This is a genomic window from Roseateles sp. P4_D2 (assembly GCF_056401875.1).
On the sequence record NZ_JBFUIM010000007.1, the window covers coordinates 115,344 to 173,014 of the forward strand.

The following is a 57,671-nucleotide window of genomic DNA, read 5'->3' on the forward strand; positions in this document are numbered from 1 at the left end:
ATGACTTCCACACCGACATAGCCGAACAAGGCCATCGCACCGAGCACCACCTGCGGATGCTGGAAGACGCCCCAGCGCTTCACGGCACCGGCGGGCGCATCAGCCGCTTCCAGCTCGGGCTCGCGCAGCGACGAGAAGTGGATGAGCGCCATGAAGATGACCAGCCCCACGGCCATCACCGCATAGGGAAAGACCAGGCGCTGCGACAGCTCGTTGCGCAGCGCTTCGCGCCCCGCCGCATCGACTGCCGCAAGCGCCGATTCGGAGAAGCGCTCCATGCCGGACAGGATCAGCGCCGAGAACACCAGCGGCACGACGATGCCGGCGCCCTTGTTGAACAGGCCCATGATCGAGATGCGCATGGCCGCGCTCTCACGAGAGCCGATGCAGACGATGTAGGGGTTGATGGCCGTCTGCATCAGCGTCATGCCGCTGGCGAGCGTGAACAGGGCCAGCAGAAAGATGGCGTATTGCCCCGACTTGGCCGCCGGGATGAAGGCCAGCGCACCGATGGCCATGACGCCGAGAGCAGCCGTCATGCCGCGCTTGTAGCCGATGCGCGCCAGGATGGCGGCGCTCGGCAGTGCCATGACCGTGTAGGCGATGTAGAAGGCAAACGCCACCCACAGCGCCTGGAAGTTGTTCAGCTCGCAGACGATCTTGAGGAAGGGAATCAGCGAGCCGTTCAACCAGGTGACGAAGCCGAGGATGAAGAACATCAGCCCGATGAAGATCATCGGCAGCAGCACGCCCTGGCCTGCCGTGGGTGTGAGGGTTTTGGTGTGCATTTGAGAAGGCGTCAGGCAAGGGCTGGCAGCGGTGTGTGTACACCGCCGCCACGAACCACAACAGAGGTCGAACCTTAGAACTTGGCTCGGATACCGAGGCTGTAGCGGGCACCGTTCTCGTAGACACCGACAGGGATACCGTCGACGGTGTTGGACTTGATGACCTCGTTGTTGAGATTCACCGCACTCGCATACAACGCGATCTTGGGCGTCACGTCCCAGCTGGCCGACGCATCCCACTGGCCGTAGCCGCTGTTGACGACCTGGCCGCCCATCTCCACGTTGCCATAGCTCTTGGAGCGGTAGTTGTACGAGACGCGCAGCGTGATGGGCCCCTGCTCGTAGTAGCCGCTGAAGTTGAACTGGTCACGCGAATTTCCCAGCACCTTCAGGCGCGGCTGGCCGGCCACGGCGCCGGCCTTGGCGTCGGTGAAGGTGTAGTTCACGACGGTGCCGAAACCTGTGTTGCCGAAGGGCTGCTGCCACTGCAGTTCGAAGCCCTTGATGTCGGCGCCGTTGTCGGCGTTGTAGGGGCGCTCGATGGTCAAGGTCTCGCTGCCCACCTGCTCGGACTTGGAAGCCTTGTAGGTGAAGGTGTCGAGCTTCTTGATGAAGAAGGTGCCCGAGATCAGCGCCGCATCGGCGTAGTACCACTCGGCGCCGATCTCGGCCTGGTTGGCGTGCACCGGCTTGAGCAGCGGGTTGCCGGCATAGCCCTTGGACAGCACGGTGCCGTCGCGACGCATGCCTGGGCTGAGCAGGTCGAAGGTCTGGCGGGCCATGGCGCGCGAGACCGAGCCGCGCAGGATCAGCTGCTTGCTGAGGTCGTAGACGACGTTCAGGCTGGGCAGCGCATCGGTGTAGTTGTTGCCGACGCTGGTGGGCGAGAAGCCGCCGCTGGCGTTGCCGAGGTAGCCGTCCGAGGTCTGCTGCGTGCGCACGAAGCGCAGGCCGAAATCACCGCGCAACTGCCCCATCGCATAGTCGGCCTTGGCGTAGACGGCGCTGATGCGCTCCTTGATCTGGTAGTTCTCGTTGAGCACGTCCTTGTACGTCATGGCCTTGTCGAACATCGGGATGCCCTTGCTCGCAACCAGCGCGTCGTCATACCAGGCGTACTGCGTCAGCGCGTCGGACGTGGCCGCCTGCTGGCTCAGCAGCGGCGAGGGACCGGTGGACAGGTCAGACAGGCTGAAGGACTGCCAGCCGGTGGAGCCCGGCCCGGCCGTGCCCTGGATACGGGTGTTCTTCAACGTGTTGTCGCGCAGCTTGAGTCCCAGCTTCACGGCCTTGATGACGCCACTGTCGAGATCGAAGGTCACGTCGCCCTGGGCGTAGTTCTCCTTGGCCTCCATGCGGCGAATGCGGTCATCGCCCGCCTTCAGTGTCAGCGCCTTGGGGTCCAGCGGGTTGATGTCGAGGTACTTCACGCCGTAGTGATCCGGCCCGAGCGAGATCGTCGTGCGCGTGTCGCCCTCCATCCAGAAGTGGCGGTCATGCGAGCTGCCGCCCGAACTGTTGGTGGTGCCGACCTGGCCGTGCAGCTGCCAGTTGCTGCCTTGGTAAGTACCGTCCAGGTCCGCCACGCGGGACTTGATGTAGCTCTCGCGGTAGATGGGCTCGAAGGACACGCCGGTCTTGGGGCCGACCGTGCCGCCAACCAGCGCCTTGCTGCCATCGGCCACGGTGATGAACTTCGGGTCGACAGCGCTGATGACGCCGCCCACCGCCAGGCCACCGGCTTGCCAGAGGTAGTTCTGGTTGTTGTTGTTCATCTTCATGTCCGAATCCATCAGATTCAGCACGAGATCGGTCGCCGGGTTGGGCTGGAACTGCAGCGAGAGGTTGGTCGTCGTGCGTTCGCGCTCCTGGCGGAAGATGGCCGAGCCGCCGCCCCAGGAGGCATAGGCGTTGGTGACCGCGCCGTTCTGGTCTTTCACGTCGTACTTGCCGTCGGAGAACTGCTCCAGGCCGTCGCGGCGCATGTGGCGCTTCTGGCTGCTGATGGCCAGCAACACGCCGAAGGTCTTGTCGTCGCTCTTCCAGTTCAACAGGCCCGACACCTGCGGGTCGGTCTTGCCGGGCAGCTTGCTGTACATGGCCTCGGCGGAGGCCTGCAGCGTGAGCTGGTCCTTGAAGGCCAGCGGCTTGCGGGTCTTGACGATGACGAGGCCGCCGATGCTGCCTTCATCCAGGTCGGCCGACGGGCTCTTGAACACATCCAGGCTACCGACGATCTCCGACGGCAGCACGTCGTAGTTGAAGCTGCGCGTCTGCGGCTCGTTCAGCCACCACTCCGACGACGCGACAGCCTGGCCGTTGAGCTGCGTCATGTTGAGGTTCTTGTCCGTGCCGCGCACGAAGATGGCCTTGCCCTCGCCCCAGATGCGGTCCACCGAGATGCCGGGCACGCGCTGCAGCGAGTCGGCCACGTTCTTGTCGGGGAACTTGCCGACGTCCTCGGCGCTGATGGAGTCGACGATGTTCTGCGACTCGCGCTTCTCGGCGAGGTTCTTCTTCAGCGTGGCCCGCACGCCGCGGATCTCGACGGTGTCGAGCTGCTGGGCGGCGTCCTGGGCCATGGCGCCAAGCGCTGTCGCGCCGAGTGCCAGGCCGATGAGTCGGGGCAAGAGAAGGGGCTTGAAGTGAGGCTTGGCCACGTAGGTGCTCCTGGGCAACGAGTTTTGTTGGACAACAAGGGGCCTCGCCCATGGCGGATGTGCCATCGGGTGGGGCTCAACTCAGAAGGCCAGGGCTGCGTTGTCTCTTGTCGTCAGACCCTGGCCAGTGCCCGCAATCTAGCGGCGGCGCTCACACCTGGAGCAAGGCGTTGCGCTTTGTTGGACTTCATTGCGCCGACGTTACGTTGGCGCAAGACAGGGTCAGGTCGCGGCCGTGATTTGCCCGTCGCAGGCGCCGAAACCGATGCGCCGGTATCCGGGTTTTTCCGCAAAGGCGCGCAGGCCGAGAGTGTCTCCGTCGAGCACAAAGGTGCGCGTCTCGCCATTGGGCAGCGTGATCGGCTGCTTGCCACCTGCAGTCAACTCCAGCAACGAGCCAGCCTCTTCCGGCGCAGGCCCGCTGATGGTGCCAGTGCCCAGCAGGTCACCCGGCTGCAGGTTGCAGCCATTGCTCGCATGGTGGGTCAACATCTGCGCCAGCGACCAGTAGGCGTGGCGCAGGTTGGAGTGCGACAGGCGCGTCGCCTCGCTCATGGCCGGTGTCTTGAACCAGACCTCCAGCTCGATGTCGAAGCTCGCGTTCGCGCGATGCGCCGGCGAGTCGAGATAGGGCAGCGGCTGCGGGTCGCCGTCGGGCCGCGTGAACGGGATGCGGAAGGGTGCCAACGCCTCCATCGTCACGATCCACGGCGAGATCGTCGTGCCGAAGTTCTTGGCCAGGAAGGGCCCGAGCGGCTGGTACTCCCAGGGCTGGATGTCGCGGGCCGACCAGTCGTTCAGCAGGGTCAGGCCGAAGGCATGCTCGTCGGCCTCGTCGATGTTGAAGGGCTCGCCCAAGGCATTGCCGGGCCCGACGAAAAGGCCCAGCTCCAGTTCGCAGTCGACACGCGCGCTCGGCTTGAAGACGGGCACCTCGGCGTCCGGCGGCTTGACCTGGCCCTTGGGCCGGCGCAGCGGCGTGCCGCTGACGACGATGGAGGAGCTGCGGCCGTGATAGCCGATGGGCACCCACTGGTAGTTGGGCAGCAGCGGGTTGTCGGGGCGGAACAGCTTGCCGATGGCACGGGCGTGGTGGATGCCAGTGTAGAAATCGGTGTAGTCGCCGATGCGGCAGGGCAGCGTGTACTCGGCCTCGGGCTGCGGCACGAGTTCGAGTTCAGGCGAGCCGGCCTTCAAGGTATCAAACAGGCGATGGCGAAGCGCGCGGCGCTCGCCGCTGGGTCGAGCCATCAGGGCGTTGAGATCGGTGATGCCCCAGCCGGTCAGGTCGAGGATCTGATCGCCGATGCCAACGCCCACACGCCAGGGCTCCAACGTGCCGATGCGGCGGAAAGAGCAGAACGGCAGGTTCTGCAGCGGAAAGTCGGTGACCGGGTCATTGGCCGAGGCAACCCAGGAGAGAGCGGCTTGGTCGTGCGTGTGATCAATCATGCTTTGAACTCGTCTTTCAGACCTTGCCAGCAGTTGGCGTAGGTCGCCTCCAGCGGCGCGTCACGTAGCGCCCAGCTCGTGGGCTTCAATGGCCAGCGCGTCTCGAACATGAAGGCCAATGTGGCGTCCAGCTTGTGCGGCTTCAAGTCGGCGCCGCTGGCCTTGTCGAAGGCCTCGGTGTCGGGGCCGTGCGGCACATAGCTGTTGTGCAGGCTGGCGCCACCGGGCTTGAAGCCCTCGGGCTTGGCGTCGTACTGGCCCAGCACCAGGCCCATGAACTCGCTCATCACGTTGCGGTGGTACCAGGGGGGCCTGAACGTGTCCTCGGCCACCATCCAGCGCGGCGGGAAGATGACGAAATCGACATTGGCCCAGCCGGGCGTGTCGCTGGGGCTGGTCAGCACCGTGAAGATGCTGGGGTCCGGGTGGTCGAAGCTGACGGTGTTGATCGTCATGAAGCGCGAGGTGTCCCAGCGGTAGGGCGTGAGGTTGCCGTGCCAGGCGACGACGTTGAAGGGGCTGTGCGCCTGGCTTGCGCGCCAGAGCTTGCCGCCGTAGCGCTTGACGATCTCGTAGTCGCCGTCCTCCGCGCCGCCCGCCGGGCCGCTCCCAAGGGCGGCGGCGCCCCCTCGGGGGGCAGGAGGCGTACCCGCCGACGTGGGGGCCTCATCTTCATACCAGGCGACCGGCGCCTCGAAGTCGCGCGGATTGGCAAGGCCGTTGGAGCCGATGGGCCCCAGCTCAGGCAGGCGCATGGCGGCGCCGTGGTTCTCGCAGACATAGCCGCGTGCCGGCACGTCCAGCGGGTCGATCTTGAAGGCCATGCCGCGCGGCAGCAGCGCGATGAAACCAGGTGCGACTTCGAGGCGGCCCAGCTCGGTCGTGACGAGCAGACGGCCTTGCTGCGGCACAAGCAGCATCTCGGCGTCGGCGTTGACGAGGGCACGGCGGCCCATCGAGCGCGTCGCGACGTAGGCGAGCGCGCCCATGCCGTGCATGCCCACCTCGCCGTTGACGGCGTAGCTGCGCAGGCCGTCGATGAAGTCGCCGTCGTCATGCAGCGGCGTCGGGCCCCAGCGCAGCGGGTCGGGCGACGCGCACTCACCCTCGGCGGCACCGCTCTTCCACAGCGCGTGCGCCAGCGGCTCGTAGCCACCGCAGACGACCGAGGGCCGGCGGCGGTAGAGCCAGGTGCGCTGGTTGTCGGCGCGCGGCGCGGTGAAGGCGCTGCCGGAGAGCAGCTCGGCATACAGCCCATGCGGCGCGCGCTGCGGGCTGTTGCGGCCGATGGGCAGCGCGCCGGGATGGGCCTCGCTGCTGTGCTGGTTGCCGAAGCCGGTCAAGTATCTGATGGAGGTCAGTTCAGTCATGGTGTTCGTGGGCCAACGGGTCACGGCAATTCACGCGCCAGCGTGAACGCCTGGCGCAGCACTTCGCGGTCGCCGATGTGGTTGCACAGGATCAGGGTCAGCCGCGCGAGCCAGTCGGCCGCCTCGACGTCGCTCAAGCCCGCCTGGGCAGCGATCAGCTCGGCGTAGAAGGCGTCGGCTTCGCCACCGAAATTCGGGGTCAGAGTCAATTTGCTCTTGGTCATTGCGGCTCCCCATGGGCACGCGCGAGCGCTGCCCGCAGCGCGTCGGCGTCGAAGCGGTGCCAGCGCGCCGCGACGATGGCGTCGGGCCGGATCAGGTGGACGCTGCCCGGCCGGCCGCCATAGCGCGCGGCAGCCACGCCCTCGGCCGGCAGCACGACGACGCGCACGCCAGCCGCCGGCGCCGGCCAGCCAAAGCAAAGCAGCAGGAACTCGCCGAACTGCTCGCTCAGCCAGCCGGTCTCCAGCGGTGCGTCTGGCGCGGGGCAACCCGGCGCCGAGCCGCCAGGCCAGGGTTCGGCGTCGGGCGTGCTCAGCGGCGAGTCGACATGCGCGGTCGGCACCGACAGCCGCCCGCTGTTGACCAGCGGCTTGGCGAACTCGGTGTGCGCCGCCAGGTCCAGCGCGGCCTTGCGCAGGCGCAGGCTCAGCGCGCTCTTGGGGCTGATGAAGTCGGTGGCCCGCGTCGAGTGGCCGATGTTGTCGTCGGCGGCCTCGATGCGCTCGAACTCGTAAGCGTCGAGCAGCGCCGAACCACCCTCAGCGCCCTCGCCCTTCAGCACGGCAGCCAGCTTCCAGCCGAGGTTGTCGGCGTCCTGCACGCCACTGTTGGCGCCACGTGCGCCGAAGGGCGAGACCTGATGCGCCGCATCGCCGGCCAGCAGCACACGGCCCACGCGGAACACCGAAGCGCGGCGGCAGCAGAACTGGTAGATGGACGACCAGGCCAGCTCGAATTGATCGGTGCCCAGCATCGCCGCGACACGGGCCTTGATGCGGTCGGGGTCGCGCTCAGTTTGCGCATCGGCGTCGCGCCCCAGTTGGAAGTCGATGCGCCAGAGTCCCGCGGCCTGCGCGTGCAGCAGCACGGACTGGCCGCGGTGAAACGGCGGGTCAAACCAGAACCAGCGCTCGGGCCTGGCCGGGTCCAGGCCGCGCGGCCGCACGCCGGGCGCCAGGCGCACGTCGGCGATCAGGAAGCGGTCTTCAAACACCTGGCCCGCAAAGCCCAGCCCCAGCAAACTGCGCGTGGGGCTGCGCGCGCCATCGCAGCCGACGACCCAGTCGGCGCGCATGTCGAACAAGCCGTCGGGCGTGCGCACGTTCAGCGTGACGCCACCTTCGTCCTGCTCCAGCCCGATCAGCTCATGCTTGCCGCGCAGTTCGATGCGTTGATCCAGTTGCGCCGCGCGCACGAGCCTGGCCTCGACCTGGTCCTGCTGCAGGTTGACCATCGCCGGCATCTTGTGATGGCTCTCGGGCAGCAGGTCGAAGGTATAGGCCTCGCGCTCGCCGTGGAAGACGCGGCCGCGCTGCCAACGCACGCCTTCACGCGCGACGGCCTCGCCAACGCCGAGACGGTCGAACACCTCCAGCGTCTTCTTGGCCCAGCAGACGGCGCGCGAGCCGTCGCCGATGCGATCACTGTCGTCGATGACGACGACGGGCACCTCGCGTTTTGCCAGGTCCAGCGCCAACGTCAGGCCCACGGGCCCGGCGCCGACGATGACGACCGGGCGGCGCTGCGGCTGGCCGCTGCGCTGCTCCAGGCTCTGGTGATAGGGGTACTGCGGAAGGTCCATGCCGACCTCAAGCGCCTTCGAGCGCCTTCCACATGTCGACGTCGCGCTCGGCTGTCCAGATGCGCGGGTGGGCGGTGCCGCCGGCCTCGTCGAACGCGCGCGTCACGTCGAAAGGCATGCAGTGGTCGAAGATGACCCAGTGGCCGTACTTGGGGCGCAGCGCGGCCATCGTGCGTTGATACACGGCCTTCAACTCCTCACCAGCGGTCACGCCCGATTGCACGGCCGCATACAGCTCGCTGACGAAGGCGCGCGTGCCGGCCAGGCCTGCGGCGACCTGCTCCACGCCCTTCAACGCCGGGCCGCGGCCCGGCACGAGGGCGGTGGCATTCAGCGCGGCGATGGCGTCGAGCGTCCCAGGCCAGTCAGCGAAGTGGGCGTCACCACAGTAAGGCGTCGCATCAAACTCGACGAGGTCGCCGCTGAACAGCACCCGCTCCTCGGGCAGCCAGGCCACGGTGTCACCGGCCGTGTGGCCGCGGCCGGGCGAGAACATCTCGACCTTGACGCCGCCCAGGTCCAGCGTGAGCCGGCCGCTGAACGTCAGCGTCGGCCAGGTCAGCCCTGCCGGCACGGACTCGACGTTGCGGAACAGCCGCGGGAAGCGGCCGATCTCGCTGGCCTTGTCCTGCTCGCCGCGCTCCTTGATGAGCGCCAGCGTCGCGTCGCTGGCAATGACCTGCTCCAGGCCCTCGGCCTTGAAGGCCGACGCGCCCAGCACGCGCACCGCGTGGTAGTGGCTGAGCAGCACGTACTTGATCGGTGCGGTCGTCACTTCGCGGATGCGACGGATCACATCGGCCGCCATGACGGGCGTGGCCTGGGTGTCCACCACCATGACCGCATCGCGGCCGATGACGATGCCGGTGTTGGGGTCACCCTCGGCGGTGTAGGCCCAGGCGTGCTCGGACAGACGTTCGAAGGTGACCCTTTTCTCTTCCAGGTCGGCTTGCGAGGCAAAGGCTTTGGTCGTCATGCGGGTCTCCAACATCGAAGCCGAAATTTATCCTATTACAAATCAATTCACCAATATAGAATTTTCAGCATGGTTGAGCCCAAGGCCCCGCGAGGCATCCAGAGCATCGAAGTGGGTGGTCAATTGCTGCTGGCACTGGCCCACCGCGGCAGGCCCATGGCATTGAAGGACCTGGCCCGAGAGGCTGGCATGACGCCGGCCAAGGCCCATCCCTACCTCGTCAGCTTCATCAAGCTCGGCCTCGTGGAGCAGGAGGGCGGCAGCGGGCCCTATGGCCTCGGGCCGCTGGCACTGCAGCTCGGCCTCATCAGCCTGCAGCAGTACGACCCCGTGAGGCTGGCCACGCCTGTCATCGAGGAACTGGCCCAAAAGATCGGCCACACGGTCGCCATTGCCGTCTGGGGCACACACGGCCCCACCATCGTGCGCGTGGCCGAGGGGCCGACGCCCGTGCACATCAGCATGCGCCATGGCACGGTGATGAGCCTGGCGGGCACGGCGTCGGGGCGCCTGTTCGCGGCCTATCGCACCGAGGAAGCGGCGGCGCTGGCGCAGACCCTGCCGGAAGAGGCTGTCATCGCCGCCGTGCGCGCGGCGGGCCTGGCCACGTCGCGGGACAGCGTCGTCGCCGGGGTCAGCGCTGCGGCCGCACCCGTCTTCGACGCCTCCGGGCGCCTGGTGTTGGCCTTGACAGCCATCGGGCCCACTGCCGGCTTGGACATCAGTCTTCAAGCACCGCTGGCCGCCGCGTTGCGGGATGCTGCAGCGCTGTTGTCACGGCGCCTGGGCCGATGAAACATCTCAGCCGCCACGACAGGCAGGCGACAGCAAGTTTTGCTGAAAACCAAGCAAACTATTTTTGCGACCTGGAACACGAGTTCAAGAATCTTTCGACTCAGTTGGCAACTTGTGATTCAAAACATATCTCTTAACGTCATATCTGATCAAATATAGAGATAGATGGTCACATTTGATCTTCACATGCTGCCGAACCATGGCGGAACGTGAAGATGGATTGCTGGTTGGCAAACTGCAGCATTCCAGCCACACCCGCGCATGCTTGGGGGGCGCGATAAATCTCATTGCGATCAATGACTTGCGCTCCAAAACGGCCCTGCATCAGCTGCATTTGAAGAATGGCTAGGGGTTTTCCCAAGCCGGTCTGAATTTCGCGCGCTCCGAGAATTTGCTTCAGCCGCCGCCCGATCGGGCGGTTTGTCTCTTGGCTGAACCGTCTGGCAACACACCCGCTTGCCATTCCTTTCTGGAGCAGTGATGCATAAGCAAACCAAAATCGCCGCCGCGGTCCTGATGACCGTCGGCGGTCTCAGCGCTTGGGCCCAACAAGCCCCCGCGGAACCGCAGCAGATCGAGCGAGTGACCGTCACCGGTTCGGCGATCAAGCGCATCGACGCCGAATCCGCCGTGCCTGTCACCATCGTCAAGATGGCGGACCTGCGCAGTGCCGGCGTGACCTCCGTCGAACAGGTGATGGCCAACCTGGTGGGCGTCCAGCAGTCGACCAACGCGGCACAGTCCATCGGCTCGGGCAGCGGCGGCGCCTCCTTCGCCGACCTGCGCGGCATCGGTGCCGACAAGACCCTGGTGCTGTTGAACGGCGAGCGCATCGCCAACAACGCGGTCGACGGCTCGGCGCCCGACCTGAACATGATTCCCTTCGCTGCGATCGACCGCATCGAAGTGCTGCGCGACGGCGCCTCGGCCCTGTACGGCACGGACGCCATCGGCGGCGTGATTAACTTCATCACGAAGAAGAGCTACAACGGCGGCACCATCACGCTGGGCTATGACAGGCCCAAGCATGCAGGTGGCCGCGCCAAGAGCGCCAACGTCGGCTTCGGCTTCGGCGAGCTGGACAAGCAGGGCTTCAACCTCTCCGGCTTCCTCAGCATGAAGAAGGAAGACCCGATCGCCGGCAACGAGCGCGACTTCAACAAGCGCATCGTCGGCGGCCTGTCCAACAGCACCGATCCGGCCAACTACACCCAGGATTTCAGCGCCCTCTACAACCCGGCCGCTCCGGCCTGCGCGGGCACCGCCCTGATCCCGATTGCCGGCGGCACGCAATGCAAGATCGTCACGCCGAACTTCGTCGACTTCGCGCCCAAGTCGGACACCGCGTCCGGCATGCTCAAGGGCACGCTGCGCGTCAATGATTCGCTGGAACTGGGTGCAGAAGGCTTCCTGACCCGCAACCGGGTCACGACGCGCATCGCCCCCGTGCCCTACGGCGGCTATTACATGAACCCGACCATGCCCAATGGTCAAAAGAACCCCTATTTCCCCACGGCGCACATCGACCCGACCTTCGATGACGGCACGGCCGGCCTTACCATCTTCAACCCCTCTGCTGCCTTCGCCAACCCGGTGGCCGTGCAGCCGGGCTTCGCCTACGTCTTCTGGCGCGATTTCCCGAACGGCTCGCGCGCCCAGATGAACGAGAACAAGCAAAGCCGCATCGTGCTGTCGGCCGAAGGCAACGCCCTCAACTGGGACTACTCGGTCAAGTTCTCGGCCAACAAGAACACGGTCGACCAGAACCTGACGGGTGGCTACGGTGACGGCGACATGATCGGTGAAGGCCTGCTCGAAGGCGTCATCAATCCCTTCGGCGCCCAGAGCGCCGCCGGCACCGCCCTGCTGGAAAAGGCGGCCCTGAACGGCAGGCTGCAGACCGCCACCGGCAAGATCAATATCTTCAAGATCATGGCGAGCCGGGAACTGGGTGACTGGTTGGGCGCTGGCCGCCCGGCGCAGATCGCCGTGGGTGGCGAGTACCGCAAGGAAAACTACGATTCGCACCCGGTCAAGGAATTTGCCCAACTCGTCTCGGCGTCGACCGGCGTCGATCCAGATGCGACGGCCAAGGGCACGCGCAAGGTCGGCGCCCTGTACACCGAAGTCAACGTGCCGGTGAACAAGATGCTTGAGCTGACCGGCTCGGTGCGCTACGACAAGTACAGCGACTTCGGCGACAGCACCAATCCCAAGCTGTCGTTCCGCTTCCAGCCCAGCAAGGAAATGCTGTTCCGCGGCTCGGCATCGACGGGCTTCCGCGCGCCGACGCTGTTCGAGCTCTATAGCTCGACTTCGTTCACCAACACGGCCGGCAACTTCAACAACCCGATCAACTGCCCGGGCGGCACCCCCATCCCCGGCGCGTCGCAGGCCAACTGCAATGGCCAGTTCCAGGTCCAGAACGGCGGCAACCCCAACCTGAAGCCTGAGAAGGCCAAGAACTACACCCTGGGCGCCGTGTTCGAACCCATGGCCGACCTGAGCCTGGGCATCGATTTCTGGGCGATCAAGATCAAGAACGCGATCGCCGTGCTGCCGCAGTCGACGCTGTTCCAGAACTACACGCAGTGGCAGCAGTACTTCCACTTCTCCCAGCCCGGCAACCTGCTGTCCATCACCAGCAACTGCCCGGGTCCGAAGTGCGGTTACGTTGAACAGCTGAACCAGAACCTGGGCGGCACCAACACCAACGGTATCGACCTGAGCGCCCAGTACCGCCTGCGTTCCAACGTCGGCCAGTTCGACTTCGCGTTGAACAGCACCTTCGTCAACAAGTACGAGTACCAGGACTACCCGTCGGGCCCGTGGAACCAGAACGTTGGCATCTACTCCGGTGCCGGCCCGATCTTCAAGTGGCAGCACAACCTGACGGCCAACTGGGCCTACAGCAGCTTCGCTCTGGGTACGGCGGTGCACTACAAGTCCGGCTACGTGGACTTCACGCCGACCAACCACGTCTCGGCATTCACGACGACCGACCTGTACGGCAGCTGGTCGCCGATCAAGGGCGCTTCCCTGGTGCTGGGCGTTCGCAACCTGTTCGACCGCGACCCGCCGTTCACCAACCAGGCCGACCTGTTCCAGTCTGGCGGCTGGGATTCGCGCTACGCCAACGCAGCAGGCCGCACCTACTACGTGCGCGGCACCTACTCGTTCTAAGCTCCCAACGGGCTCAGCCCCGAAAGCCGCTCAGCTTGCCTGAGCGGCTTTTTCTTTGTCGTGGCCAAGGCCGACCGCTACAGCGGCGACCTGCTTTGACTTGAGGTCCTGAGCGGGAGCACCAGCGCACCCTCCGGAAAGCGGGTGCTCATGAAGTCGACGAAGGCCTTCACCTTCGGGCTGGCCAGGCGCCGGGAGGTGTGCAGCACCCACAGCTCGACCTCTTTGCCGTCCAGGCTGCCCCACTGCACCAGTTCGCCGTCATCGACTTGCTGCCCGACGATGGACCGCGGCACCAGCGCGGCACCGGCGCCGGCCAGCGCGGCGTCCCTGAGCATCAGCATCGACGAGAGCCCGAGCACCGGCACGGGCTCGATCAGCAGGCGGCCCTCGTCGACAGACCAGGTCTCGCCGTCCCGATAGGCGCTGACGACGGCGGGCACGCGCACGGCCGCAGCGCCAGGCGCGGGCCTGGCGATGGACGGCGCGGCGACGACCACGAGGCGGTCCTTCGCAAAACAGCGGCCCACCAGCGCCGTGTCCACCCGCGGGTTGGGGCGGATGGCGACGTCGAACTGCTCGTCGACGAGATCCACCACGCGGTCTTCCGCCACCACCTCCAGAGTGACGTCGGGATAGAGCCCGCGGAACTCCGCGCACAGCCGCCCCATCGCCAGCTGTGAAAACAGGATGGGTGCCGCCACGCGCAGGCGCCCGGCCACCTTGCCGCTGCCTTCCCGCGCCGCGCCGATCGCATCGGCCACCTCGTGCATGGGCCCTTCGGTACGGCTGAGCAGCAGCTGGCCGGCCTCGGTCAGCTCCAGTCCCTTGCCGCCGCGCTCGATGAGGCGCACGCCCAGTTGCTCCTCCAGGTCCGCCACGCGCCTGGACAGCGTGGCCTTGGAGCGCCGGCTGGCCCGGCTGGCTCGGCCAAAGCCACCGTGCGTGGCCACGAGGTTGAAGTCGGTCAGGGCGTTCAGGTCCATATCGTCTCAATTCAAAGACACATTGTCCTGATTTTGGCGTCTGTGTTTATGGATTGCAACGGCCTATCTTTCGTCCAAGCCAGCGAAACAAATCGCCTGGCCTTGGTCCTTCCCCTTAATCAGCTTTCAAGAGAGTCCATCATGAGCATCCTCGTCATCGGTTCCACCGGCACCGTCGGTTCCCTCGTCGTCCAAGGCCTGGCCAAGCAAGGCGCCCAGGTCAAGGCGATGGTCCGCCGCACCGGCACCCTGTCCCTGCCCGCCGGCGTCGACGGCGTCGTCGCCGACCTCGGCGACGTGAACTCCCTGCGCCTGGCGATGAGCGGCGTGCGCACGCTGTTCCTGCTGAACGCCCTCGCCCCCGACGAGGTCACGCAGTCGCTGCAGGCCCTCAGCGTCGCGCGCGAAGCGGGCATTCAGCGCATCGTCTATCTGTCGGTCATCCACGCCGACCTCTACACCGATGTGCCCCACTTCACCGGCAAGCACACCGTGGAGCGCATGATCGAAAGCCTGGATCTGCCGGCGACCATCCTGCGCCCGGCCTATTTCATGCAGAACGATGCCGCCATCCAGTCCGTCATCGAAGGCTACGGCGTCTTTCCGATGCCCATCGGCGCCAAGGGCTGCGCGATGGTGGACGTGCGCGACATCGCCGACATCGCCGTGGCCGAGCTGCTGCGTCGCGACCGGTCGCCGGAACCCCTGCCCCGCCTGACGCTGGAAGTGGCCGGCAACGAGGTCTTCACCGGCCAGGCGGCTGCCGCCGTCTGGGCCCAGGCGCTGAATCGCGAGATCCGCTACGGCGGCGACGACGTGCAGGCCTTCGAGCAGCAGCTGGCCGCGCAGCATGTGCCCGCCTGGATGGCCTACGACCTGCGCCTGATGATGAGCCGCATCCAGCAGCTCGGGCAGATCCCCGCCGCCGGCGCAACGCGCACGCTGGAGAAGATGCTGGGCCGCCCGCTGCGGACCTACCAGGCCTTCGTGGCCGAGCGGGTGGCGACCTAAGGCTTGCTAGCCAGGGCGACGCCGGCCAGCACCAGCAGGCTGCCGGCCACGAAGCTGGGCGACAACGCCTCGCCCAGCAACCAGACACCCAGCAGCACGCCAAACAGTGGCGTCATAAAGGTGAAGGCGCCCAGGCGCGAGGCTAGGTAGCGACGCAGCAACCAGAACCAGGCCAGGAAGCTGGCGAAGGACACGACCAGGCTCTGGAAGGCGAGGTGGGCCCAGACGGCGGCAGTCGGCTCGAAGCGCCACTGACCCGTCGCCCAGGCACCCGGCAGCAGCAGCACGAAGGCGCCGAGCAGCTGGTAGCACAGCGTCTCGGTCGCCGGTGCGGCGGCCAAGCGCGTACACCGGATGGTGACCGTCGTAGCGCCCATGGCCAGGCCGGCCAGCACCGCGAGCAGATCTCCCAGCAGCGCAGAGCCGTCAGGGGCCAGACCGCCGCGCAGGAAAGCCAGCGCGATGCCTCCGAATGCCAGGCCTATGCCCGCCCAGCGACGCCGGTCGAGGCGCTCGGCCGGCAGCCGCCAATGCAGGCCCAGGGCCGTGAACAGCGGCGAGGTGTAGAGGAAGACGACGACGTGGGAAGCCTGGGTCAACTGCAGCGCCAGGGCCACGAGCAGGAATTCCAGCGCGAACAGCGAGCCCGCCGCGGCACCGGCTGCCCAGCGGCGGCGATCCAGCGCCTCGCCGCGCCAGCGCATCAGACCGGCGAGCAGCAACAGGGCGATGCCGGAGCGCAGGCCGATCATCAGCATCGGGCCGACCTGCGCCGTCACCGCCTTCAGCGACACCTGCTGCAGGCCCCAGAGGCAGCACAGCAGGAGCATGACGCCGCCGGCGCGCGCGTCGAGCGGGCCGGCCGTGATGCCGGGCGGCCGGGCAAGCGTGGCGGGTAATGCGGTTGAGGCGGGATTGAGGTACTTCATGGCCGCCAATGTGCCGGTCGGCCGCGAATCCGAAAAGCACATAATTCGCTTCCAAATCATCCGCTTTTCGAATTCATGCGCGATCTGCAGATCGACTGGCTGAAATGCTTTGTGGCCACCGTCGATGCTGGCTCCCTGTCCAGCGCCGCGGCCGAGATCCACCGCTCGCAGTCGGCCGTCAGCATGCAGCTCAAGAAGCTGGAGGCGGCCGTCGGCCACCGCCTGCTTCGGCGCGATGCGCGCCAGTTGGAACTGACGCATGAGGGCCAGACCCTGCTGGGCTATGCGCGACGCATGCTGGACCTTCAGGCCGAGGCCCAGGCGGCGCTGCGCGAGGACGATGTCTCAGGTGTCGTGCGCCTGGGCGTACCGGATGACTACGCCCGCAGATACCTGACACCGGTCCTCAAGCGCTTTGCGCCGCGCCATGGCGGCGTTGAGATTCAGCTGGACTGCGAGCAGTCGACCTCGCTGATCCCGCGCGTGGCGCGTGGCGATCTCGACCTGGCCCTGGTTTCGCGCGACCACGCACGGCGCGGCACCCTGCTCTTCCACGAGCCCATGGTCTGGGTCGGCTCCCCGCAGTTTGACATCTGGCGGCGCGACCCGCTGCCCATTGCAGTCTACGAGGAGGCCAGCCTGGGCCGGCGCAGCGCCATCAACGCCCTCGCCCTGCAGGGCCGGCCCTACAAGATCGTCTACAACAGCTCCAGCCTGGCAGGGCAGATCGCAGCCGTCGAGAGCGGCCTGGCCGTGGCCGTGCTGACGCAGTGCAGCGCGCCGGCGCATCTGCAACTTCTGGGCGCCGAACAGGGCCTGGGACCGCTGGAGCCGATGCAGGTAGCCGTCTACCGCAGCAAGACGTCCAAGGGCAACAAGGCGGTGGACAGCCTGCGGCGGATGCTGATCGAGACGCTCAGGGTGTCGGGCTGATACGCACCATCATCACGCCGTGAGGCTTCACGCTGCCGCCGACCTCGCCCGAGACGCCGCGGGTCTTCTTGCCCGACCACAGGTCGTGGACCTCAGCCTTGATGCGCGGCGCGAGGTCCAGCTGCTCCCACGTCACCTTGATGTCGGCCGCCGTTTCGCCGCGGTTGAACAGCACGGCCGCACGTTCGCCACCGGCCAGCGTGCGCACCCAGACCTCCAGGTTGCCCTGGCGCCAGACGCGACGGCCCTGCCGGCCCAGCGGGTCCTGGTCAACCTTGATGACTTCGGCATTGGTCAGGATGCGGCGGGTGTCCGCATCCATCTTCGCCATGTCGTTGCCCGCCACCAGCGGCGCGGCCAGCATGGCCCAGATCGAGAAGTGGCTCTCGTACTCCGTCGTCGTCATGCCGCCGTTGCCGACCTCCAGCATGTCGGGGTCGTTCCAGCCGTTGGGCGCGGCGTCGGCCCACAGGTCGGCATTCATGTCGATGATGTCCAGCAGGCCGTGCGACCACTCCTTCTTGCCCTTCCAGGCGTCCCAGATGTCGCCCGTGGTGCGCCACAGATGGCCGACGGGATGGGCCCAGCGGCCGGGCTGGCTGCCGCCCCATTCGCAGATGGACAGCACGATGTCACGGCCCGATTCGCGCAGCGCCTTGGCCATGATGGTGTAGGCCGCTTCGGGGGTGCGCGGGCCGGTGTAGCACCAGTCGTATTTCAGCCAGTCCACGCCCCACTTCGCATACTGGCGCGCATCCTGGAACTCGTGGCCGGCGCTGCCGGGGCGGCCACCGCAGGTTGCGGCGCCGGCATCGGAATAAAGGCCGAACTTCAGGCCCTTGGAATGAACGTAGTCGGCCAGTGCCTTGATGCCCGATGGGAAGCGCTCGGGGTCGGCCTGGATGTTGCCGTCCGCGTCGCGGCTCTTCTGCCAGCAGTCGTCGATGACGATGTAGCGGTAGCCCGCGTCTTTCATGCCGGAGGCGACCATCGCGTCGGCCTGCTGGCGGATCAGGGTCTCGCTGACGTTGCAGGCGAACTTGTTCCAGGAGTTCCAGCCCATCGGCGGCGTGGGCGCGAGATTGGGCTTGGGGGCGTCGAGCTTGAGCGTCTCGTGCGGGGCGGCCTGGGCGCCGGCAATGAAGACGCAGGTCGACAAGGCCAGCAAAGCGCGGCCGAGCCAGGTTGAAGTCATGGGGAAAACTCCGAAAAAAGTCAGACGGTGCCGCGGCGCGCTTCCAGCTCGGCGCGGATCTCGTTCATGCGCCGCTCGGTCAGGAAGTAGCGGGACACGATGTAGAGGGCGATAAGCAGCCCGAGGATGGGAATGCCCGACAGGGCGACCCGGATCATGAACAGCGCATCCTCGCCCTGCACCGGCAGCTTAGCGTTGAAGCCGGTGAACATCAGCACCCAGCCGGAGGCGCCGTTGCCCAAGGCAAGGCCGACCTTGGAGATCCAGGAGCCGCAGGCGGCGAACGAACCCTCGCGGCGCTGTCGGCTGCCGAGCTCGTCATGGTCGATGACGTCGGCCATCGCCGAGCCGTAGATCGTCCAGAACCCGGCACCGACGAAGGCCACGCCGCCGCTGGCAAACAACTGCAACCAGGGCAGCTGCGGGTTGTAGAAGAACCAGTCGCCGACGAAGGCGAGGATGCCCAGCACCAGCACCGTCATCAGCGCATTGCGCTTGCCCCAGTGCCTGGCCACCCACCCGGCAAAGGCGATGCCAACGAGGCCGCAGACCAGACCGGCGATGCCCATCATCGAGTTCCACTTGGTGGCCTCAACGACGTTGCCGGCGCAGACGTAGTAGACGGTGGCGTAGTAACCCAGCATGCCCACCATGGAGGTGGCCATGTTGTAGGCCATCATCGTGCCCAGCATCTGGCGGAAGGGCTTGTTCTTCAGTGTGCGATACAGGGTGTCCTTGAAGGGCACGCGCTGCCGGGTCTGCGCCACGACCTTCTGGTAGTAGCGTTCGCGGGTCAGCAGGAAGATGGCGATGGAGACCACCACCATGATGCCGCCCAGGATGCTGGTGTAGACCTGGGCACCCAGCAGGATGTCCGGATTGCCCTTCGCATCATTGAAGAAGGCCAGCGTCGTGAACTGGGCCGCCACGAACATCGCCAGCTCGGGGAGCTTCTGGATCGCGTTCTTCCATGACATCACGCGCGTGCGCTCGTGGTAGTCGGGCGTCATCTCGGCGCCCAGGCTGTTCCAGGGCATGTTGAAGCAACTCATGACCGGCACGTACAGGCAGGTCGAGACCAGCATGAAGATGAAGTATTCGTTGTCGCTCCAGCCGCGGCCGACGGCGAACATCAGCGGCAGGCCGATGCCGGCGAGGATGCCGCCCACCAGGATGAAGGGGCGGCGGCGCCCCCAGCGCGTGCGGGCGTTGTCGGAGAGCCAGCCGAACAGCGCGTCCGAAACGGCATCGACCGCGATCTTCAGGAAGATGACCGTGGAGATCAGCCCCGGCGCCACGCCGAGGAAGATGTTGAAGACGTGGAAGGCCAACGACTGGTAGAGCCAGTGGCCCCACATGTCCAGGAAGGAGCCCAGGCCGAAGCCGATCTTCTGCCGCGCGGGCACGCGGTCGGCCGCAAGTGTTGGCGCTGGCGGCACGGAGGCGGTCGGGCGCTGCACGGGCGGCATGGCGGCCCCTTCGGGATCGGCGATCAAGACTGTCTCCTTCGCCTGGCGCTGAGCGAGGCGGTATTTTTAGTAAACAGTCCTATTTTCGTTCGTTGATCGCACGAACGAAAGGCGGTGCAACTACCTAGGCAGCCACCTAGACAGCTGCGGTCTTGCGCCTGGCCTTGCGCGGCGCGGCCTCGGCTTCAGGCGCCGCGACGAAACGGGAACTCTCGCGCACGACCAGCTCCACCGGCAGCGACGCGTCATTGGGTGCGACATCGCCTTCGATGAGGGCGCGTGCGGCGACGTTGCCAAGTGCTTCCTTGTCCATCTTCACAGTGGACAGGGGCGGCTTGTTGCGGGCAGCCTCCTCGATGTCGTCGTAGCCGATGAAGCGGATGTCCTCGGGCACGCGCAGGCCGCGCTCAAGACAAACCTCGATGGCAAACATGGCCGTCGAGTCGTTGTAGGCGAAGACCGCGTCCGGGGGGTTGGGCAGGGCCAGCAGGCGGCTCATCGCATCACGGCCGGCGTCGCCGTATTCCAGCGCCGGGTCCAGCGTGACTTCGTAGTCGGGGTCAAACAGGCGGCCGGCCTCGAACAAGGCGCGGCGGAAGCCCTTGGCGCGCAGCGACGTCGAGTAATGCGCCAGCGGCCCGAAGATGGCGGCGATGCGTTGGGACTGGCCTTCCAGCAGATGGCGAGTCGCCAGCCAGGCGCCAAGCTGGTTGTCGTCATTGACGCAACGCACGCCGGGGTAAAAGTGATCCACGAGCACCAGCGGCAGTTCGCAGCGGCGAATGGATTCCATGGCCTCGGGGTCGAAATAGCCGGCACCCAGCAGCGCCTCGGCCTCATGGCGGCGTACCTGGCCGGCCACGTCGTCGCCCGCCAGCACCGACATGATGCTCAGCGGCACGCCGGCCTCGCGGCAGGCCGTCTCGGCGCCGTGCAGCACATAGGAATAGAAGGGGTTGTTGGCCAGCGAGCCCAGGCTGCGGCTGTACAGGAAGAGCATGCGGCGTGGCTTGCCGGTGCGCAGCTTGCCGACGTCGTAACCCATCTGCTGGGCCACGCCGAGCACCTGGGCGCGAGTCTGCTCAGACAGGCCGGGCTGGCCCTTCAGCGCGCGCGACACCGTGCCGATGGACACGCCCGCGGCCTCGGCCAATTCGCGAATCGTCACTCCCTTGTCGGCCATCACCCGAGCTCCCGCTGTTGTTTAGCACGTCGCATCGGGCGCGATTGTGCATCGGCACCCCAGCGGCCCCGGGTACACCCTGTACCGGGGGCAAAACCTAGGCTGGATATTGTTCACTAAACAATCGCTGTTGCATAGAATATTTCCGAACCACCGACGAAGCGCGCCAAGCGCCGCCGACATGCTCCCCTGCCCCATCGCCGTCCTCGGCGAAGCCCTGGTCGACGAATTCCATGACGGACCCGTCGCGGGTGGCGCGCCCTTCAACGTGGCGCGCTCGCTCGCCGCCATGGGCGCGCCGGCCCTGTTCATCAGCCGCGTCGGCGCGGACGATGACAACGGCCGCCTCGTGCTCGACAGTGCGCGCCGCTACGGCCTGGACAGCGCCGGCGTGCAGCGCGACCCGCAGCACGCCACCGGCCGCGTCAGCGTGCACGAGGACGCCGGAGGCCACCACTTCGAGATTCATGGCGACGCCGCCTGGGACCATATCGACGCCGCGGCCGCCCGCCCTCACCTCGCTGAAACGGCGCCGGCGTGGCTCTACTTCGGCAGTCTGGCCCAACGCCAGCCCGCCTCGCGCGCGGCCCTGCGCGCCCTCGTCAAGCCTTTCACCGGCACGCGCTTCCTGGACTTGAACCTGCGGGCCGGCACTGAAACCCGACTGCTGGCCGCCGAGTCGCTGATGCTGGCCGATTGGGTCAAGGTCAACGACGAAGAACTGGCCCAACTGGCCGGCTGGTTCGATGCCGGCGCGCCCGACGACGCCGGCCGCGCCAGCGCATTGATGGCACGTTTTGCACTGCAACGCCTGGTGCTGACCTGCGGCGCAAGCGGCTGGCGCTTCTACGCGCCGGGCGGCGTGCTGCTGGCGCAGGGGGCTGGCGTCACCCAGCCGCACATGATCGACACCGTCGGCGCCGGCGATGCCTTCACGGCCCTGCTGCTGGCCGGCCTGTCGCTGGGCCGTGACCTGCCCGCCACGCTGGCCCTGGCCAATCGCTACGCCTCCTTCATCTGCGGCGTGCGCGGCCCGCTACCCGCCGAACCTCTTGCCCTGCAACCCTGGCGCACCGCCCTGCATGCGCTGCCGACCTCTGCCTGAACGACTGCCCGACATGGACCTGACTCCGCCTCCCACCTCCCTGGCCGACCTCGTCGCGCCGCCCGCCGGCTCGGCCATGCGCCGCCCCGGCTTCATCTTCGGCGCCGGCACCTCGTCGTACCAGATCGAAGGTGCCGCACACGAGGACGGCCGCCTCGAATCCATCTGGGACCGCTTCTGCGCGACGCCGGGCAAGGTGCTGCGCGGCGAGAACGGCGATGTGGCCTGCGACCACTACCACCGCTTTGAAGAAGACCTGGACATCCTGCAGCGCCTGGGTGTGGACGCCTACCGCTTCTCCATCGCCTGGCCGCGCGTGATGGACGAGGCCGGCCGGCCGAATGCGAAGGGCATCGACTTCTACAAGCGCCTGCTCGATGGCCTGACCAAGCGCGGCATCCGCGCCTTCGTCACGCTGTATCACTGGGACCTGCCCCAGCACCTCGAAGACCGCGGCGGCTGGCTGAACCGCGAAACGGCCTACCGCTTTGCCGACTACGCCGAGCTGATGAGCCGCGAACTCGGTGGCGGCCGCGTGGCGGCCTGGACGACGCACAACGAGCCCTGGTGCTCAGCCTATCTTGGCTATGGCGACGGGCACCACGCGCCCGGCCTCAAGTCCAACCGCTGGGCCGCCCAGGCCATGCACCATCTGCTGCTGGGGCACGGCCTGGCGCTGCCCATCCTGCGCGCCAACGACCCGACGGCCTTGCACGGCATCGTCGCCAACTGCGCGCCGGGCTATGCCGACACTGACACAGCCGAAGACCGCGATGCCGCTTCGCTGTTCGAGACCTACCAGAACCGCTGGGTGCTGGACCCGCTGCTCAAGGGCGAATACCCGGCCGACCTGTGGCGGCTGTGGAAGGGCTGTGAGCCCCTGGTGCTGCCCGGCGACATGGACCTCATCAAGCAGCCCATCGACTACCTGGGCATCAACTTCTACAGCCGCGCCGTGCTGCGCTCCAAGGGCCCCGACACCATCGACTGGGTGCGCCACCCCGAGGTCGAGCGCACGACGATGGACTGGGAGGTCTACCCGCAAGGCCTGCAGGACCTGTTCGAAGCCTTCAAGCGCGACTACGCCAATCTGCCGCCCCTCTACATCACCGAAAACGGCATGTCGAGCGACGACCAGGTCAGCGCCGGCGAGATCGACGACCAGCAACGCCAGGCCTACATCAAGCAGCATTTCGCGGCATGCTCACGTGCCATGGACAACGGCGTGGACGTGCGCGGCTATTTCATCTGGTCGCTGCTGGACAACTTCGAATGGGCCTTCGGCTACGAGCGCCGCTTCGGCCTCGTGCATGTCGACTTCGAGACGCAGCAGCGCACGCTCAAGCGCAGTGCGCTGGCGTATGCGGACTTCCTGAAGGAGCGCGCCGCGGCGCGTTGAGCATGGATATCCGGCGCGTCGTCATCCTCGGCGGCGGCTCTGCTGGCTGGATGTCGGCCGCCGCACTGACGACGGGGCTGCGCGGCGTCGCCGTTGAGCTGGTCGAGTCCGAGGAGATCGGCATCATCGGCGTCGGCGAAGCCACTTTTCCGTCGATCCGCAGCTTCAACGACATCCTCGGCATTGACGAGGCTGAGTTTCTCGCCGCCACGCGCGGCAGCTACAAGCTCGGCATCCAGTTCTGCGACTGGAAGCAGCGCGGCGAGCACTACTTCCACACCTTCGGCGACTTCGGCCCACTGGACGGCCCGATGGCGCTGTGGGGCCAGCTGCGCCGCCTGCAGACAGGCCCTGGCACGCCGCTGGGCGAGTTCTGCCTGCCGACGGTGATGGCGCGCCAAGGCCGATTCTGCAGGCCTGCAGAAGGCGAGGACAGCCTGGCCTCGCGCTACACCTACGCCTACCACTTCGACGCGACGCTCTACGCCGCCTTCCTGCGCCGCCTGGCCGAAGGTCGCGGCGCGAGGCGCACTGAGGGGCGCGTCGTCGGCGTGGAGCGCCACGAGGACGGCCGTGTGCGCGCGCTGCACCTGGCCGACGGGCGCGAGGTCGAGGGCGATCTCTTCATCGACTGCTCGGGCCTGGCGTCCCTGCTGATCGGCCAGACGCTCGAGCAGCGTTTCATTGACTACGGCCACTGGCTGCCAGTGGACCGCGCCTGGGCCGTGCCCACCGAGCGCGCACCGGGCGATCTCGCGCCCTTCACGCGCTCGACGGCGCTGGAGGCCGGCTGGGCCTGGCGCATCCCGCTGCAGGACCGCACCGGCAACGGCCATGTGTTCAGCAGCCGCTTCATCGACGAGGGACGGGCGCGCGAACAGCTGCTGGCCCAGCTCGACGCGCCGATGCTGGCCGAGCCGCGGCTGCTGCGCTTTCGCACCGGCCACCGCGAGCGCTTCTGGGTCAAGAACGTCGTCGCCATCGGCCTGGCCGCCGGCTTCCTGGAGCCGCTGGAGTCCACCGCCATCTTCATGGTGCACAACGCGCTGGGCCGCCTCATCCCGCTGCTCGGCGAGGCCGACCATGCGCAGGCCGCGGTCGGCTTCAACGTGCAGCAGCTGCGCCAGTACCAGCGCATCCGCGACTTCATCATCCTGCACTACGCCCTGAGCGAGCGCCGCGACAGCGAGTTCTGGCGCACGCTGACGAGCATGGAGCTGCCCGAGTCGCTGGACTACAAGCTGCATGCCTGGCGCGAGACCGGCACCCTGCATGCCTACGACAACGAGGCCTTCGACACGGCGAGCTGGCTGGCCATCCACGCCGGCATGGGCGACTGGCCGCGGCGCCGCAGCCCTTGGCCGGACGAGATGCCGGCTGAGTTGGCAGCCCGCTATCTCACTGAGCGCCATCAGGCCATTGCCGCGCTGGCCGCCGGCATGCCTGACCACGACAGCTTTCTGCGTGCACGCTTGAGCGGTGCTGCGGGATAGCGCCCATGCTCAGAGCCGAAGCCCCTACCTAGACTGGCGCGATGGAAAACCTGAACAAGCCGCTGCGGCGGGTCGTGATCGTCGGCGGTGGCGCCGCCGGCTGGATGTCGGCCGCCGCATTGAGTGCGGTGCTCAAGCCCCCGTATGAAATCCGCCTCGTCGAATCCGACGAAATCGGCATCATCGGCGTGGGCGAAGCGACCATCCCGCCGATCCGCATGTTCAACGGCCTGGCCAAGATTGACGAGGCGGAGTTCCTCAAAGCCACGCAAGGCACGTTCAAGCTCGGCATCGAATTCGTCAACTGGGGCCGCCAGGGCGAGCGCTATTTCCACGGCTTCGGCGGCGTCGGCCGCGAGGCGCTGTGGCCGGTGGACTTCTCGCAATACTGGCTGCGCCTGCGCGCGCTGGGCCGCGCGCTGCCGCTGGACGCCTACGTCATCTCCAACATGGCGGCCAAGGCCAACCGCTTCATGCTGCCGCGGCCGGACATGCAGAACTCGCCGATGGCCGCACTCGGCTATGCCTATCACTTCGACGCGTCGCTGTACGCGAAGCACCTGCGTGCCCTGAGCGAGCAGCGCGGCGTGCGCCGCACCGAAGGCAAGGTCGTGCGCGTGCTGCTCAATGAAGAACCGGGGCCAGCCGAAGGCCATGTGCGCGCCGTGCAGATGGAAAGCGGCGAACTGGTGGAGGGCGACCTCTTCCTCGACTGCTCCGGCTTTGCCAGCCTGCTGATCGAGAAGGCCCTGGGCACCGGCTTCGAGGACTGGAGCCACTGGCTGCCCTGCGACCGCGCCGTGGCGGTGCCCAGCGAGAGCACGAGCCCGCTGCTGCCCTATACGCGTTCGACCGCGCACCGGGCCGGCTGGCAATGGCGCATCCCGCTGCAGCACCGCGTCGGCAACGGCCATGTCTATTCCAGCAGCCATGTCAGCGACGACGAGGCGGCCGGCGTGCTGCTGAAGAATCTCGACGGCCAGCCGCTCGCCGACCCGCGGATCATCAAGTTCCGCACCGGCATGCGTGAGGAGGCGTGGCGGCGCAATGTGGTTGCCATCGGCATGTCGGCCGGCTTCGTCGAGCCGCTGGAGTCGACGGCCCTGCACCTGATCCAGATGGGTGTGGCCAAGCTCATCGAGGCCTTCCCCCACAGTGGCTTCGACGCCCTGGAGATCGCCGAGTACAACCGTCAGAGCCGCGAGCGCTACGAATACGTGCGCGACTTCATCGTGCTGCACTATCACCTGAACCAGCGCGACGACAGCGAGTTCTGGAAGGCCTGCGCGGCCATGGCCATTCCCGAGGCCCTGCGCTGGCGCATGGCGCTGTATGCCTCCAGCGGCCGCCTGGCCAATGTCGACGGCGACCTGTTCCGCGAGCCGAGTTGGCTGGAGGTCATGGAAGGCCAGAACCTGCGCCCCAAGGGCTGGCTGGCGCTCGCCGAGCTGCAAGGTGTCGAGGAAACGGCCGCCTACTTCAAGGGCGTGTCTGACACCATCGCGCAATGCGTGGCCGTGATGCCGGAGCACGCGGAGTTCGTGCGGCGCTACTGTCCGGCGATGCCAGTCTGATCACGCGAAACGGCTGAGCGAGGTGGAACTGCTCTCCGTCTCGCCCGACGCGATCGACGCCCACCCGCTGATCCGCGAGTACTTCGCGGCGCTGTTGAAGCGGTAGCAGCCCGAGGCGTTCCAGGCGGCCCACTCGCGGCTGTTCGACTATCTGTGCGAGAACACGCCGCACCGCCCGGACAGCCTCGACGGACTGGCCCCGCTCTACGAAGCCGCCACCCACGGCTGCCGCGCCGGACGACAGCAAGAGGCGTTTAGGTCGGAGCGACGGGCCTTGCGTCGAGGACCTGGTCCGCAAGTTCCGGAAGTGACGGCCGAACGGCGGGTTGCCTGAACCCGCCATGTCGGCCTACGCTTTCGCATCCAGCCAACCGCTTCACTTCGGATCGAAAGCCATGACCTCACTGCCGTCCCGCCGCCGATTCACCGCTGCGCTGCTGCTCGGCAGCCTGGCAGGTGGCTGCGCTGCCGCCGTCGAGTCGGTGAGCATCCCGCCGCCGGCCCAGGATCCGGCACCCACGGCAACCGGCCTGCAGACCGCGGTGTTCGCCGGTGGTTGCTTCTGGGGCGTGCAGGGTGTGTTTCAGCATGTGCAGGGCGTGCAGCAGGCCGTCTCCGGCTACGCGGGTGGCACGGCGAGCACGGCGAACTACAAGCAGGTCACCAGCGGCCGCACCGGCCATGCAGAGGCGGTCGAGGTGACGTTCGACCCATCGCAGGTCACCTACGGCGCCTTGCTGCAGGTCTTCTTCTCCGTGGCACACAACCCGACGCAGCTGAACCACCAGGGACCGGACATCGGCCGCCAATACCGCTCGGCCCTGTTTCCCGCCGACGCGGCGCAGCGCGAGACGGCCCAGGCCTACATCGCGCAATTGGACGCGACAGGGCTCTACGGCAAGCCCATCGTGACCAAGGTGGAGAACAGGGGCAACTTCTATCCCGCCGAGAAATTCCATCAGGACTACTTGGTCGACAACCCGCGAGACCCCTACATCGTGTTCCACGACCTGCCCAAGATCGCGGCGCTGAAGCGGCTTTTCGGCGAACGGTTCAGAAGCGAGCCCATGCTGGTGAAGCAGGCGCGTTGATCCTGGCCCAGTGGCCGACGCGCATAAAAAAAGCACCGCGGAGCCAACCGCGGTGCCGGGTCTTGCGAGTGGCGGGCGGGCCGGGCGGCCCGCCCTTCATCAAGCTCAGAAGCTGTACTGCATGCTGACGCGATAGCCGCGGCCCGACGTGAAGTAGTTGTGGCCGATCATGCCGATGTGCTGCTGCATGATCTGCTTGTACGTCTTGTTCGTCAGGTTGGTGGCATCGACACCCAGGGACAGATCGTTGCCGATCTTCAGGTGCAGACCTGCGTCGACCTGTCCATAGCCGTCAGCCCAAAGCGGCAGGCCCACGGGCAGGTTGTGCTGACCAAAGTTGGCGCTCGCCGGGTTGGTGTCCAGCGCATTGGTCTGGTTGGGGCCGGTGTTGTCGGAGTTCAGCGCCACGCCGTAGAGGTATCTGCCGCGGTAGTTGTAGGCAATGCGGGCAGAGACCGGACCACGGTCGTAGAGCAGCGCGATGTTGAAGGTGTTCTTCGACAGGTTGTCCAGCGGCATGTCGCCGAAGGAACGACCATCGGTGTCACAACCGTTGATGTACAGGTTCAGGTTGTCCTGGCCTGCACCGGGCGAGCAATAGCCCGTGTACACCGCGTTGTAGCGCTTCACCTTGCTGTCCACGTAGGTGTAGTTCGCCTGCAGGCCGATGCCCTGCAGCAGCGAGGGCAGCCCCTCGAAGTACTGCTGGTAGGCCACTTCGAAGCCGCGCGCATAACCCTTGGCGCCGTTGACCGGGCCATTCAGCACGAAGTTGACCGGCTTGCCGTTGGCGTCGTTGACCGTGCGGTTGAAAGCCTGGTTGACGATGATGTCCTTGAGGTTCTTGTTGAAGACGGCGGCAGTCACGGAGCCGTTCTTCGCGAAGTACCACTCGGCCGTCACGTCTTCCTGGTCGGAGCGGATGGGCTTGAGCTCGGGGTTGCCGCTGGCCGTGCCGGTCAGGTTGATCTTCTTGACGTTGGGCGGCACGCTTTGCGCATCGACCTCGATGGTTTGCGACATCGACAGGAAACCCTGCATCTGGCTGAACTGCGGGCGCGCCAGGGCCTTGGACGCGGCAAAGCGGAACTGCAGCGCGCCGTCCGCCGTGGCCTTCCACTTCAGGTTCAGGCTGGGCAGGTAGTCCGTGAAGCTCTGGTTGAAGTTCTGCTCCTTGGCGAACGGTGTCAGCTGCGGCACGGCCAAGCCAACCGCCCCGGGCGGTGCGGCCTGCGTGGTCAGGATGGTGTAGCCGTCGGCCTGGTTCTTGGTGTGGACTGCGCGCAGGCCGACGTTGCCGTCGATGGGCAGGCCCACCTCATCGAAGGAAAAGCGCAGCTGTGCATACCCCGCCGTGGTGGTCTCGGCCTGGGTGTTGCGGCCGGCCGGGTCGGTGCCGAAGGAAGTAGGAGCCCACTTGCCGCCGCCCTGGATGCTGTTGGCCTGCTGCGGGCAGCCCGCACCATCCCAGCCCGGCTTGAAGTTCGTGCACTCGTTCAGGTAGAGCTGGTGCAGCTTGTTGTAGCTGTTGGGCCAGTCGAAGGCCACCGAAGCCGCCGGGAAATACAGCGACGGGAGGTTGGCCTTGCCGCCGCCCATGAAGTCGGCGTAGTTGTTCTTGTAGGTGGGGATATCCGGCGCCTTGGTGATGTAGGCCAGGTCGCCGATGTTCCAGCCCACCTGCCAGGCGTGGGTGATGGTCGCCCAGTTGTAGCTCGGGTTGCTGTTGATGGTCTCGGCGTCGCGCTTGGCGATGCGCACGCCCACGCGCAGGTCGTTGAGGATCTTGTTGTCGTGGAAGACCCAGCGCGCATCACCCTTCCAGGCTTTTTGCGTGCCCTTGCCCTTGTCCAGGTGGTCCATCATCATCGCCCAGTAGTACTTGCTGGGGTCGTTGAGGACGGCCATGTCACTGGCGTCGAACACCAGGCGCGGCATCGAGCCGGTGTAGTCCACGGTCTCCTTGGGCAGGGCCACAGCGGTGCCTACCGTGGAGTCGAAGTTGTTGGTCTTGGAGCGGATGTACTGGAAGTCAGACGTCAGCGTCAGCTGCTCGTTGACCTTGCCGGAAATCTTCCAGGCCAGTTCATCGGTCTGCGAGTTGCGCTTGGAGTAGCGCGTCTGGTTCTCGACTTCGATGCCGGTGTAGTTGCCGTTGGCGTCCTTCTTGCCGGTCAGCACGCCCTTGGTCATCACGCCGTTGGCGTCGTAGGTGCCGTCCAGCACCTCGACGTTGTAGGGGTCGACCTGGGCGCTGACGTTGTTCTCGTTCCAGTTGAACTTGAACTTGGAACGGAAGAAGGTCAGCGAGGACTCGACGTCGTCCTTCTTCCATTGCAGCGCGCCGTAGATGCCGTCGCGCGTGCGGTCGTAGAACTGCTGCTTCCACGACATGTCGCGGGAGAACCAGGTCGGGCTGGTCGGCGTGGCCTTGTAGAACGGGTCCAGCACCAGGCCGTCCGTGCGGTTGGAACTGAGCGAATGCGCCACGTCGATCAGCGCGCCGAACTTGCCCGCGTCGGTGTTCCAGGTGTTGGACAGCAGGCCCGAGACGCTGGGCTTGTTCTTCTTGGCCAGGCTGTTGCGCGAGACGTCGAGCGAAATCGAGCCCTTGAAGCCGGGAAAGTCGAAGGGCAGGGCCGTGCGCAGGTTCACCAGGCCGCCGATGGCGCCCTCGATCTGCTCGGCCGAGGGATTCTTGTAGACGTCCACGCCGGCCATCAGCTCGGGCGGCACGTCCTCGAAGCCCAGCGTGCGGCCCTGGTTGGCGCTGAAGGTCTCGCGGCCGTTCAGCGTTGAGCTGACATAGGTCAGGCCGCGGATGTTGACGCCCGACCCTTCGACCGAGAAGTGCACCGGGTCGTTGGACGACGACACCCGCGACATCGTGGCCCCGACGATGCGCTGCAGCACCTCGGACACCGAGCGGTCGGGCAGCTTGCCGATCTCGTCGGCGACGACCGAGTCGACGATCTCGTCTGATTCCTGTTTGAGTTTCTGCGCCGACGCAAGCGCGGCGCGGCGCCCAGAAACAATGACGGTCTCCAGGGCCTGAGGCGCCTTGTCAGCCGCGGGTGCTGCCGCCGGAGCTGGCGCGGGCGTGTTCTGCGCCAGCGCCGGTGTGGCTGCCCAAACCAGCGCCTGTACGGCCGCCAGGGACAGCGTTGTCCTCTTGAAATGTCTCATCCTCTTTGCTCCTCTTCGGTGGGAAACACTCAGCCCTTGCGGGCCTCGTGCCGGTCCTGCTGGTTTCTATGCCGCAGGTATTTGGTAACGCTAACAATGTCCAAGTAATCGGACATCCGGACTACTAGGGATAGGGGATATACGCATGGCTCCTGCATTCAACCCTCCTTTCTCCGCAGATGGATGTGCTGTGCTGGCAACTCGAGTGCCACGGTTTCCAGAGATTCTGGTAGCGCTATCCTCGAGCCAACGAGGCGCTCGGCGCCAGGCACCAGATCGATGAAGTTGTCCGCCAGATCCAGGCCCGGGTGCTGGAGCCAAAGGCCTTTGACCGGTCGATCGCAGCTCAGCCGCAAGGCCTGGCCCTCGGCCTGGATGGCGATGCGCGCGCCGGCCAGGCGGTAGAACTTGAAGGGTTCGGTCCAGGCGCAATCCCGCGCGACCTCGTGGCCGTCCGCATCGAAGGCGCACAACTCGGCGACGACCGGCTCGTCAAAGCCCGGCAGAGGCTGGGTCGTCTCGACGCTGGTCGACGCTGGAACCGCTTGCAAGACGCGGGTGCTGGCGAGCTGGCGTCCATCCATCGCGAACAGGCGCAACTGCAACGCCAGTTCACAGGCCTGAGCCTCGCCGTTCATGACGGACAGCCGCACCTGCCCTGTCTCCAGCCGCACGGCCACGGCCAGCGGCGCCAGGGCGCGGCGCACGGCATGCCAGGCAGGCTTGACGGTGCCCGATGAGTCGATGAGGGCCCAGCTCGTCACAGGCCAGCAATCGTTGAGCTGCCAGACCAGGGCACCGCCCACGGCGCGCGCGCCGGGCCGCTGCCAGCGGCGGCGAAAGTCCTGGTAGGCCACCCGCATGGCCTCGGCCTGCACGAACTGCGTCGCGTAGACGTGGTCCGCCAGCGTGCCGCCCACGCGCAGGTTGTCGGCCAGATAGACCGACAGGCGCCGATGCCCGTCCGGCCCCGCCGCCGAGCCGGCCTTGTTGTGCCACTGCACCGTGCGGCTCTCGGGGAAGCGCTCGGCTTTGGGCAGCACCGATTCGAACAAGGCCAGCGAGGGATGCGACTGCATGCCGAATTCGCTGACGAAGCGCGCCTGCACGTCGCCATAGCGTTGGTAGGGCAGCATCTGCTGGTGCCAGACCTCCCAGCTGTGGCGGTCGCCCACGGTCGCGTCGGAGGACTTGGCGCCGTCGCCTGGGGTGAAAGGGCTGCCCGGCCAGTAGGTGGTGTCCGGGTCCAGTGCCGCGCAGATCTCGGGCAGCAGGCCCTCGTAGATCGCCCGCGCCTCGAAGCGTTCGGCCGGCACGCCCGGGCCGGCCAGGCCGACGGACTCGGCCAGCATGTAGTCCTCGTTGTTGCCGCACCAGAGCGCCATGCAGGCGTGGTGGCGCAGACGCTTCACGGCGCTCTCAGCCTCCGCACGCACGCTGGCGAGGTAGTCGGCGTTGGCGGGGTAGAGACCACAGGCGAACATGAAGTCCTGCCAGACCAGCAGGCCGAGCTCGTCGCAGGCCTCATAGAAAGCCTCGTGCTCATAGATGCCGCCGCCCCAGACGCGCAGCATGTTCATGTTGGCCGCCGCCGCCTGGGCCACGCGCTCGCGGTAGCGCGCCGGCGTGATGCGCTCCAGCAGGTTGTCGTCGGGAATCCAGTTCGCGCCGCCGGCAAAGAAGGCCTGGCCGTTGACCTCGAAATGGAAGCTGCTGCCCGCCTCGCCTTCGACGGGGACCTGCACAAGGCGCAGCGTGCGCAGGCCGATGCGGCGGCTGTCCTGCGCCACGACCTGATCGCCGTCCAGCAAGTGGGCCACCAGCGTGTACAGCGGTTGCCCGCCCAGGCCGCGGGGCCACCAGAGCTGGGCCTCGCTGACATTCAGGGTCGCACACGCTGCATCGGCTGGCACGACCTGGCGGGCCACGCTGCGGCCGTCGGCGTCCAGCAGCTCGAAGGCGCAGCGCAAGCCGGCGGCACCGGCGGGCCGCGCCGAGACCTGCAGCGTCGCGCGCCGCCCGGCCACATCCACGTCGCTGCGGCAGTGCAGATCGTCCAGGCGCGCCGACCAGCTGTGCCGGCGCACCGCGCGCCAAGGGCCGCTGACGAGGAGCTCGGGGCCCCAGTCCCAACCAAAGTGGTACTGCGCCTTGCGAGCATGCAGACGGGCGCTGTCGCCGTTCCAGAGCTGGCGCTTGCCATGCACGGCCTCCACCTCGCGGGCAAGGCGCAGCGGCGGCTCAAAGCACAGCAGCAGTTCGTTGCGCCCGGGCTGCAGGCGGCGGCGCACGTCGACCCGGCGCGGCACGAACATGTTGTCCGATGCCAGCAGCTTCTCGCCGTTGAGCCAGACGCTGCAATAGGTGTCCAGGCCCTCGAAGACCAGGTCCTCGTGGTCGGCCAGTGCGCCGGCCTCGAAGCCCAGCCGCCAGGCCCAGCGGCGCTCGCCGACCCAGCGCACCTCGGCCTCGTTCATGCCGTAGAAGGGATCGGGAATGCGCCCGGCCGCCAGCAACGCGCCATGGGCCGTGCCGGGCACAGTGGCCGGCAGCCAGGCATCAGCGGGCAAAGCCGACAGCGCCGGCCCGCCAAGGCCCTCGGGCGCCTCGGCCAGCAGCCAGCCGTCATGCAGATCGATCAGTCGTTCAGGGCTCACGTGTCGGAGTCGTTGCGGTTGCGTTGCACACCAGCCCGCGGCGGGAGACCCCGAGCCGAACGGCATGCTTCGCCGTTCAGCCTCTGCGCCGCGCCTCAACGCGGCCGCGGCTTGTCTCCTGCTTCGCCACAAGCAAAGCTAAACATTGTTCTGTTGCGCATTCTGTTTCTCTACGACAACGCTAGCACTCGGGGATATTCCTGATGTTTTCTGGAAGAGACAGTCAACACAGCCGCTCAACTGCCGCACATAATCCGGTCCGTTTAGTAAACAACAACGAGACAAAGTGGCCAAGCCGGCCACGCGCTTCCCCCGCAATGAAAGCCCTGCTCACCCAGGCGGCGCTGGTCCTCGGTCTCGCTGCCGGCGTGCCACTCGCTCACGCCGCCCGCCTGGTCATCTGGATGGTGGGCGACGACAAGACGCCCCAGGTCATGCAGCCGGCCGTCGCCGCCTTCCGCGCCGCCCATCCGGATGTCGCCGTGGAAGTGCGCGACGTGCCCTGGGCTGACGCGATGACCAAGTACTCAGCGGCACTGGCCAGCCGGCGTGGGCCTGATCTCGTCACCGGCAGCACCTCCTACGCAATCGCGCTCGGCGCCAAGGGCGCGCTGGTCGACCTGAACCAGGCTGCGCCCGACCTCGCCCGCCAGCTCGAACAGCACGCCAACCCCGGCGCGCTGCGCGCCATCCGCCGCCCGGACGGCCGCCTCTACGGCGCCCCCTTCGACATGCATGTGCAGCTGCAGTACTACCGCAGCGACTTGGCTGCAGAGGCACCCGGAGACTGGGAAAGCTTCATCCGTGTCGCCCGCACGCAACGCGCCCAGGGACACGGCTTTGCACAGCAATGGGGCAATACCAGCTGGCTGGGCTTCTACCCCTACCTGCGCCAGGCCGGCGGGGCGGTCTACGACGCCAACTGCGCACACGCCGTCATCGACAGCCCCGAGGCCGTGCGCGCGCTGACCTATTACGCGCGCCTGTACCGCGAGCTGCAGGCACCCACGGATGGCTGGCCCGACGCCGACGGCGGCCTGGAAAGCGGCGCCTACGGGTTGATGCAGTCCGGCACCTGGCTGCTGTCGCGAATGGACATGGTTCACAAGGGCCTGGTCGGGCGGTGGGCCGCCGCGCCGCTGCCCATCGGCCCGACGGGCAAGCGCACCGCAGTGCTGGGCGGCACGGTGCTGGCCATCACACGCTTCTCGCCCAATCGCGAGCTGGCATTGGACTTCATGCGCACCGTCTACCAGCCCGAGGTCACACGCCGCATGGCCGAGGCCGCGCTGGCCTACGGCGGCATGTGGCTGCCCTCCGGCCGGCAGGATCAGATCGCCACCCTGCCCCTGCCCCACCGCGAGGCTCTGCTGACCCAGCTCGCCGACGCCGAGGGCCCGCCGCCCTGCCCCGCATGGATGCGCCAGGACTACATCGTCACCCGCGCCGTGCAGCGCGTCGTGCTGGCCGGCGGCGACCCGCAGGCCGAGTTGAGCCGCGCGGCCGCCGTCATGAACCGTGCACTGGCAGCATTGGGAGCGCAGCCATGATCTGGCGCCGCCATGGCCGTGACATGTTGCTCGTCGCGCCCTTCTTCGCCCTGTTCGGCCTGTTCGGCGTCTGGCCCGTGCTGCGGTCGGCCTGGCTGAGCTTCACCGACTACCACGCCACCGACGCCCCCAACTGGATCGGCCTGCGCAACTACGCCGAACTCTTCGCCGACGAGCGCTTCTGGACGGCGCTGGGCAACACCGCCACCTACATGGCCTCGGTGTCGGTCATCGCCGTGCTGCTCGGCCTCGTGCTGGCGCTGAACTTCGGCAGCAACTCGCGCCTGCACCAGTGGGTGCGCGTGGCCTTCTTCCTGCCAGCCGTGGCTGGCGGCGTCGGCGCCATCTCGGCCTGGAAGTGGCTCGCCAACTCCGAGGCCTATGGCCTGTTCAACAGCGTTCGCGCGGCCGTCGGCCTGGAGCCGGCGCGCTTCCTCGGTGACCCGCAATGGACGATGCCCGTCCTCGTCCTCGTCGGCGTCTGGTCGGTGCTCGGCTACAACCTCGTCATCTTCGTCGCCGGCCTGCGCGCCATCCCCGAAGAGCTCTACCAGGCCGCGCGTCTGGACGGCGCCTCACGCTGGCAGCAGTTGCTGCACATCACGCTGCCCAACCTGCGCCCCACGCTGGTCTATGTGAGCGTGACCGGCATGATCGCCAGCTTCCAGGTCTTCTATGAGCCCTATCTGCTCTACGGCGCGGTCGAGACGCTCGGCGGCCCGCTGGACTCGGCGCTGATGCTGGTCACCTATCTCTTCGACCGGGGCTTTCGCCAGCTCGACTTGGGCCTGGCCTCGGCGGCCGCCTGGGTGCTGACGACGCTGCTGTTCGGCCTGACCTGGCTGAACCTCAAGCTGATCGGCCGGGAGGGCGGGCGATGAAGTGGACTCGCCTCCTCCAGGCACCGCTGTGGCTGCTGGTGCCCGCCATGCTGCTGCCCTACTACTGGATGGCCGCCGGCGCCTTCAAGACCGTGGCCGAGCTGCTGCGCCAGCCGCCCACGCTGCTGCCCCACGCTCCCACGTCGCGCAACTTCTTCAACCCCGACTGGGCCGGTACCACGGCCGATCCGACCAAGCTCGCCGGCATCCTGCAGGTGCAGGTCGAGGGCCACGGCTTCCTGCGCTTTTATGCCAACAGCCTGCTCGTCACCATCGTCGTCACGGTCGTCAGCCTGCTGGCCGCGTCGCTGGTCGCCTTCGTGCTGACCAAGCGGCCCTTTCCCGGCAGCCGCTGGCTGTTCCGCGCGCTGCTGGTGTCGATGATGCTGCCGTGGGAAGTCACCATCGTGCCCAACTTCGTCACTGTGGCGCAGCTGGGCTGGATCAACACGTACGCCGCCCTGCTGGTGCCGGGCCTGGCGAAAGCCTTCGTCGTCTTCTACTTCCGCCAGGCCATGCTGAGCGTGCCCGACGAACTCATCAGCGCCGCGACCCTGGACGGCGCCGGCACGCTGCGCATCTGGTGGAGCGTCGTGCTGCCCATGCTGCGGCCAGCTCTGGCGGCGATTGCCATCCCGGTGGCGGTGGGCGAGTGGAACAACTTCCTGTGGCCGCTGCTCGTCGTCAACGACGCGGCCACGCTGACCCTGCCGCTGCAACTCGGCAAGATGGCGGGCGACCTGAGCTTCAACCCGCAATCGGCCGCCGTGTTGATGGCGGGGTCGCTGCTCGCCTCGCTGCCGGCCGTCGTGCTCTTCCTGGTTTTCCAGAAGCAGTTCGTCGCCGGGCTGCAAGCGGGCGCCACCAAGGGCTGACATGAGATTTCTGAAGGGATTCGCGTTGTACTTGTCATTGATGCTGCCGGCCGTCGGCCAGGCGGCAAACGACCCACGGCTGCAGGCCGTCATGCAACGGCTTCAGGCCGGCGAGACCATCACGCTCGCCACCATCGGCGGCTCCATCACGACCGGCTACGCCGCCCAGCCTCCCCGCGAGCGCGGCTGGGCGGCCCTGCTCGCCAGGTCGCTCGGCCCCAAGGCCAGGCTGGTCAACGCCGGCGTCAGCGGCACGGACTCCGCCGCCGGTGTGCAGCGGCTGCAGACGCAGGTGCTGGACAAGTCGCCCGACCTGGTCATCGTCGAGTTCGGCGTCAACGACCAGTGGCTGGATCCGGCCGTGCGCGGCAGCAGCTATGAAGCCATCCTGCGCCGCCTGTTGACTTCCAAGAAGCCGCCCGCGGTCGTCGTGCTCGGCCTGACGCAGCAGGGCAACCAGGCGCGCGACGCGGTCGATGCGCAGCTGAAGCTGGCCGCTCACTACGGCCTCGCCGCGCTGGACTTCGGTCGCTGGATGCAGGCCCGCGTCGATGCCGGCGAAGACCGCTGGGCGGCTCTCTACGACGAGCCCGTCCACCCGAACGCCACCGGCCATCAGCGCATCGCGCTTGCGCTGGCCGAGACACTGCGGGCAGCCGCCCGCGGGCCGGTCGCCGCGCCCGCGCCGCTGCCCGAGCCCGTCTACGGCCGCGCCCACGAGTTCACGCGGATGCTGGCCGGCGAAACCCTCAAGCCCTACCAGGTGCATGGCTTCGAGCGTGGCGGCGAGGTGCATCCCGAGTGGACCGGCCAGCAGCCCGGCTGGGTCAGCAAGGTCGACGATGCCGAGGCTCATTTTCTCGTCTGGGGACGCGAGGTCGCGGTCTTCCACGCCGAAAGCGAGCACTACCGCAACCTCGAAGCCTGGGTGGACGACGGGCCTGTCGTCACGCTCCGCGGCCAGGTGCCGGAACGCAAGGGCTACCTCGGCTGGCACTACGCCGTCGTCGGTCGCGAGCTGGAGCCCGGCGCCCACCTGCTGCACGTGCGCGTGAAGAAGGACGAATGGACCGGCAGCGGCCGCCCGGCGAGCCTGCTGGCCGTCATGTCGGCCGGCATCTTCCCGCCCGAACTCCACCCGAGCGATTTCGTGCGCGAGGCGCCGTCAAGCAAGCCAGGCCTGATAGCCGCGGACGATCCCAAGCTGCGCTGGATCGGCCGCATCGGCAGCGCGCCCGGCGGCAAGCTGCTGGCGTGGAGCGGCAGCGAGCTGCGCGCCCGCTTCACCGGCGACCAGCTCACGCTGCGCCTGGCACCGTCGCGCGGCGGTATCAACCATTTCACCGTCGAGGTCGACGGCCGCCGCCACGCACTGGCGCTGCGCAGCAGCGGGCCGGCCGACTGGCGGCTGCCCTTGACGGCCGGAGAACACGAGCTGCGCCTCGTCAAGCGTACCGAGGCTTCGCAGGCTGAAAGCCTCTTCCTGGGTCTGCGTCTGGCCGAAGGCGGCAGGCTGCTCGACCCTCCGCCACTGCGCCCGCTCAAGTTCGAGTTCTATGGCGACTCCATCACCGCAGGCGCATGCAATGGCGACATCGGCGAAGACCAGTACGCCGACATGTCCAGCCACGACGGCACGCGAGCCTATGGCGCGGTGACGGCTGCCAGGCTGGGCGCGGACTACGTCGGCATTGCCGTCAGCGGCATCGGCATCACGGCGACCTGGGACCAGTTGCTGATGCCCGAGGTCTGGAACCGCTATGCACCGCGGCTGGACGCACCGGTCGCGCCGCCCGAAGCACGCGCCCCCGACGTCGTGCTGCTCAACCTCGGCCAGAACGACCATGGCTTCCCGGCTTCGAAGGGCCAGACCATCGCCGCTGACTTCGGCCCGCGCTATCTCGCCTTCGTACGCGGCCTGCGCGCGCGCTACCCGCAAGCCAAGATCGTGCTGCTGATGGGCGGCATGTCGGCCCCGCGCGAACAACCCGCCATCCCGCGTGCCGTGCTGGGCGCCATGCAGACGCTGCGCGCGGAAGGCGACGTCAAGGTCTGGTCCTACCGCTTCGAGGCCTTCTCCTGGGCCCATCCGCGCATCGACGTGCATGCCTTGATGGCCGACGAGTTGACCCGTTTCCTGAAAGACGAGGTGCTGAAATGATCCCAGTTCCCGACATGCGCCAGCCCGCAGCGTTGTGGGCGCACATGCGCCACACGCTGGACTTCTACGCGCCGCGTGCGCGCGACGAAACCGGCGGCTGCTTCCAGTTCTTCAAGGATGACGGCACGATCTACGACCGCTGCACCCGCCACCTCGTCAGCAGCACGCGCTTCGTCTTCAACCACGCGCTGGCCTGGCGCTGGTTTGGCGGACCTGTTCACGACGTCGCGCACGCACTGGCCTTCGTCAACCAGGTCCATGCTCAGCCGCAAGGGGGCTATGCCTGGGTGCTGGACTGGCACGGCGGCCGCGCCACGGTGCTCGACGGCACCAACCATTGCTACGGCCTGGCCTTCGTGCTGTTGGCCAACTCGCACGCCACGGAAGCCGGCGTGCCCGGCGCGCGCGAAGGCATCGCCGCCACCTTCGAACTGATGGACCAGCACTTCTGGGAACCCGCCCACGGCCTCTACGCCGACGAGGCGACGCCGGACTGGGGCATCGGTCCCTACCGCGGCCAGAACGCCAACATGCACGCCTGCGAAGCCATGCTGGCCGCTCACGCCGCCACCGGCGAATCTCGCTACCTCGACCGTGCGCTGACCCTGGCCACGTCCATCGCCCAACGCCAGGCGGCGCTCGCGGGCGGCCTCGTCTGGGAGCACTACAAGACCGACTGGACACCCGACTGGGACTACAACCGCGACGACAAGACCAACATCTTCCGGCCCTGGGGCTTCCAGACCGGCCACCTCACCGAGTGGGCCAAGCTGCTGCTGATGCTGGATCGTCGTCTGGGCGCAGCGGCACCCGGCTGGCTGGTGCCGACGGCGCGCCACTTCTTCGACACCGCCATGCAGCGCGGCTGGGACGGCGTTCACGGCGGCCTCGTCTATGGCTTCGCGCCGGACGAATCATGGCGCCCCCCGCCCGCGGGTACGCAGCCGTCCCCCCGAGGGGGACACGTCGGCCTTGGGAGCGGCCCGGCGCCCGACATGAAGGTGTGCGACGCCGACAAATACTTCTGGGTCCAGGCCGAAAGCCTTGCCGCCGCCGCCTGGCTGGCCGTACGCACCGGCGACGACGCCTACTGGGCCTGGTACGACCGGATCTGGGCCTATGCCTGGCAGCACTTCGTCGACCACCAGCACGGCGCCTGGTATCGCATCCTGGCGCCCGACAACCGCAAGGTCACCGACGAGAAAAGTCCCGCCGGCAAGACCGATTACCACACCATGGGTGCCTGCCAGGACGTGCTGGCCGCGCTCGGCGTGCAACCGCCGGCGCGGGGCTGACGCCATGGGCCGCCTTGCCACTGCCCTGCTGATCGCGCTGCTTGCTGCCTGCGGTGGCGGAGGTGGTGGTGCCGCCGCCGAGCCGGCACCGCCCACGCCCACAGACCCCTGGGCCGCCTACCCGACCACGCCGTCCGGGACACCGCCCGGCGCCTCGGCACAGGCCCGCACCGCCGCCGCGGCGCTGGGCGGCGGCATCAACTTCGGCAGCATGCTGGAAGCGCCCGGCGAAGGCGCCTGGGGGCTGAAGGTCGAAGACGAATTCATCCAGCTCGTCGGCCCGAGCGCCAGCCCGTCTTACAGCCAGGCGGTGCGCCTGCCGGTGCGCTGGAGCAACCACGCCAGCCTGGATGCCGCAGCCACCATCGACGCGGCCTTCATGACCCGCGTCGAAGGCATCGTCACCAAGCTGCTCGCGCGCAATGTCACCGTCGTGCTGAACATGCACCACTACCACCAGCTCGATGGCGATGCCGTCGAGGCGGGCGAAGCCAGCGTCGCGGCGGACGTGGTGCAGTTGCGCTTCCTGGCCATGTGGCGCCAGATCGCTGAGCGCTTCGCCAATGCCGGGCCGGGCCTGGTGTTCGAGCTCTACAACGAGCCGCACAACAAGCTCGAGGCCGACTGGAACACCCTGGCCTCGCGCGCCCTGCGCGTGGTGCGCGCCAGCAACCCGAACCGCATCGTCATGATCGGCCCGGTGCAGTGGAACAGCCCCTGGGCCCTGTCCAAGCTGCAGCTGCCGGCCGACGCCAACCTGCTGCTCACCGTCCACCATTACGAGCCGTTCACCTTCACCCATCAGGGTGCGGAATGGGTCAGCCCCTCGCCGCCCGTGGGCGTGGATTGCTGCGACGCCGCCCAGTTGGCCAAGATCCGCGAAGGCCTCGACCTGGCCGCCAACGAAGGCAAGCGCCTGGGCTACCCCGTGGTGGTCGGCGAGTTCGGCGCCTACAGCCGCGCGGCACTCGGCGCCCGGGTGCGCTACCTGAAGGCGATGCGCGCCGAGATGGCTGCCCGGCAGCTGCCCTGGATGTACTGGGAACTGGCCTCGGGCTTCGGCCTCTATGACCCGCAAGCCCATGCCTGGCGGACCGACCTGGTCCAGGCGCTGTACGGCACCACCCTGACGAAGGACTGATCCATGAAGCTGCGACACCTCGCCACCACCTGCCTGCTGGCGTCCCTCGTCCAGGGCACCTGCGCGGCCGAACTGCTGCCCTGGCGCGGCATCAGCCTGTCCAGCGCCGAATGGGGCGAGAAGCTGCCCTTCCCCGGCATCTATGGCAAGGACTTCGTCTACCCCAGCGTCGCCAGCACGGCCTACTACCAGGCCAAGGGCATGAACCTGATGCGCATCGCCTTCCGCTGGGAGCGGCTGCAGCCCGCGCTGAATGGCGAGTTCGACGCGGCGGAACTGGCCCGCCTGCGTGAGTTCGTCGACGGCACGACAGCGCGCGGCCTGCATGTGCTGCTGGACCCGCATAACTACGCAGCCTACAAGGAGGTGCACATCGGCAAGCCCGAGGTGCCCTTCGCCGCCTTCGCCGACTTCTGGCGCCGGCTGGCGCTGCAGTTCAAGGACAACCCCAAGGTCCAGTTCGGCCTCGTCAACGAGCCGCGCAATATGCCGACCGAGACCTGGGGCCAGGCCGCCCAGGCCGCCATCGACGCCATCCGCAAGACCGGTGCGACCAACCTCATCACCCTGCCCGGCAACGGCTACACCGGTGCCTGGAGCTGGTTCGAGTCCAAGTGGTACGGCACGCCCAACGCCGAGGTCATGGGCCAGGTGCGCGACCCGCTGGACCGCATGGTCTTCGAGGTGCACCAGTACTTCGACAAGGACGGCTCCGGCACCAGCCCCGAATGCGTCAGCCCCGAGATCGGCGCGGAGCGGCTCAAGCGCTTCACCGAATGGCTGCGCAAGAACAAGCGCCGCGCCATCCTGGGTGAGCTGGGCGGAGGCGCCAACGCAGTCTGTGAGCAGGCCGTGGCCGGCGCGCTCAAGCATCTGCAGGCCAATGCCGACGTCTGGGACGGCTGGCTGTGGTGGGCCGGTGGCCCGACCTGGGGCGACTACTTCCTGTCCCTGGAGCCCACCGCCGAGGGCCGCGACAAGCCGCAGATGCGCTGGCTGGCGCCTTTCCTCAGCCCAATTGCAGTTCAAACTCCCTGAGCGACTGAAGGAAGTCCTTGGCGTCGAAGGCCTCACCCAGGGCGAGCGCACCGCTGCGCTTGAAGGATGGCTGCAGCATGCGCTCGGCCGCCTCCACCACAAGCGGCGCCGACACCGCATAGATGTCCTGGCCACGGGCGATGGCCTTTCTCGCGCTCGCCCCTTCGCCGGCTTGGACCACCATCTCGAAGCGCTGCGCTGAACGGCCCTGCGCGTCACTGGCCTCGGGCGGCGGCGTGGTGGTGTCGCGGATCTCCTGCAGGGACGACAGCGTCAGCCACGAGCGCAGGTTCTGCACGCGCAGGTGGCGGGCGATGGTGATGACCTCGCTGAAGGGCAGTTCGACCATGGCCTGCTCGCCGTGCTCCGCACTGAAACGCCAGTCGCGCTGGGCCGCCGGCGTCGGCATGCGCACGATCTGGCCGCCTTGCAGCACGACGCGCGGCACCTGATTGCGCTCACCGGTCTTGCGGGTGCCCTCGGTGGGCCACCAGTGGTCCAGCGCGATGGCGATGGCCAGGTCGTGCACGGCGCCGTCGCCCATCAGCGCCGTCGCCAGCAGGTCAGCCAGCCCGCCATAAAAGCCCGCCGCCGGAATGATGGCGACGCCAGCCACGCGAGCCCGGGCATCGAAGTTCTCGAAGACGGCTTCAGCGCTGGCCTGCTCGGCGGTCACGTCGATATAGCCGCAGCCAGCGCGCAGGGCGGCCTCGATGACCGGCGCCGCCGTGTCGAGAAACGGCCCGGCACAGTTGATGACCACGCCGCAGCCCTGCAGTGCCGCGTCCAGCGCGGCCGCGTCGTCAATGGTCGCGACCCGCGCCTCCACGCCAGCCGGCAGTCGCGACGCATCCCGCCCGATCGCCACAACCTTCAAGCCACGCCTCAGCGCCTCGTTGACGACGAATCGCCCGGTGTGCCCGCCGGCACCGTAGACCGCGACCGCCTTCTTGCCCAAATCCTTGCTCATGATCATCCTTTTGAAACGAGACAGACCTGTCTGTTCTTTGAACGATACAGAATGGTCTGTATCGTGTCAACACCGAATCGACCGCCGTGATGAACATGCCTGCTGAAACTGCCCCCGAAGCCCAGAACGTCCGCGAGCGACTGCTGGGCGTGGCGTCCGAGCTGTTCTACAAGAACGGCGTTCGCGCGGTCGGCATCGATCTGGTCATCGAGCAGGCCGGCGTGGCCAAGAGCAGCCTGTACCGCCACTTCCGCACCAAGGACGACCTCATCGTGGCCTTCCTGGAGCGCGAGGATGTGGACTTCTGGGCGACCTGGGACCGGGTCGCCGCGGAGAACGCGAGCGACGCGAAGGCCGAGCTGGAAGCGCACATGCGCTGGATCGGCGAGCGCCTGGGCCGCGCCAACTACCGGGGCTGCCCGCAGATCAATGTGGCGGCCGAGTTCGCCGAGCAGGATCACCCGGCACGCGGCGTGGCGCGAGCCCACATGCAGGCGCTGCGGTCACGCCTCACAGTCATCGCCCAACGCCTGAAGGCACGCGCGCCGAAGGCACTCGCCGCTCAGCTGGCCTTGCTCGTCAATGGCGCCTTCGTCAGCGCCGAACTGCTGACGCCGGATGAAGCGACGGATGTGCTGCTGGCCGCGATGCGCGCCCTCGTCGAAGCCGGCCGCTAGTCTTCCTTCATCTGCGCCGCCTTGGCCACTGGTGCCAGGCGGGCTTTCTCGGCTGCCAGAAACTTGCGGAAGTCCTCGCGGCTGCCGCCCGTCGGGTCGATGGCCAGCGGGATGAGCTTGGCGCGCAGCTCGCTCGTCTTCAGCGCCGCATTCACGGCCGCATTGAGTTTGTCGAGGATGGCCTCGGGCGTGCCCTTGGGCGCGAACACGCCCGACCAATGGCCAATGAAAACGTCGTTGAAGCCCTGCTCCTGGGCGGTGGCCAGGTCGGGCAAAGCCGCGATGCGACGGTTCCACGTCGAGGCGATGGCCTTGAGCTTGCCGGCCTTCACCATCGACAGCACGACGGGGCTGGCCTCGGAGGTCGCATCGACCTGGTTACCGACAACGGCCGCCATGCCTTCGGAGCCGCTCTTGAAGGGCACGATCTGCAGCTTGGCGCCAGCCTTGAGCTTGAGCATCTCGGCCACGAAATGCGGCGTGCTGCCGGTGCCGGCCGTCGCGAAGTTCAGCCCCTGGCCTTTCCTGGACGCCGCGATCAGGCCCTTCAGATCCTTGATGGCCGAGTCGCCCGGCACGACGACGACCGAGGGGCTGACGGCCATCATGACGACGGGCACGAGGTCGTTCTCGGCATAGGGCATGCGTGTCTTGATCAGCGCATTGGTGATGACACCGGCCGCCGGCGTCAGGAAGGTGTAGCCGTCCGGCGCGGCCTTGGCCACATAGGCCGCGCCGATCATGGAGCCGGCACCGGGCTTGTTCTCGATGATGATCGGCTGCCCCAGCTGCTTGGCCGTGGCTTCGGCCACCGTGCGCGCCACGATGTCGTTGGCGCCGCCGGGGCCAAAGGGCACGACGAAGTGCAGGGGCTTGGACGGCCAGGCCGTTTCCTGGGCATTTGCGGTCAGTGCAAGCAGCAGAGCTGCGACGGGAACAAGGCACTTCGGCACGGGCGTCTCCTGAAGGTGGTACAGCCCAGCCTAACGCCCTGCGGCGCGCCCGCGAAACGTGAGAACCCGCACAGGCATGAGCTCATGACAAAAGCTTTGTTGGGTTTTGTGTCATCGGCCTGCAGACTTGCAGCGTTGCCACCCGTACCGACAGCTTCCGCCACCACCGATGTGTGAGCTTTTCGCCCTCAACAGCCGCCAGCCGGCCGCCGCCACCTTCTCCCTCAGCGGCTTCGCCGCTCGCGGCGGGCGCACCGCAGACCATGTCGACGGCTGGGGCGTGGCCTTCCACGACGGCGAGCGCTGCCAAGTCACCGTTGAGGACAGCCCGGCGGCCGAATCCGAACTGGCGCGTCATTTCGGCCACCACCCGGTGCAGGCACGCAACATCCTCGCCCACATCCGCAAGGCCACCCAGGGCGCCCGCACCCTGGAGAACTGCCACCCCTTTCGCCGCGACTGGGCAGGTCGCACCTGGGTCTTCGCGCACAACGGCGACCTGAAGGACTTTCACCCCCAGCTGGACGGGAGCTTCACGCCGGCCGGCCAGACCGACAGCGAACGAGCCTTCTGCTGGTTGATGCAGAAGCTCCAGCAGCGCTTCGGCAGCCAGCCGCCCGACTGGCAGCAACTGGCCGAAACGCTGACGCCCTGGATCCACGAGATCGCCGAGCACGGCCGCTTCAACCTGCTGCTGACCGATGGCCGCGCCATGCTGGCGCATGCGTCAACCAAGCTGCACTGGCTGCAGCGCCGCCCGCCCTTCGGCCACGTCTCCTTGCGCGACGGCGACCTGAGTGTGGACCTGGCCACCGTCAACAACCCGGCTGACCGCATGGCGCTGGTCTCCACTGAGCCGCTGACCCATGGCGAGGCCTGGCAGGCGTTCGCCGCTGGCGAGGTGCGGGTGTTCAGGGACGGCGAATGCGTGTTCGTCAGTGAAGGCGTGGCCGAACTCGCGGCTGCTTGATCAAACCGCAGCCAGCGCCTCATCCACCACACTGCGCGCCTCCTGCAGCAACTGCTGCAGATGCGCCTCGTCGCGGAAGCTCTCCGCGTAGACCTTGTAGATGTCCTCGGTGCCCGACGGCCGCGCGGCGAACCAGCCACTGGCCGTGCACACCTTGATGCCACCGATCGGCGCGCCGTTGCCCGGCGCACTGCTCAGCACCGCAGTGATGGGCTCGCCTGCCAGTGAAGTCGCCTGCACGTTCGCAACCGTCAGCGCGGCCAGCCTGGCCTTCTGCTCGCGCGTGGCCGGGCCTTCGACGCGGTCGGCGTGCGGTGTGCCGAGGGCCGCCGTCAGGCCCTGGTAATACACCCCCGGGTCGCTGCCGGTGCGCGCCGTGATCTCGGCCGCCAGCAGCGCGGCGGCGATGCCGTCCTTGTCGGTCGTCCACACGCGGCCATCACGGCGCAGCATTGATGCGCCCGCGCTCTCCTCGCAGCCCAGGCCCAGGCTGCCTTCAGCCAGGCCCGGCGCAAACCATTTGAAGCCGACGGGCGCCTCGAACAGCGGGCAGCCCAGGCGCCGCGCAATGCGGTCGATCAGCGCCGTCGTGACGACGGTCTTGCCGACGGCCGCGTTCGCGCGCCAGCCGGGCCGGTGGCGGAACAGATAGTCCACGGCGACGCTGAGGTAGTGGTTGGGCGGCATCAGACCGGCACTGCGGGTGACGATGCCATGGCGGTCATGGTCGGTGTCGCAGGCAAAGGCCACGTCGAAGCGATCGCGCAGGCTCGTCAGCCTTAGCATGGCCCAGGGCGATGACGGGTCCATGCGGATCTGGCCGTCCCAGTCCAGCGTCATGAAGGCGAACCGCGGATCCACCTCGTTGCTGACAACCGTCAGTGGCAGGCGGTAGTGCTCGGCGATCGCAGGCCAGTAGGCCACACCCGCGCCACCCAGTGGGTCCACGCCCAGCTGCAGGCCGGCTGCACGGATCAGGTCGAAGTCGATGACCTGCCCCAGCGCCGCCACATAGCTGCCGAGGAAGTCGTACTCATGGCAGGCCGACGTGCCGAGTGCCCGCTCGGCGTCCTTGCGCAGCACGCCCTTGAGCGACTGCTTCAGATGCTCGTTGGCAGCCCCCTGGATGCCCGTCGTGACATCGCTGCCCGCCGGCCCGCCATGTGGCGGGTTGTATTTGAAGCCGCCGTCACGCGGTGGGTTGTGCGACGGCGTCACGACGATGCCGTCGGCGCGCTGCCAGCCTTCGCGGCCGCGGTTGTATTCAAGGATAGCCAGCGACACGGCCGGTGTCGGCGTGAACTGGCCCGCCGGCGCCAGCATCACGTCCACGCCATTGGCGACCAGCACCTCCAGTGCGCTGAGCACAGCGGGCTCGGACAGCGCATGCGTGTCGGCGCCCAGAAAGAGCGGGCCCGCGATGTCGCTCTGCTTCCTGTGGTCGCAAATGGCCTGCGTGATGGCCAGCACATGCCATTCGTTGAACGAGCCATCCAGAGCCGAGCCGCGGTGGCCCGAGGTGCCGAAGCTGACCTGCTGTTCGGCGCAGCTCGGATCGGGCTGGCGCGAAAAATAGGCTTCGCGCAAGGCCTCGACGTCGATGAGGACATCGGGTGGCGCGGGCTTGCCGGCAAGGGGGTGGCGTTCAGCACTCATCGTTCGGGGCTCTCCCGTTCTTCGGTGAGACCATACTGCCAGCATGGCGCGACCACGGTGCCGGACATCGGCACACAGGCTTGCAGGCCCCGACCTACAGGCAACGCAATTGCCGCGCGGCGTCTCAGCGGCCAGACCGCTTCCTGATCCGCTCAATGCCGGTCTTGGCAAAACTCACCGAGCGCTTGGCCGCATCCTGGACTTGGGCTGCGGCGGGCAGCTTGTCCTGAGCCCATGAGGCGGCCTTTTGCACGGACTGCTGGACCTGCGTCGCGGCTGTATCGGCCGCGGCCTGCAACTGCTCGGCTGAGGGCAAGCGCTCACGTGTCCAGTCAGCGGCGTCCTTGGCCGACGTGCCCAATTGCTCAGCCCCCGACCTGGCGCCATGCCACGCCTTGGTCGCTGCGGTGCCGGCCGCGGCCTGCAGCTCCTCGGGCGAAGGCAGGCGCTCGCGCGTCCAGCCGGCCGCCTCCTTGGCCGAAGCGCCCAGCTGTTCGGCCGCCTTGCCCGCGCCCGACCTGGCGGTGACCCAGGCCTTGGTGAGCGGGCCGTCAGGCTCTTGCAGCAACAGCGTCAGGCTGGCTGCCAATGCCGCCTCCTCGGCCTCGGACAGCGGCCCGCCGGCTTCCAGCAGCCGGCGCAGGAACTGGCCGAGATCGGCGGCGATGGCCTTGTGGTTGCAGTCGGGGTTGGCATGCAGGAAGGCCGACAGCTCAGCGGCCACCTCCTCGACCGAGCCTTGCATCACGCCCGGCTCGATCTGCGCGATGGCCCGCGTGACGAAGCTGGCGTCCAGGCCCCAGTCGTCCACCAGGTGTTGCACCAGCGCTTGCCGCTCGGCAGGCTCGATGTGGCCATCCACCGCGGCCAGCCGCAGCGCCAGCGGCGCGATGAGGTCGAAGAGGGCCAGGCCCAGCGTGTCCAGCGGCGTGTTCAGGAACTTGGGGATCTCGATGACACGCGCGCCCTTGGTGTCACCCAGCCACCGGTACAGGCCGTAGCAGGCGCCGCCCGAGGCCAGCGCGGCCAGCGCCACCCAGCCAATGGGCGTGGCTGCGGCACCGATGCCCAGCACACCCGACTTCACGACGGCGGCGCCCGCGCCCGCGGCGCCCAGCACGTCCCAGACCTCGCGGGTGCGGTTGATCATGCGCAGGGACTTGTAGGCGTTCTCGCCGATGGCGAGCTTGGCCTTGAAGCGCAAGGGCTCGGCGACTACCTGCGTCACGCCTTCAAGCGCGGTTCCGGGTTCGGCTGGGTCCACTGTCGGTTGCTGCTGGGTCGTCATGGCGACCAAGCATAGAACGAGAGGGTGCACATCGTGGACGGCGCGGTCTTCGGGCCGAGCGCCGGGCCGCTCCCTAGCCGGCCCGGTTGGCGATGTGCTCGCGGCTCGATGCCGCGAGCATCGCCGTCCCCTCGGGGGCTGAGGCCGGACACATGGCGCCCAGTGGGCGGCATGTGCCTGCCGAAGAGCTGCGGCGCGAGCCGCAGCGCGGTCTGCAAGACCGACTGGGCTTGCCCGCGTTTAGCAGGGCAAGACTGGGCGAGGGGCAGCGTTATTTCAGGTGACAGGCGCGGGGTTGAACAGCACCAGGCTGTTGTGCAGCTTCCAGTGCTCGGCCCAGGTCTTCTTGCGGCCACTGGCGACGTCCAGCAGCAGGCGGAACATCTCCCAGCCGGTCTCTTCAATCGTCGCCTCACCATCGGCGATGCGGCCGGCGTTGATGTCCATCAGGTCGTGCCAGCGGCGGGCCAAGTCGGTACGCGTGGCGACCTTGACGACCGGGCATTCGGCCAGGCCGTAGGGCGTGCCGCGGCCGGTGGTGAAGATGTGCAGATTCATGCCGGCGGCGAGTTGCAGCGTGCCGCAGATGAAGTCGCTGGCGGGCGTGGCGGCGTAGACGAGGCCGCGTTGGTCGCGCTTGAGCTTGTCGCCGGGCGCGAGTACATGCGAGATGGCCGAGCTGCCGCTCTTGATGATGGAGCCCATCGCCTTCTCGGCGATGTTGGAAAGGCCGCCGGCCTTGTTGCCGGGCGTGGTGTTGGCCGAGCGGTCGACGCGGCCGCGGTCGAGGTAGCGGTCGTACCAGCCGAGTTCACGAATGATGGCGTCGGCGACTTCCGGCGTCGCCGCACGGCTGGTGAGCTGATCGACGGCGTCGCGCACCTCCGTGTTCTCGCTGAACATGATGGTGGCACCGGCGCGCACCAGCAGGTCGGCGCAGAAGCCCACGGCCGGGTTGGCCGTCACGCCCGAGAAGGCATCGCTGCCGCCGCATTGCACGCCGACGACCAGCTCAGCTGCAGGCACGGTCTCGCGCCTGCGGGCGTTCAGGCGCTCCAGGTGAGGCTTGGCACTTTGCAGGATGTCTTCGAGCATGGACATGAAGCCCACGTGCACGTCATCCTGCAGGCAGATCGTCTCGGGGCCGCTGGCGGGGTCGCGTTCGTCGGTGATGGGGAAGGAGCCGGGCGGCAGCAGGCGTGCGGGCTGCAGCTTTTCGCAGCCGAGGCTCACCACCATCACCTCGCCGCCGAAGTTCGGGTTCAGCGAGATGTTCTTGAGGGTGCGGATGGGGATGACGGCATCCGGCGCGTCGATGGCCACACCACAGCCATAGCTGTGCTCCAAGCCGATGACGTCGTCCACGTTCGGGTAGCGCGGCAGCAGCTCGGCCTTGATACGCGCGACCGCCTGGGCAACGACCCCGGCCACGCACTGCACCGTGGTCGTGATGGCGAGGATGTTGCGCGTGCCGACCGAGCCATCCTTGTTGCGGTAGCCCTCGAAGGTGTAGCCGTCCAGTGGTTCAACGACAGCAGGCTTCACGGTGGCGATGGGCAGGCCTTCCAGCGCACGTGCGGCGGGCATCTGCAGCAGGCGCTCGTGCACCCAGCTGCCGGCGGGAATGGCCTTCAACGCATAGCCGATGGGCACGGCATAGCGCAGCACCACTTCTCCCTCGGCGATGTCGCGCAGCGCGACCTTGTGGCCCTGCGGCACCTTGTCGCGCAGCGCCAGCCCCGCGCCTGGGATGCCGTCCGGCAGCACGGTGCCTTCGGCCAGGCCGCCGTCGTTGGCAACGATGGCGACGTTGTCCTCAATGCGCATGCGCAGCGTCAGGGGCGGACGGGGGGAAACAGCAGTCATGGTTTGCCGAGGCGTTGCTACAGTTGAAGTTGTTGTACGTCGTCTAGTTGTCGTACAACTTCCGTCACTTTAGACGGCGCAATCATTTCAAAACTCCGGGAAAACCCGCGAATGCACGCCCCCCTCGCCCGCCGCCGGCCGCGCACGCTGGCCCTCGAACTGGTTGACTCGCTCGGAGACCGCATCCGGGCCGGCCAGTTGCAGGCCGGCGACAAGCTGCCGACCGAGGCGGCCATCATGGGCGAGTTCGAGGTCAGCCGCACCGTCGTGCGCGAGGCCATCTCCAAATTGCAGGCGGCTGGCCTGGTCGAGACGCGGCACGGCATCGGTACGTTTGTGCTCGGGCCTGGCGACGGGCCGTCATTCAAGATCACGCCGGAACAGTTCAGCACGCTGCAGGACGTCATCGCCGTGCTAGAACTGCGCATCGGCCTCGAGACGGAGGCGGCCGGCCTGGCAGCGCAGCGGCGCACCGCCGACAACCTCATTGCCCTGCGCAAGGCGCTGGACGCAGTTATTGCCGCCGTCGAAGCCGGCCAGGACTCGGTGGCCGCCGACTTCCAGTTCCACTTGGAGATTGCCCGCGCGACGCAGAACAGCCACTTCGCCGACCTGATGGCGACGCTGGGGGCCCAGATCATTCCGCGTGCCCGGCTGGAGCCGGTGGCGGACATGAGTGCGGAGCGGCTGGCCTATATGCGGCGCGTCAACGCGGAGCACGAAAGCATCCTCGACGCCATCACCAGCCAGGATGCCGAATCGGCTCGTGCGGCCATGCGCACCCACCTCAGCAACAGCCGTGAACGTCGCCGACGCGCCCAGGCTGAAGCCAGCTGACCGTCGGTAAAGAAACGGCCTTCGCGGGTTTTCACTAGTCATTGTGGATTTGACCCAAGTTGTACGATGACCTACAACTTCAGTCATCCCAACACCCACGGAGACCCGCCCATGTCGCCCCAAGAACTCAAAGCCGTCCTCGAAGCCGGTCTGCTGTCTTTCCCGCTGACCGACTTCGACGCGCAGCTGAACTTCGCGCCCAAGCCCTACGCCGAGCGTCTGGAGTGGCTGCAGCCCTATGGCGCCTCGGCGCTTTTCGCGGCGGGCGGCACGGGTGAGTTCTTCTCGCTGGAGCCGGGCGAGTACAGCGACATCATCAAGGTGGCGCTGGACACCTGCCGGGGCCGCACGCCCATCCTGGCCGGCGCCGGCGGCGGCACGCGAGTGGCCATCCAGTACGCGCAGGAAGCCGAACGCCTGGGCGCCCAGGGCGTGCTGCTGCTGCCCCACTACCTGACCGAAGCCAGCCAGGAAGGGCTCATCAATCACGTCGAGGCCGTCTGCAAGAGTGTCAAGTTCGGCGTCGTCGTCTACAACCGCGGCGCCTGCAAGCTGACCCCGCAGAGCCTGCTGGTGCTGGCCGACCGCTGCCCCAACCTGATCGGCTTCAAAGACGGTCTCGGCGACATCGAGAAGTTCGTCTCCATCCGCCAGACGCTGGGCGACCGCTTCGCCTACCTGGGCGGCCTGCCCACGGCCGAGCTGTTCGCTGGTGCCTACAAGGCCATGGGCTGCCCGGTCTACTCGTCCGCCGTCTTCAACTTCATCCCCAAGACGGCGATGGAGTTCTACAACGCCCATGCCGCGGGCGACACCGAGACCTGCAACCGCCTCGTGCGCGACTTCTTCATTCCCTATGTGGCGCTGCGCAACAAGGGCGAAGGCTATGCCGTGTCCATCGTGAAGGCCGGCGCGACGCTGGTGGGCCATACGGCCGGGCCGGTGCGTCCGCCGCTGTCGGACCTGGCTGCAGCCGAGGTCGACGCACTCGGCGCGCTGATCTCCAAGCTCGGCCCGCAATAAGCCATTCCACAAGACCCACTGGAGACAAGCCATGAAGAAACTGCTGACCGCCTTGTTGCTCGGCGCCGCTGCCACCACCGCAGCGCTGGCTCAGGCCTGGCCCGCCAAGCCGGTGACGCTGCTGGTGCCCTTCCCGCCCGGCGGCTCCACCGACGCCATCGCCCGTCTGCTGGGCAACAAGCTGCAGGAGACCCTCGGCGGCAGCTTCGTCATCGACAACCGCGGCGGTGCGGGCGGCACCATCGGCACCGGCATGGTCAAGCGCGCGGCGCCGGACGGCTACACCGTCCTCGTCTCGTCCCTGGGCCCGCTGGTCATCGGCCCGCACCTGCTGAAGAACCTGCAGTACGACCCGACCAAGGACCTGGACTACATCACCGTCGCCGTGCAGGCGCCCAACGTGCTGGTGGTGCCCGCCGCGTCGCCGCACAAGAGCATGGCCGACGTGCTGGCCTATGAGAAAGCCAACCCCGGCAAGATGAGCTTCGGCTCCAGCGGCAACGGCAGCAGCGACCACATCACCGCCGAGCTGTTCTGGCTGCAGACCGGCACGTCGGGCCTGCACATCCCCTACAAGGGCGGCGGCCCGGTCATGACCGACCTGCTCGGCAACCAGGTGGATGCCAGCTTCATGAACATCAACACCGCGCTGCCGCAGATCAAGGCGGGCAAGCTGCGCGCGCTGAGCATCACGAGCGCCCAGCGCTCGCCGGTGCAGCCCGACGTGCCCACCATGGACGAGCTGGGCATCAAGGGGCTGCAGGTCTACTCCTGGCAAGGCGTGGCCGCGCCCAAGGGCCTGCCCGCCGACATCAAGGCCAAGCTGCATGCCGGCATCGTCAAGACTTTGAACTCGCCGGACATCAAACCGAAGTTGCTGGAGCAGGGTTTCGAGGTCGTTGCCAACACGCCCGAGCAGTTCACCGCCTTCCAGGCGAGCGAGTTCGCACGCTGGAAAAAAGTGATCGAAGAACGCAAGATCACCGCAGATTGAGCCCACCCCCGAGGCGCTGACGCGCCTCCCCCTCAAGGGGGCGCACCCGATGGCCTGGCAGAGCCAGTTCCATGGGTGCCACTTGGTGGGGCACTACATCTTTGAAGTACTGACATGACCTCGACCCCCGTCATCAAAGAGCTGCGCGTTGTGCCCGTCGCCGGGCGCGACGGCATGCTGCTCAACCTCAGCGGCGCGCATGCGCCCTTCTTCACCCGCAACCTGTTGATCCTGACCGACAGCGCCGGGAACACCGGCGTCGGCGAGGTGCCCGGTGGCGAGAAGATCCGCCAGACGCTGGAGGACGCGCGCCAGCTGGTGGTGGGCCAGCCCATCGGTGGCCACCAGGGCGTGCTGCAGAAGGTCAGCCAGTCCTTTGCCGACCGCGACGCCGGCGGCCGTGGCCTGCAGACCTTCGACCTGCGCACCACCATCCATGCCGCCACCGCGATCGAGTCGGCCTTCCTGGACCTGCTCGGCCAGCACCTGGGCGTACCGGTCGCGGCCCTGCTGGGCGAAGGCCAGCAGCGCGATGCGGTCGAGATGCTGGGCTATCTCTTCTACGTCGGTGACCGCACGAAAACCGACCTGCCGTACAACAGCGAGTCCGGCGCCGACAACGCCTGGAGCCGACTGCGCCATGAAGTGGCGCTGACTCCCGAGGCCGTCGTCAAGCTCGCCGAGGCCGCCCGCGAGCGCTACGGCTTCAACGACTTCAAGCTCAAGGGCGGCGTGCTGCGCGGCGACGAGGAAGTCGAGGCCATCCGCGCGCTGCACGAGCGCTTCCCCGACGCGCGTGTGACGCTGGACCCCAACGGCGGCTGGCTGCTGAAGGACGCGATCCGGCTGATGCGCGATATGAAGGGCGTTCTCGCGTATGCGGAAGATCCCTGTGGTGCCGAGGATGGCTTCTCGGGCCGAGAGGTGATGGCCGAATTCCGCCGCGCTACCGGCCTGCCCACGGCCACCAACATGGTCGCCACCGACTGGCGCCAACTCTCGCACGCGCTGTCGCTGCAGAGCGTGGACATCCCGCTGGCCGACCCGCACTTCTGGACCATGGCCGGCAGCGTGCGCGTGGCGCAGACCTGCCGCGACTGGGGCCTGACCTGGGGCTCGCACTCCAACAACCACTTCGACATCTCGCTGGCCATGTTCACCCACGTGGGCGCCGCCGCGCCGGGCAAGGTCACGGCCATCGACACGCACTGGATCTGGCAGGACGGCCAGCGCCTCACGAAGGAGCCGCTGCAGATCGTCGGCGGCCACGTCAAGGTGCCGCCCAAGCCCGGCCTGGGCGTCGAGCTCGACATGGCAGAGGTCGAGAAGGCGCATAACCTCTACAAGCAGCACGGCCTGGGCGCCCGCGACGACGCGATCGCGATGCAGTACCTGATCCCAGGCTGGACCTTCAACCCCAAGCGCCCCGCGCTTGATCGCTAAGGCAGTACCCATGTTCAAGAACCTCATCGCCGGTGAATGGCTGGACGGCCACGGCGTCTCCCGCAACATCAACCCCTCGGACACGCGCGACCTGGTCGGCGAATACGCCCAGGCCGATGCCGCCCAGGCCGAGCTGGCCATCACGGCCGCCAGCGCCGCCTTCCCGGCCTGGAGCCTGTCGACACCGCAGCAGCGCTTCGACATCCTCGACGCCATCGGCACCGAGATCCTGGCGCGCCGAGCCGAGCTGGGCGACCTGCTGGCCCGCGAGGAAGGCAAGACCCTGCCCGAGGCCATCGGCGAGGTCGGGCGCGCCGGCTACATCTTCAAGTTCTTCGCCGGCGAGGCATTGCGCCCGGGCGGCGAGAGCCTGCCCTCGGTGCGCCCCGGCGTCGGCGTGGAAGTGACGCGCGAAGCCGTCGGTGTCGTCGGCCTCATCACGCCGTGGAACTTCCCCATCGCCATTCCCGCCTGGAAGATCGCACCGGCCCTGGCCTGGGGCAATTGCGTCGTCTTCAAGCCTGCCGACCTCGTGCCGGGCTCAGCCTGGGCGCTGGCCGAAATCCTGTCGCGCTCGGGCCTGCCAGCGGGCGTCTTCAACCTCGTCATGGGCCGCGGTTCGGTGGTCGGCGAGAAGCTGCTGAACGACCCGCGCGTGGCAGCCATCAGCTTCACCGGCTCGGTGGGCACGGGCCAGAAGGTCGCGGCGGCCTGTGTGGCGCGCATGGCCAAGTTCCAGCTCGAGATGGGCGGCAAGAACCCCATGATCGTGCTGGACGACGCCGACCTGGGCGTGGCCGTCAACGCCGCCGTCAACAGCGGCTTCTTCTCCACCGGCCAGCGCTGCACGGCGTCGAGCCGCCTCATCGTCACCGAGGGCATCCACGACCGCTTCGTTGCGGCCATGGTCGACAAGATGAAGACGCTGAAGGTGGACGACGCCCGCAAGGCCGGCACCGACATCGGCCCGGTCGTCGACGCCAGCCAGCTCGGCCAGGACACCGACTACATCGGCATCGCCAAGAGCGAGGGCGGCAAGCTGGCCCACGGCGGCGAGCGCATCGAGACCAATGCCGCCGGCGCGCCGGGCTTCTACCTGACGCCGGCCCTCATCACCGACACGACGCCCTCCATGCGCATCAACCGCGAAGAGGTGTTCGGCCCGGTCGTCAGCGTGCTGCGCACCCGCGACTACGAGCACGCACTGGCCCTGTCCAACGACACGCCGTTCGGCCTGGCCGCCGGCATCGCGACGACCTCGCTGAAATACGCCACCCACTTCAAGCGCCATTCGCAGGCCGGCATGGTGATGGTCAACCTGCCCACCGCAGGCGTGGACTACCACGTGCCCTTCGGCGGCCGCAAGGGCTCCAGCTACGGCCCGCGCGAACAGGGCCGCCACGCGGCTGAGTTCTACACAACCGTGAAGACGGCTTACACCCAAGCCTGATCCCACCGCTTTGGCACCACCGCCCGGCAAGAGGCGGAGCCGCTGCATTGCCCGGAGACAACCGATGAATACCGCCACCGCCACCCTGGCCCACGCCGCCAGCGCCACGCGAACGAAGAAGCGCTTCGCCATCCTGGCCATGCTCTTCATCGTCACGACGATCAACTACGCCGACCGCGCGACGCTGTCCATCGCCGGCCCGGCGCTGTCCAAGGACCTGGGCATCGACTCGGTGACCATGGGCTACATCTTCTCGGCCTTCGGTTGGTCCTACGTCATCGCCCAGTTGCCGGGCGGCTGGCTGCTGGACCGGTACGGCTCCAAGAAGGTTTACGCCGCCAGCATCTTCATCTGGTCGGTGTTCACGCTGCTGCAGGGCGGCATCAGCTTCCTGACCGCGACGGCGACGACCGCCGTCGTCGTGCTGTTCGCGTTGCGCTTCCTTGTCGGCGCGGCCGAGGCGCCGTCCTTCCCCGCCAATGGCCGCATCGTCGCGTCCTGGTTCCCGGCCGCCGAGCGCGGCACGGCCTCGGCCATCTTCAACTCGGCCCAGTACTTCGCCACCGTGCTGTTCGCGCCGCTGATGGGCTGGATCACGCACAGCTACGGCTGGCCGGCCGTCTTCGTCGTCATGGGCCTGCTGGGCATCGTGGTCAGCGCCGTCTGGCTCAAGACCGTCTATACGCCCAAGACCCATCCCGGCGTCAACCAGGCCGAGCTGGACTACATCGCGGCCGGCGGTGCCCTGGTCAACATGGACCAGCCCGGCACGCAAAGCCGCAGCTTCGCGCCGGAGTCCCCCAAGCTCGGCTACATCAAGCAGTTGCTCTCCAACCGCATGCTGATGGGCGTCTACGTGGGCCAGTACTGCATCACGACGCTGACCTATTTCTTCCTGACCTGGTTCCCCGTCTACCTGGTCAAGGAACGCGGCATGTCCATCCTCAACGCAGGCTTCGTCGCGGCGCTGCCGGCCATCTGCGGCTTCGCCGGCGGCGTGCTCGGCGGGCTGATCTCTGACGGGCTGCTGCGCCGCGGCAAGACACTGACCGTGGCCCGCAAGACGCCCATCGTCATCGGCATGCTGCTGAGCACCAGCATGATCCTGTGCAACTACGTCGACAGCGCCGTGGTCGTCGTCGCCATCATGTCGTTGGCCTTCTTCGGCAAGGGCCTCGGCGCGCTGGGCTGGGCCGTCGTTTCGGACACCTCGCCCAAGGAAATATCGGGGCTGTCCGGCGCGCTGTTCAACACCTTCGGCAACACCGCCGGCATCACGACGCCCATCGTCATCGGCTACCTGATCAAGGGCACGGGCTCGTTCAACGCGGCCCTGGTGTTCGTCGCCGCGAACGCGCTGGTGG

At 67.5% G+C, this 57,671-nt stretch carries 44 protein-coding genes (2 of these 44 cut by a window edge); 24 read left to right on the forward strand and 20 right to left on the reverse strand.

The annotated features are described in order from the left end of the window. From AC1DW0_RS14275 to AC1DW0_RS14305, 7 genes are all read right to left on the reverse strand, one after another. Positions 1-788 carry the 5' portion of a sugar MFS transporter gene (locus AC1DW0_RS14275; protein WP_477946525.1) on the reverse strand. The gene continues 532 nt to the left of window position 1, outside the view, so the window shows 788 of its 1,320 coding nt (coding positions 1-788); its start codon is at positions 786-788; its stop codon lies beyond the left edge, outside the window. Positions 789-862: 74 nt separating this feature from the next. Beyond that, positions 863-3,418 (reverse strand): TonB-dependent receptor, encoded by a 2,556-nt coding sequence (locus AC1DW0_RS14280; protein WP_477946527.1) that lies wholly within the window; start codon positions 3,416-3,418, stop codon positions 863-865. Positions 3,419-3,670: 252 nt separating this feature from the next. Then, complete coding sequence (fahA, locus tag AC1DW0_RS14285) at positions 3,671-4,900, reverse strand: fumarylacetoacetase (RefSeq protein WP_477946529.1); 1,230 nt, start codon at positions 4,898-4,900, stop codon at positions 3,671-3,673. After that, entirely contained in the window at positions 4,897-6,270 is a 1,374-nt protein-coding gene (locus tag AC1DW0_RS14290) for a homogentisate 1,2-dioxygenase (protein ID WP_477946531.1), read from the reverse strand. Before AC1DW0_RS14290 ends, fahA begins: the two co-directional genes overlap by 4 nt. A gap of 20 nt (positions 6,271-6,290) precedes the next feature. Beyond that, positions 6,291-6,494 (reverse strand): DUF2783 domain-containing protein, encoded by a 204-nt coding sequence (locus tag AC1DW0_RS14295; RefSeq protein WP_457353684.1) that lies wholly within the window; start codon positions 6,492-6,494, stop codon positions 6,291-6,293. Next, positions 6,491-8,074 (reverse strand): FAD-dependent oxidoreductase, encoded by a 1,584-nt coding sequence (locus AC1DW0_RS14300; protein ID WP_477946534.1) that lies wholly within the window; start codon positions 8,072-8,074, stop codon positions 6,491-6,493. Before AC1DW0_RS14300 ends, AC1DW0_RS14295 begins: the two co-directional genes overlap by 4 nt. A gap of 7 nt (positions 8,075-8,081) precedes the next feature. Continuing rightward, positions 8,082-9,050, reverse strand: a complete 969-nt coding sequence (locus AC1DW0_RS14305) for an MBL fold metallo-hydrolase (RefSeq protein WP_477946536.1) — start codon at positions 9,048-9,050, stop codon at positions 8,082-8,084. Positions 9,051-9,119: 69 nt separating this feature from the next. Here AC1DW0_RS14305 and AC1DW0_RS14310 point away from each other — a divergent pair, with 69 nt between their 5' ends. Then, positions 9,120-9,845, forward strand: a complete 726-nt coding sequence (locus AC1DW0_RS14310) for an IclR family transcriptional regulator (RefSeq protein ID WP_056203845.1) — start codon at positions 9,120-9,122, stop codon at positions 9,843-9,845. Positions 9,846-10,014: 169 nt separating this feature from the next. On the opposite strand, the gene AC1DW0_RS14315 is transcribed toward AC1DW0_RS14310, so the two are convergent. Further along, positions 10,015-10,179, reverse strand: coding sequence for a hypothetical protein (locus AC1DW0_RS14315; protein ID WP_457353690.1), 165 nt, complete (start codon positions 10,177-10,179; stop codon positions 10,015-10,017). 146 nt (positions 10,180-10,325) lie between these two features. Here AC1DW0_RS14315 and AC1DW0_RS14320 point away from each other — a divergent pair, with 146 nt between their 5' ends. Continuing rightward, on the forward strand, positions 10,326-13,028 hold the full coding sequence (locus AC1DW0_RS14320) for a TonB-dependent receptor (protein ID WP_477946538.1): 2,703 nt from the start codon (positions 10,326-10,328) through the stop codon (positions 13,026-13,028). Positions 13,029-13,105: 77 nt separating this feature from the next. Here the strand turns inward: AC1DW0_RS14320 and AC1DW0_RS14325 are convergent, their stop codons facing one another. Further along, positions 13,106-14,014 (reverse strand): LysR family transcriptional regulator, encoded by a 909-nt coding sequence (locus AC1DW0_RS14325; protein WP_477946539.1) that lies wholly within the window; start codon positions 14,012-14,014, stop codon positions 13,106-13,108. Positions 14,015-14,155: 141 nt separating this feature from the next. Here AC1DW0_RS14325 and AC1DW0_RS14330 point away from each other — a divergent pair, with 141 nt between their 5' ends. Then, complete coding sequence (locus tag AC1DW0_RS14330) at positions 14,156-15,025, forward strand: SDR family oxidoreductase (RefSeq protein WP_477946541.1); 870 nt, start codon at positions 14,156-14,158, stop codon at positions 15,023-15,025. Here AC1DW0_RS14330 and AC1DW0_RS14335 read toward each other — a convergent pair. Beyond that, entirely contained in the window at positions 15,022-15,855 is an 834-nt protein-coding gene (locus AC1DW0_RS14335; protein WP_477946732.1) for a DMT family transporter, read from the reverse strand. The two genes, AC1DW0_RS14330 and AC1DW0_RS14335, sit on opposite strands and share 4 nt — an antisense overlap. A gap of 174 nt (positions 15,856-16,029) precedes the next feature. On the opposite strand from AC1DW0_RS14335, the gene AC1DW0_RS14340 reads away from it, so the two are divergent. Beyond that, positions 16,030-16,887, forward strand: coding sequence for a LysR family transcriptional regulator (locus tag AC1DW0_RS14340; RefSeq protein WP_477946543.1), 858 nt, complete (start codon positions 16,030-16,032; stop codon positions 16,885-16,887). Here the strand turns inward: AC1DW0_RS14340 and AC1DW0_RS14345 are convergent. The 3 genes from AC1DW0_RS14345 to AC1DW0_RS14355 all read right to left on the reverse strand — a co-directional run bounded on the left by AC1DW0_RS14345 (position 16,871) and on the right by AC1DW0_RS14355 (position 20,734). Next, positions 16,871-18,082 (reverse strand): glycoside hydrolase family 27 protein, encoded by a 1,212-nt coding sequence (locus AC1DW0_RS14345; protein ID WP_457353700.1) that lies wholly within the window; start codon positions 18,080-18,082, stop codon positions 16,871-16,873. The genes AC1DW0_RS14340 and AC1DW0_RS14345 overlap by 17 nt on opposite strands. 20 nt (positions 18,083-18,102) lie before the next feature. After that, positions 18,103-19,578, reverse strand: coding sequence for an MFS transporter (locus AC1DW0_RS14350; RefSeq protein ID WP_457390741.1), 1,476 nt, complete (start codon positions 19,576-19,578; stop codon positions 18,103-18,105). A 109-nt stretch (positions 19,579-19,687) separates the two neighbouring features. Further along, a complete protein-coding gene (locus AC1DW0_RS14355; RefSeq protein ID WP_457322547.1) occupies positions 19,688-20,734 on the reverse strand; it encodes a LacI family DNA-binding transcriptional regulator in 1,047 nt (348 codons plus the stop codon). Between the two features lie 181 nt (positions 20,735-20,915). Here AC1DW0_RS14355 and AC1DW0_RS14360 point away from each other — a divergent pair, with 181 nt between their 5' ends. The 5 genes from AC1DW0_RS14360 to msrA all read left to right on the forward strand — a co-directional run bounded on the left by AC1DW0_RS14360 (position 20,916) and on the right by msrA (position 27,396). Continuing rightward, on the forward strand, positions 20,916-21,839 hold the full coding sequence (locus AC1DW0_RS14360) for a PfkB family carbohydrate kinase (RefSeq protein ID WP_477946546.1): 924 nt from the start codon (positions 20,916-20,918) through the stop codon (positions 21,837-21,839). Positions 21,840-21,852: 13 nt separating this feature from the next. Further along, a complete protein-coding gene (locus AC1DW0_RS14365; protein WP_457353708.1) occupies positions 21,853-23,238 on the forward strand; it encodes a GH1 family beta-glucosidase in 1,386 nt (461 codons plus the stop codon). Between the two features lie 2 nt (positions 23,239-23,240). Beyond that, on the forward strand, positions 23,241-24,731 hold the full coding sequence (locus tag AC1DW0_RS14370) for a tryptophan halogenase family protein (RefSeq protein WP_477946548.1): 1,491 nt from the start codon (positions 23,241-23,243) through the stop codon (positions 24,729-24,731). A gap of 41 nt (positions 24,732-24,772) precedes the next feature. Further along, complete coding sequence (locus AC1DW0_RS14375) at positions 24,773-26,305, forward strand: tryptophan halogenase family protein (RefSeq protein ID WP_477946550.1); 1,533 nt, start codon at positions 24,773-24,775, stop codon at positions 26,303-26,305. 395 nt (positions 26,306-26,700) lie between these two features. Then, positions 26,701-27,396, forward strand: a complete 696-nt coding sequence (gene msrA, locus AC1DW0_RS14380; protein ID WP_477946552.1) for a peptide-methionine (S)-S-oxide reductase MsrA — start codon at positions 26,701-26,703, stop codon at positions 27,394-27,396. A gap of 105 nt (positions 27,397-27,501) precedes the next feature. Here msrA and AC1DW0_RS14385 read toward each other — a convergent pair whose 3' ends face one another. Together AC1DW0_RS14385 and AC1DW0_RS14390 are read right to left on the reverse strand one after the other, a co-directional pair. Continuing rightward, complete coding sequence (locus tag AC1DW0_RS14385; protein ID WP_056203880.1) at positions 27,502-30,582, reverse strand: TonB-dependent receptor; 3,081 nt, start codon at positions 30,580-30,582, stop codon at positions 27,502-27,504. 158 nt (positions 30,583-30,740) lie between these two features. Then, positions 30,741-33,239 carry a glycoside hydrolase family 2 protein gene (locus AC1DW0_RS14390; protein WP_457353718.1) on the reverse strand — a complete coding sequence of 833 codons (2,499 nt, stop codon included), beginning with the start codon at positions 33,237-33,239 and terminating at the stop codon, positions 30,741-30,743. A 317-nt stretch (positions 33,240-33,556) separates the two neighbouring features. Between AC1DW0_RS14390 and AC1DW0_RS14395 the strand changes: the two genes are divergently transcribed. The 7 genes from AC1DW0_RS14395 to AC1DW0_RS14425 are packed head-to-tail and all read left to right on the forward strand — an operon-like array spanning position 33,557 to position 42,180. Continuing rightward, positions 33,557-34,789, forward strand: a complete 1,233-nt coding sequence (locus AC1DW0_RS14395; RefSeq protein WP_457353720.1) for an extracellular solute-binding protein — start codon at positions 33,557-33,559, stop codon at positions 34,787-34,789. Then, positions 34,786-35,670: a carbohydrate ABC transporter permease gene (locus AC1DW0_RS14400; RefSeq protein ID WP_457353722.1), complete on the forward strand. Its 885-nt coding sequence runs from the start codon at positions 34,786-34,788 to the stop codon at positions 35,668-35,670. The genes AC1DW0_RS14395 and AC1DW0_RS14400 overlap by 4 nt, the downstream gene beginning before the upstream one ends. Next, complete coding sequence (locus tag AC1DW0_RS14405) at positions 35,667-36,545, forward strand: carbohydrate ABC transporter permease (RefSeq protein ID WP_477946556.1); 879 nt, start codon at positions 35,667-35,669, stop codon at positions 36,543-36,545. The genes AC1DW0_RS14400 and AC1DW0_RS14405 overlap by 4 nt, the downstream gene beginning before the upstream one ends. Position 36,546: 1 nt before the next feature. Then, entirely contained in the window at positions 36,547-38,706 is a 2,160-nt protein-coding gene (locus AC1DW0_RS14410) for a GDSL-type esterase/lipase family protein (protein WP_477946558.1), read from the forward strand. After that, complete coding sequence (locus AC1DW0_RS14415) at positions 38,703-40,001, forward strand: AGE family epimerase/isomerase (RefSeq protein ID WP_477946560.1); 1,299 nt, start codon at positions 38,703-38,705, stop codon at positions 39,999-40,001. Before AC1DW0_RS14410 ends, AC1DW0_RS14415 begins: the two co-directional genes overlap by 4 nt. Positions 40,002-40,005: 4 nt before the next feature. Further along, positions 40,006-41,142, forward strand: a complete 1,137-nt coding sequence (locus tag AC1DW0_RS14420; RefSeq protein ID WP_477946562.1) for a glycoside hydrolase family 5 protein — start codon at positions 40,006-40,008, stop codon at positions 41,140-41,142. Between the two features lie 3 nt (positions 41,143-41,145). Continuing rightward, positions 41,146-42,180 (forward strand): glycoside hydrolase family 5 protein, encoded by a 1,035-nt coding sequence (locus AC1DW0_RS14425; protein ID WP_477946564.1) that lies wholly within the window; start codon positions 41,146-41,148, stop codon positions 42,178-42,180. On the opposite strand, the gene AC1DW0_RS14430 is transcribed toward AC1DW0_RS14425, so the two are convergent. After that, positions 42,152-43,150, reverse strand: coding sequence for a saccharopine dehydrogenase NADP-binding domain-containing protein (locus tag AC1DW0_RS14430; RefSeq protein ID WP_477946566.1), 999 nt, complete (start codon positions 43,148-43,150; stop codon positions 42,152-42,154). The two genes, AC1DW0_RS14425 and AC1DW0_RS14430, sit on opposite strands and share 29 nt — an antisense overlap. Before the next feature lie 89 nt (positions 43,151-43,239). Between AC1DW0_RS14430 and AC1DW0_RS14435 the strand changes: the two genes are divergently transcribed. Next, positions 43,240-43,827, forward strand: coding sequence for a TetR/AcrR family transcriptional regulator (locus AC1DW0_RS14435; protein ID WP_457353735.1), 588 nt, complete (start codon positions 43,240-43,242; stop codon positions 43,825-43,827). Here AC1DW0_RS14435 and AC1DW0_RS14440 read toward each other — a convergent pair. Then, positions 43,824-44,780, reverse strand: a complete 957-nt coding sequence (locus AC1DW0_RS14440) for a tripartite tricarboxylate transporter substrate binding protein (RefSeq protein WP_457353737.1) — start codon at positions 44,778-44,780, stop codon at positions 43,824-43,826. The genes AC1DW0_RS14435 and AC1DW0_RS14440 overlap by 4 nt on opposite strands. Before the next feature lie 169 nt (positions 44,781-44,949). Here AC1DW0_RS14440 and AC1DW0_RS14445 point away from each other — a divergent pair, with 169 nt between their 5' ends. Next, positions 44,950-45,750, forward strand: a complete 801-nt coding sequence (locus AC1DW0_RS14445) for a class II glutamine amidotransferase (protein ID WP_457353739.1) — start codon at positions 44,950-44,952, stop codon at positions 45,748-45,750. Here AC1DW0_RS14445 and pgm read toward each other — a convergent pair whose 3' ends face one another. The 3 genes from pgm to garD form a co-directional block, all read right to left on the reverse strand. Continuing rightward, complete coding sequence (gene pgm, locus AC1DW0_RS14450; RefSeq protein WP_457353741.1) at positions 45,751-47,406, reverse strand: phosphoglucomutase (alpha-D-glucose-1,6-bisphosphate-dependent); 1,656 nt, start codon at positions 47,404-47,406, stop codon at positions 45,751-45,753. Between the two features lie 124 nt (positions 47,407-47,530). After that, positions 47,531-48,694 carry a tellurite resistance TerB family protein gene (locus AC1DW0_RS14455; RefSeq protein WP_457353743.1) on the reverse strand — a complete coding sequence of 388 codons (1,164 nt, stop codon included), beginning with the start codon at positions 48,692-48,694 and terminating at the stop codon, positions 47,531-47,533. 276 nt (positions 48,695-48,970) lie between these two features. Further along, positions 48,971-50,560, reverse strand: coding sequence for a galactarate dehydratase (garD, locus tag AC1DW0_RS14460; protein ID WP_477946570.1), 1,590 nt, complete (start codon positions 50,558-50,560; stop codon positions 48,971-48,973). A gap of 111 nt (positions 50,561-50,671) precedes the next feature. On the opposite strand from garD, the gene AC1DW0_RS14465 reads away from it, so the two are divergent. From AC1DW0_RS14465 to AC1DW0_RS14490, 6 genes are all read left to right on the forward strand, one after another. After that, positions 50,672-51,397: a FadR/GntR family transcriptional regulator gene (locus AC1DW0_RS14465; RefSeq protein WP_056203925.1), complete on the forward strand. Its 726-nt coding sequence runs from the start codon at positions 50,672-50,674 to the stop codon at positions 51,395-51,397. Between the two features lie 111 nt (positions 51,398-51,508). Continuing rightward, positions 51,509-52,420: a 5-dehydro-4-deoxyglucarate dehydratase gene (kdgD, locus tag AC1DW0_RS14470; protein WP_477946573.1), complete on the forward strand. Its 912-nt coding sequence runs from the start codon at positions 51,509-51,511 to the stop codon at positions 52,418-52,420. 31 nt (positions 52,421-52,451) lie between these two features. Further along, entirely contained in the window at positions 52,452-53,414 is a 963-nt protein-coding gene (locus tag AC1DW0_RS14475) for a Bug family tripartite tricarboxylate transporter substrate binding protein (protein WP_056203927.1), read from the forward strand. Positions 53,415-53,528: 114 nt separating this feature from the next. Continuing rightward, positions 53,529-54,857, forward strand: a complete 1,329-nt coding sequence (gene gudD, locus AC1DW0_RS14480; protein WP_477946576.1) for a glucarate dehydratase — start codon at positions 53,529-53,531, stop codon at positions 54,855-54,857. A 10-nt stretch (positions 54,858-54,867) separates the two neighbouring features. Further along, entirely contained in the window at positions 54,868-56,307 is a 1,440-nt protein-coding gene (locus tag AC1DW0_RS14485; RefSeq protein WP_477946578.1) for an aldehyde dehydrogenase family protein, read from the forward strand. A gap of 64 nt (positions 56,308-56,371) precedes the next feature. After that, a protein-coding gene (locus AC1DW0_RS14490; protein ID WP_477946580.1) for an MFS transporter crosses the window boundary here: on the forward strand, positions 56,372-57,671 show its 5' portion. Its footprint extends 65 nt past the window's final position; only the first 1,300 of its 1,365 coding nucleotides appear in the window; it begins with the start codon at positions 56,372-56,374; its stop codon lies beyond the right edge, outside the window.

Excerpts from the sequence above, each read along its gene's own strand:
- fahA (WP_477946529.1), bottom strand. The coding sequence starts at position 4,900 with ATGATTGATCACACGCACGACCAAGCCGCTCTCTCCTGGGTTGCCTCG.
- AC1DW0_RS14290 (WP_477946531.1), bottom strand. The coding sequence starts at position 6,270 with ATGACTGAACTGACCTCCATCAGATACTTGACCGGCTTCGGCAACCAG.
- AC1DW0_RS14295 (WP_457353684.1), bottom strand. The coding sequence starts at position 6,494 with ATGACCAAGAGCAAATTGACTCTGACCCCGAATTTCGGTGGCGAAGCC.
- AC1DW0_RS14300 (WP_477946534.1), bottom strand. The coding sequence starts at position 8,074 with ATGGACCTTCCGCAGTACCCCTATCACCAGAGCCTGGAGCAGCGCAGC.
- AC1DW0_RS14305 (WP_477946536.1), bottom strand. The coding sequence starts at position 9,050 with ATGACGACCAAAGCCTTTGCCTCGCAAGCCGACCTGGAAGAGAAAAGG.
- AC1DW0_RS14310 (WP_056203845.1), top strand. The coding sequence starts at position 9,120 with ATGGTTGAGCCCAAGGCCCCGCGAGGCATCCAGAGCATCGAAGTGGGT.
- AC1DW0_RS14315 (WP_457353690.1), bottom strand. The coding sequence starts at position 10,179 with ATGCAGCTGATGCAGGGCCGTTTTGGAGCGCAAGTCATTGATCGCAAT.
- AC1DW0_RS14320 (WP_477946538.1), top strand. The coding sequence starts at position 10,326 with ATGCATAAGCAAACCAAAATCGCCGCCGCGGTCCTGATGACCGTCGGC.
- AC1DW0_RS14325 (WP_477946539.1), bottom strand. The coding sequence starts at position 14,014 with ATGGACCTGAACGCCCTGACCGACTTCAACCTCGTGGCCACGCACGGT.
- AC1DW0_RS14330 (WP_477946541.1), top strand. The coding sequence starts at position 14,156 with ATGAGCATCCTCGTCATCGGTTCCACCGGCACCGTCGGTTCCCTCGTC.
- AC1DW0_RS14335 (WP_477946732.1), bottom strand. The coding sequence starts at position 15,855 with ATGCTCCTGCTGTGCTGCCTCTGGGGCCTGCAGCAGGTGTCGCTGAAG.
- AC1DW0_RS14340 (WP_477946543.1), top strand. The coding sequence starts at position 16,030 with ATGCGCGATCTGCAGATCGACTGGCTGAAATGCTTTGTGGCCACCGTC.
- AC1DW0_RS14345 (WP_457353700.1), bottom strand. The coding sequence starts at position 18,082 with ATGACTTCAACCTGGCTCGGCCGCGCTTTGCTGGCCTTGTCGACCTGC.
- AC1DW0_RS14355 (WP_457322547.1), bottom strand. The coding sequence starts at position 20,734 with ATGGCCGACAAGGGAGTGACGATTCGCGAATTGGCCGAGGCCGCGGGC.
- AC1DW0_RS14360 (WP_477946546.1), top strand. The coding sequence starts at position 20,916 with ATGCTCCCCTGCCCCATCGCCGTCCTCGGCGAAGCCCTGGTCGACGAA.
- AC1DW0_RS14365 (WP_457353708.1), top strand. The coding sequence starts at position 21,853 with ATGGACCTGACTCCGCCTCCCACCTCCCTGGCCGACCTCGTCGCGCCG.
- AC1DW0_RS14370 (WP_477946548.1), top strand. The coding sequence starts at position 23,241 with ATGGATATCCGGCGCGTCGTCATCCTCGGCGGCGGCTCTGCTGGCTGG.
- AC1DW0_RS14375 (WP_477946550.1), top strand. The coding sequence starts at position 24,773 with ATGGAAAACCTGAACAAGCCGCTGCGGCGGGTCGTGATCGTCGGCGGT.
- msrA (WP_477946552.1), top strand. The coding sequence starts at position 26,701 with ATGACCTCACTGCCGTCCCGCCGCCGATTCACCGCTGCGCTGCTGCTC.
- AC1DW0_RS14385 (WP_056203880.1), bottom strand. The coding sequence starts at position 30,582 with ATGAGACATTTCAAGAGGACAACGCTGTCCCTGGCGGCCGTACAGGCG.
- AC1DW0_RS14395 (WP_457353720.1), top strand. The coding sequence starts at position 33,557 with ATGAAAGCCCTGCTCACCCAGGCGGCGCTGGTCCTCGGTCTCGCTGCC.
- AC1DW0_RS14400 (WP_457353722.1), top strand. The coding sequence starts at position 34,786 with ATGATCTGGCGCCGCCATGGCCGTGACATGTTGCTCGTCGCGCCCTTC.
- AC1DW0_RS14405 (WP_477946556.1), top strand. The coding sequence starts at position 35,667 with ATGAAGTGGACTCGCCTCCTCCAGGCACCGCTGTGGCTGCTGGTGCCC.
- AC1DW0_RS14410 (WP_477946558.1), top strand. The coding sequence starts at position 36,547 with ATGAGATTTCTGAAGGGATTCGCGTTGTACTTGTCATTGATGCTGCCG.
- AC1DW0_RS14415 (WP_477946560.1), top strand. The coding sequence starts at position 38,703 with ATGATCCCAGTTCCCGACATGCGCCAGCCCGCAGCGTTGTGGGCGCAC.
- AC1DW0_RS14420 (WP_477946562.1), top strand. The coding sequence starts at position 40,006 with ATGGGCCGCCTTGCCACTGCCCTGCTGATCGCGCTGCTTGCTGCCTGC.
- AC1DW0_RS14425 (WP_477946564.1), top strand. The coding sequence starts at position 41,146 with ATGAAGCTGCGACACCTCGCCACCACCTGCCTGCTGGCGTCCCTCGTC.
- AC1DW0_RS14430 (WP_477946566.1), bottom strand. The coding sequence starts at position 43,150 with ATGAGCAAGGATTTGGGCAAGAAGGCGGTCGCGGTCTACGGTGCCGGC.
- AC1DW0_RS14435 (WP_457353735.1), top strand. The coding sequence starts at position 43,240 with ATGAACATGCCTGCTGAAACTGCCCCCGAAGCCCAGAACGTCCGCGAG.
- AC1DW0_RS14445 (WP_457353739.1), top strand. The coding sequence starts at position 44,950 with ATGTGTGAGCTTTTCGCCCTCAACAGCCGCCAGCCGGCCGCCGCCACC.
- pgm (WP_457353741.1), bottom strand. The coding sequence starts at position 47,406 with ATGAGTGCTGAACGCCACCCCCTTGCCGGCAAGCCCGCGCCACCCGAT.
- AC1DW0_RS14455 (WP_457353743.1), bottom strand. The coding sequence starts at position 48,694 with ATGACGACCCAGCAGCAACCGACAGTGGACCCAGCCGAACCCGGAACC.
- garD (WP_477946570.1), bottom strand. The coding sequence starts at position 50,560 with ATGACTGCTGTTTCCCCCCGTCCGCCCCTGACGCTGCGCATGCGCATT.
- AC1DW0_RS14465 (WP_056203925.1), top strand. The coding sequence starts at position 50,672 with ATGCACGCCCCCCTCGCCCGCCGCCGGCCGCGCACGCTGGCCCTCGAA.
- kdgD (WP_477946573.1), top strand. The coding sequence starts at position 51,509 with ATGTCGCCCCAAGAACTCAAAGCCGTCCTCGAAGCCGGTCTGCTGTCT.
- AC1DW0_RS14475 (WP_056203927.1), top strand. The coding sequence starts at position 52,452 with ATGAAGAAACTGCTGACCGCCTTGTTGCTCGGCGCCGCTGCCACCACC.
- gudD (WP_477946576.1), top strand. The coding sequence starts at position 53,529 with ATGACCTCGACCCCCGTCATCAAAGAGCTGCGCGTTGTGCCCGTCGCC.
- AC1DW0_RS14485 (WP_477946578.1), top strand. The coding sequence starts at position 54,868 with ATGTTCAAGAACCTCATCGCCGGTGAATGGCTGGACGGCCACGGCGTC.